The following is a 52435-nucleotide window of genomic DNA, read 5'->3' on the forward strand; positions in this document are numbered from 1 at the left end:
ATATTCTGCAAACTTATTGATATATAAATTTATTAGTTTTCAGCTCATGAAAACCTTTTAATGTTTTTTAATAAAAATATATAAAATGATTTTTAATTGAATTCCTGCATAATTTATATATATAACAGTTTATTTCCTACATTAGAATATTATTAGATTCATTATAAATTCGAAATTTAAAATAATAAATGAACCTATTATTTCAATTCTATATTATGAAATTGCACAACGGTAACATCTAAATAAATTTTAATGGGTATATCAAAAAATATTTTTGATATACCCATCATTTAATATTTTAATCTCCATAAGCTTTTTTAAATAAGTCTATTAATTCTTCTTTACTCGGAATTCTCGGACTTGTAGGAGTGCATCTATCCTCTAGTGCAACCTCTGCCATAGTATTAACTTTATTAAAAAATTCCCTTCTGTCTATTCCAGCTTCTTTTAAATTTCTAGGTGTATTTGTCAAGCTTAAAATTACATTTACAGCACAGATAAGACTCATTACTCCTTCCTCTACTGTAGAGCAGGGCAATCCTAAAAATTCAGCTATATTTCTGTACCTTAAAGCTGCTCTAGTACATGTGCCGCTATCCAGGTCAGCATTGTACTTAATAACATAAGGCAGCAATATGGCATTGGCTCTGCCATGAGGTATATGAAAAATTCCACCAAGTATATGAGCCATGCTGTGATTAATTCCAAGGGAAGCATTGGTAAAAGCCATACCTGCCATACAGGAGGCATTATGCAATTTTTCTCTTGCCTCTACATTATCACCATTTTTATAGGCTTCAGGCAAATACCTGATCACCAGTTTCATGGCCTGTTCAGCCAGCGCATCACTGAAATCTGAAGCTTTATTTGAAACATAGGCTTCTATTCCATGGGTAAAGACATCTATTCCTGTATCTGCAGTTATCCTTCCCGGCACTGTTTTAACAAAACTTGCATCTAATATGGCCACATCAGGTATTAAGTCATCATCAATCAATGAAACTTTCTTGTTTCCCGTAGTAATTATAGAAAAAGAGGTAACCTCTGAGCCTGTCCCACTAGTGGTGGGAATAGCAATAAACAGTGGTCTTCTGTAACCATCTTTACTATCTTTTAATATCCTCATGGTAAATGCCAATATGCTTTTTGCAGCATCAATAGAAGAACCGCCTCCTAATGCCACAATAACATCAGGTTTAAAAGCTATCATTTCCTTTGCGCCTTCCGCTACAACCTCCACAGGCGGATCCGGCCTAATTCCCGAAAACACTTTATATTCTACATTGTCATTTCTAAAAATGTCCGTCACTTTGTTTATAAAACCTGCTTTAACCATAAATGGATCTGTTATAATCAACGATTTTTTCTCTTTTAAATTCTTGAGATATTCCACGGAATTCATATCAAAATATACCACAGGTTTAATTTTAAATATGTTCATAAAAGAAGCCCTTCCTTCTGATATCAATTAATTTTATTTATTCAATTTGTCCATTATAGTCTTCACAATGTTCTGAACATAATCTTCCGATAAATTTGAGGATTCACAGGAGGACTGTGATTCTGCATTAACACTTGCTTTTATATCTTCCAATTCTCTAACTCCGTAAGCCATTCTTCTTATATTCAACAAATTGACAGGTCCTACATTATCCGAAGTGGCACTTCCTCCTACAGCTCCGCAGCCCAATGTGAGAGCCGGTACAAGATTTGTAGCACCTCCAATACCTCCCAATGCTCCCGGAGTATTTACAAGTATTCTTGACACAGGTTTTGTAAGTGCAAATTTTTTTATTATTTCCTCATTATTCGAATGAATTATAAGAGTATGCCCTTTTCCCTCATTCATCAGTAATTCAATGCACCTGTCGCATGCTGCTTCCCAATTCTCCTCACAATAAAATGCAAGTATTGGGGTGAGCTTCTCCCGTGAATAAGGATTTTTCTTGCTGACTGTAGTCTGCTCTGAAATAAGAACTTTAGTGTATTCCGGTATACTTATCCCTGCAAGCTGTGCCAGAACCTGGGCGCTTTTCCCCACTATCTGAGGATTCATAGTTCCATTGGCCCTTAAAATAAATTTGCCCAATTTTTCAGATTGTTCTCTGCTTAAAAAATATACATTCTGTCTTTTCAATTCTTCTATCACTTTATCTTTAATGCAGCTCTCTACAACTATGGACTGCTCTGAAGCACATATTACCCCGTTGTCAAAAGTCTGGCTGTCCACTATCCTCTTTACTGCCAATGGTATATCCGCTGATTTTTCTATAAATGCAGGCCCATTTCCAGGACCAACTCCCAGGGCCGGATTTCCTGAACTATAGGCTGCTTTGACCATGGCCTCTCCACCTGTAGCAAGTATCAGAGCTATATCTTTGTGTTTCATAAGTTCATTGGTGCCTTCCATGGAAAGAATTGTCATAGCGCCAATTATTCCATCAGGTGCTCCTGCTTCCACTGCAGCTTCATTCAATATTTTTACAGTTTCAATAATGCAGTTTTTAGCGGACGGATGCGGCGAAAATACTATTGCATTCCCTGCCTTTAAAGCTATGATTGATTTATACATAACCGTGGAAGTGGGGTTGGTGGAAGGTATAAGTCCTGCTATAACACCTACTGGAACAGCCACTTCCATTACCTTTTTATCCTTGTCATCATTTATAATTCCTACAGTTTTCATATCTTTTATATTATTGTAAACTACTCTGCTGGCAAATTTATTTTTTACAACTTTGTCCTGCCATTTTCCAAAGCCTGTTTCCTCGTGAGCCATTTTTGCAAGTCTTACAGCTTCCCTTTCAGAGGCTCTTACCATGTTCTCTACTACCCTGTCCACCTTTTCTTGTGAAAATTTGCTAAACTCCTGCTGGGCTTTTTTGGCTTTTGCTATAAGAGTTCTTACCTGCTGTATTGACTGTAAATCTTTGTCTATTATCTCCATATATTTCATTCTCCTCTCAAATATCTAGTTAAATATAAGGTTTGCCTGTAGTGGATACAGGATTTTGTCCCATTGACTTTAATATAGACAGTCCTACTTCCCTGGCCGCAATCACCGATTGTCTTACAGCTCCCGAATCACCAGTTATAGTTATAATCACCTCATTGGAATAGGATGTTCCTCCGGCAGGGCTGGCATAAGTTACCAAATCAACATTTGCAGTTTTTAATGCCGTATCCGCCATTACAACCCCTATACCTGCAGGTGCTCCTACAATTATTCCAAAGGCTTTTCCTATAGGAGCACCAAAGGCCTTGTTCAGTGCCAGACTTGCCCTGGCAGTATAGTGTAGTTCCACATGTCCTGCGTCACATCCATATACATCCCCCATGGTTCTCTCCGTATCTTTAAGAGCGACTTCTACTGCCCTTCTAGCATCAGATACATCCTCTGCCGCCAAAATTATAAGTGCCCCATGACCTGCACCACCTTTTGTATCTCTCGGAAGTTCAATACTAAGAACTTCCGTATTAGTAGCTTTTACTGCTTCGTCAGCAGCCATTATCTGAGGTCCTGCTCCTGTTCTGTCACTTATTATCCCTATAGAACGATATTTTTTATTCAATCCCATCTTATCGTGCAAAAATCCATCAACATTTGCAATGACCAGTCCAACTGTATCTCCTATGGCCGTTCCTACAAATTCAGTTATAGGTGATGTTTCACTCATCAAATCCGCCTCCTTTTTTACCTGTTCAACATTTTTCTCCAAATTGTTGTTTGTCTGTGCCTTTTTTAATTCAGATGATCTATTTATGATTTTGTTTACATCCTTCATGTCAATATTTTTCAAGTTTATATTTTTTCCTACTTCCTGTAAAACCTTTTCCATCAAATCATTATTCATATCAAATACCCCTGTTCAATTATTCCGCTGCTTCTGCAATTTTAGGTAATATTTTTTCTACATCCGTATGGGGCCTTGGAATAACATGTATCGATATAACCTCCCCTATTCTTTTAGCTGAAGCTGCACCGGCATCCGTAGCTGCCTTCACTGCTCCCACATCACCTCTTACCATAACGGTTACAAGTCCCGAGCCAATTTTTTCATATCCTATTAAAGTAACATTTGCTGCCTTTACCATTGAATCTGCAGCTTCAATAGCTCCTACCAGGCCTCTTGTTTCTATCATTCCTAATGCTTCTTGTCCCATAAAAATAATACCTCCATAAATTTTAGTTTTTATTTTAATTAAATTTTATTACTAAACAAGTAAAATTTTTTTGACAAATTCGACTAGCTTTTGTATTATATATATAAATTATTATTGTATTTTCTTGATATATTGAGCTAATTATATATAAATCGATTAAATTTCAATTGAATAATTTAATATTGCATGACATCACTTAAATTATGGGGAGAAGGGTATTATGGATTTATTGAAAAATATTAAGTTTGAGGATATAATTGATGTAAAAGCTCTGCAGGACATCCAGGACAGACTGACAAAATTAGTTAAATTTCCTACAATCATTGTGGATATAAACGGTATGCCTGTATGCAAGGAAAGTAATTTCACTCCCTTTTGTTCATTGATGCGTTCTTCTCCAAAGGGAAGAAAAAACTGTATATTATGTGATTCCCAGGCCAGTTTTTTAGCCATGAGAGATAAAAACCCCAGGATATACACCTGCCACACAGGCCTCATGGACTCCACAGCTCCTATTATCGTAAATAATTATTATCTTGGCGGAGTATTAGGTGGACAAGTTCTCATAAAAGGCAAACATAATAAAGATTCCATAAATTTAGGAAAAATCTCAAAAGAGTACGAAATACCCATTGAAAAATTGAAAAAAGTAACTGAATCACTTCAATTTGTTGAAATCGATTATCTTCACAACTGTGTGGAATTCTATAATTTTCTAGCAAGCTATATAGCTGAAATGGGAATTCACAGAATCACACAGGAAAACTTGTTGAAGGAAAGTGAAGAAAAATCAATATTGGAAAATCAAGCTAAAAAAATGCAGCTTAAAACCATCCAGGCTCAGATCAATCCACATTTTTTATTCAATACACTAAATACCATAGCCAGAATGGCTTTAATAGAAAATGCTCCCAAAACAGAAGATTTGCTGTATACTCTATCAGATCTTTTAAGATACAGCCTTAGAAATTCTGAAGAATTTCCCAAACTGAGTTCTGAAATTGATTACACGAAAAGATATCTGCTCATACAAAATATGAGATTTAGCGACAGAATGACCTATAGAATTGAAGTGGATGAAGCCATACTGGATTGTAGAATTCCTGCTATGACCATACAGCCTATAGTTGAAAATTCTCTGTCACATGGCCTGAATTCACAAACTGAAGAAGGCGAAATTATAATAAAAGGCGGTTTGACTCCAGAGAAAGATATTTTAATCGAAATATCCGACAACGGCGTAGGTATTGATAAAAACCTGCTTGCACTTTTGAACAACAGCGATATAATGTCAGAGAAATTGGGGATAGGGATAAGGAACACCAACAACAGGCTAAAGCATTATTTCGGCAGTAAATATGGTTTAAAAATAAAAAGCAAACTGAATATAGGCACAAAGGTAGAAATTCGCATTCCAAGAATCAAAGCATGAAAATTGAAAAATTTTAGCAGGAGGTTAATAATTATGTACAAGCTGTTGATCGCAGAAGACGAACCCTTAGAAAGAAAAGCTTTGCGTATAATACTTCAAAAACATTTTTATAACATTGACTTACTTGAAGATTGTAAAAATGGTTGTGAAACGGTACTCAGTGCCAAAATCTACCGGCCAAATATAATACTCATGGATATAAGAATGCCAAAGAAAAATGGTCTTGAAGCTCAAAGGGAAATAATAGATTTCCTGCCCAACGTAAAAACCATTATATTGACGGCTTATGAAAAATTCGACTATGCCAAAGAAGCCATAGAATATGGAGTATCAAATTATATACTAAAACCCGTAAGACCTAATGATTTAAAATGTGCTGTGACTAAAGCTTTAAATTCCATAGAAAAATTTGATTCTTCTAATACAGGCAACAATATATCCAGGTCTTCTTTTAATAACAATTCAAATCCCTCTGAGGATACCATAAAGTCTATTCTGAAATATATAGACAATAATTTCAGCAGTCAGATAAACCTTACTTCTGCAGCTAATTTCGTACATTTAAATCCCCAATATCTGAGCAGATATTTCAAACAAAAAACAGGTGTTACATTTATACAGTATGTTACCAGATTAAGACTTGAAAAAGCAAAGAAACTTCTTATAACTACCGATAAGTCCATAACTCAGGTAGCTTTGGAAGCGGGTTATCTGGATGTGGCCTATTTCAGCAAGGTATTCTTGAAAAATGAAAAATTATCTCCTCATAAATTCAAAATGAAAAACAGCAATAAAATATAAAATGACTGCTGCAAAATAAAAATTTTGCAGCAGTCACTTCAATCATCTAGCTTACTCCACCGATTTTACACACCAATCCAAATTTTTCTACTATATTCTTAAGCCTATTCATGTCTTTACTGGAAGGTGGATCTATTGGCGGCATTTTGTATTTATACCCCAGATAGCTGTATTTATTTTCACCCAGCCTGTGATAAGGCAGAAGGTGTATTTCTCTTACATTTTTAAGAGATACTACAAACTCAGATAATTTTACAATGTTATCCTCATCATCATTAAATCCTGGAATCACGGGAACCCGTATAATAAGCTGTGTCCCAGAACCGGCAATAATCCTTGCATTTTCAAGTATGATTTCATTGCCCTGCCCTATATATTCCCTGTGCTTTTTTGAATCCATATGCTTTATATCCATCAAAACCAGATCTAAAAACGGCAGTATCCTTCTTAAAACCTGCTGGCTGGTAAATGCGGCAGTTTCCACTGCAGTATTCCATCTATTCGCCCTGCACCCTTTCAGCAGTTCTTCAACAAAATCCACCTGAACCAATGCCTCTCCTCCAGAAAGAGTTATGCCTCCCCCGGAACGTCTATAGTACATATTGTCCTTTTTTAATTCACCTATAACTTCTTCAACTGTCTTTTCAATACCTGACATTTCAAGGGCATTGGCATAACAATTTTCCACACATTTCCCGCATTTAATGCATTTTTCTTGATCTATTCTATAGGGAAGTTTAAAATCCACTGCATTTACGGGACAAACTTCTTTGCATTTCCCACAGCCTATACAATTTTTGGATATGAACATCACCTGAGGTTCCCTGCACTGGGATTCTGGATTACTGCACCATCTGCAGGAAAGTGGACATCCCTTTAAAAACACTATGGTTCTAATGCCCGGCCCATCGTGTACTGAAAATCTTTGAATATCAAATACAATTCCCTTTTCTCCTAAATTTACGGTTTCATTTAGCATATCTTCACCTCTAATCATCAAGCTTTTTAAAAGAAGAAGGAAGTAGTTTTAAAAACCGCTTCCTTCTATGGTTTTAAATCAATATTATATACTATAAAGTTTGTTCAGTTCTCCTAATAATATCATCCTGAATGGACTTGTCCAGAGATGTAAAATGTGCACTGTATCCAGCTACACGCACTACCAGACTCTTATACTTGTCAGGATTTTTCTGGGCATCTAAAAGGGTTTCTCTGCTGACTACATTAAATTGTACATGCATACCCTTTTGATCGAAGAAAGTACGAACAAGAGCTGACAAATTCTCAAGTCCAGACATTCCTGCAAGGGCAGAAGGATGAAACTTTTGATTGAGAAGAGTACCATTGGAAGCTTTGCAGTGATCTATTTTTGCCACGGAATTTACTGCTGCAGTAGGTCCGCTCACATCTCTTCCTGAAGCTGGTGAAACTCCATCTGCCAGCGCTTCTCCCGCCAGCCTTCCATCTGGAGTAGCTCCCGTCTGCTGTCCCATGGATACATTGGCAGATACCGGATAAAGTCCTGGCTGGAATCTTCCTCCCCTTGGATTTTTATATTTTTCTACCTCATCGCAGTAAATAGCTGCGGCCTCTCTTGCAAATTCATCAACCTCATCTATATCATTGCCATATTTAGGGGCCTTGTTCAACAGCATCTGCCGTACATTTTCCCCTTGAATACTCCCAACTGAATTATTATTAGATGAAACTTTATTCTTTTCATCTATTAAATTTTGAATTATAGATATTATGGTCTCGCTGCTCAAATTTTCAACACCATTTATGTTCTTTACACTATTTGCTATTTCAATTGCTTCATTTCCTATTGAAGCTGACTTCCCAAAATTAGAATCAAGGGCTTCTTTTAATTCTCCGGCAGATATTTTTTTCTCTTCAAACACAAGTTTTTTGATAACTTCCAGTGAGTCTGCTACATTTGCAATCCCGACTCCCTGCGGTCCTGTGAAATTATAATGTGCTCCACCCTGTTCCAAAGCTTTTCCTTTGGATATACAATCGTCTGTCATAGAAGATAAAAATGGCAGCGGTCCTCTTTCAGCGTGGGCAATGTCCACACTATTATCTGCATTTACCAAGAGCTTTACAAAATAATTCATCTGTTTCTCAAAAGCTTTTAAAAATTCATCAAAGGAGGTAAAAGATACAAAATCACCTGTATCAAGTCCAATTTTCTTTCCGCTGCTGTATCCATTATTTATGGTTATTTCAAGCACTTTTGCTATATTAAAGAAAGCTGCATCATGCCATCCCTGAGTTTTACCGCCCTTTTGCGGTTCTACACAGCCTATGATTCCATAATCCCTTGCATCTTCCAGAGTAACGCCCCTATTAGTTAAAGATGGTATAATGACCTCATCGCTGTAATAAGCGGGCATTCCCAGACCAAGGCGGGTAACCTCCCCTGCCTTTAACATAAGATCTTCCGGAGTCTTGTTCCAAACTCTTATTGATATGGATGGCTGCGGCAGCTGTGTATGTTCAGTAGCTTCCAGACACATATAGGATAATTCATTGGTGGCATCCCTGCCGTCTATAGTTTGTCCACCTACTATCAGGTTCTGGAACATGGGATATCCTCCAAAGGATTTTGTGGATGCCTCATCACGTACCTTATTTACGTCATTGAATTTAACCCACAGACAGTCCAAAAGTTCCTGAGCTGTTTCCTGATTTATCCTTCCACTTTTGATATCTTTCTCAAAATAAGGATAGATATATTGATCAAATCTCATGGGAGAAATGGAATGCCCATTGGACTCTATTTGTATAACAGATTGTACGAACCAAAATGACTGAAGTGCTTCATAGAAATTTGAAGCTGGATTTGCAGGTACTGTCCTGCAATTTTTTGCAATTTGCAGCAGTTCTGCCCTTCTTCCGGATTCTGATGTTTCATCTGCCATCTTTTCAGCAAGTTCTGCAAAACGGCCTGCAAAATCAATTACTGCTTTTGAGGTTATAATTACAGCATCCAGAAAATTTTTCTTTTTTATATATTCCGGATCAGCTTTGTCGCTCTTTGATTTTTCCGCTTCTGCATCGGCTATTATTCCCTTGAATCCCTTTTCAAGCACCTTGCCATAATCTACGCAAATATGTCCAACTCCATTGAAATAGTAATTTCCAACAGTAAATACTCCTTCATCCATAGCTTCTATGGTTTCATCAAACATTAGCTTTGTAGCAAATTCGTTTACAGTTTTGCCATCCCAATATTTAAACACTTCTCTAAGCTGGGATTTGACCTCGTCAGATATTAGGAATACATCTCCCTTTCTCTTAGCCAGAGTATCAAACTCATCTAGCAGCCATTTATTGGAGTATTCAGGGAAAATTTGAGCTGCCCTTGGTTTCTTGGTTAGATTTCCTACAATTAATTCTCCATTTCGTATTACTATGGTCATTTTATTTAATATTTTCTCCAATGCCTTTGCTCTTCGAATTATGACTGGATAATCTTCTGTTTCCTTAAAAGATTGAGTAATTAAAATAGCTCTTTCCGATTCAATTTCTGGAGTTACGGAATACAGATCATCTTTCAGTTTTTCTATTCTGTCACTCTTAGTCATATTATACAAATCATTTAAAACCTTAGTCACAAAAAAACCTCCTTTTATTTGCTAAATCATCTTTTAATTCTTTTATAGTTAAATTCTATTACTAAAAGATAAAAGGTTTTTAAAAAATTTCGACTAAGTTTTGTATTTTATAGATTAGAATATGATGTATTATTTTGACATGGTGAAAAACTATCCACACCATAATCTTACTGTCAAACCAATAAAATAGAGCAGATGATTGTAATAAAATCAGCTGCTCTATTTATATAGACAATTTTAAAAATATTACTTAGCCAGATTAAGTATTTTCACTACATCTTCTTTACCTATCTTTACAAACTGACCTACGGTTTTAGTATCATTATCCGTGCATTTGTCTGCCATTTCTTCTATCTTATCTTCAGGTATATTTCCTTCTTTTAAATTGGTAGGAAGACCCATGGATTTAAAAAATGCAGTGAGCCTCTTTATACCTTCCAGTGCAATGTCTTCAGGGCAATTATATGAGAGATCTACATCCCAGACTCTTACTGCAAATTGTACAAATCTATTTATATCATGTTTATATACATACTTCATCCATGCTGGAAAAACGATTGCAAGTCCTGCTCCATGGGCAATATCAGTTTCTCCACTTAACTCATGTTCAATTTTATGAGATGCCCAGTCTCCAATCCTGCCTGTACTCAATGAATCATTATGTGCTATGGTTCCTGTCCACATGATCTCCGCCCTGGCATCATAATTTTCAGGTTCCTTCAAAACTATAGGTGCATTATTTATGACAGTTCTAAGTGCAGCCTCGCAAAGTCTGTCAGTAAGATCCACATGCTTTACATTGGTAAAATATCTTTCCATTATATGTGCCATAATATCTGCTGCACCGCAGGCAGTCTGATAAGCCGGCAGCGTAAATGTAAGCTCCGGATTCATAATTGAAAAAGCAGGTCTTATGAGCACCGTGTTCAGTCCTTTTTTATACCATCCATCTTCATTCATGATAACGGAGCTGTTGCTGGCTTCAGTTCCCGTAGCCGGAAGAGTTATTACGACTCCCACAGGAAGTGACTCCTTGACCTCAGCTTTTCCACAGTAGAAATCCCATACATCACCCTCATAAGGTACTCCTACTCCAATTGCTTTGGCAGTATCTGCCGCACTTCCTCCACCTACGGACAATATGAATTTTATATCATTTTCCCTGCAGATTTTTATGCCCTCTTTAACGGGTCCCAATCTGGGATTAGGTTTTATTCCAGGAAGTTCTATAAACTCAATTCCATTTTCCTTTAAGGATTTTACTACCCTGTCATAGAGCCCGGATCTTTTTATACTTCCACCGCCGTAACAAAAAAGAATTTTTTTAGATTTAGAATACTCTTTTACCTTGCTCCCAACGAATCTTTCAGTGTCCCTGCCAAAAATGATTTCTGTAGCATTCTTAAAAATAAAATTTTCCATACAAGCCCCTCCTTGTCAAACTTTACTTATTACATATATTATATTTTAACACTTATTACTAAATAGTTACAGATAAAAATTAAACGTCATTCTGTATCATTTCAATTTTAGCTTGGAAAGTGCCTCCGCCATTGCTGAATTTATAGGTTTTTCATTTTCTTTCTTTATTTTTTTCATATATTTTGAAACATCTTTTTTATTCAACTTATTTTCAGATTCTTTAAATTTTTTGTTGAAAAGTGACGCTTTTTCTCTAAAACTGCAATTAGGGCATACATATATTTTGCCCTTGCCCTCTCCTCTGAGTTCAAGCTTTTTATGACATTCAGGGCATCTTGCATTGGTAAATCTGCTTATATTTTCCCTGTAGCCGCAGGTTCTGTCCTGACATACATACATAATTCCATTTCTTCCTTTTACCTGAAGCATATATTTACCACAGTTGGGACATTTTTTACCCGTAAGATTGTCATGTACAAATTTATCCCTGCTATTTTTTACATCATCCACCAATCTGACTGCATATTTTTTCATTTTTTGTGAAAACACTCCTGGATTTTCATTTCCAAGGCTTATATTTTCAAGTTCCCTTTCCCATTTTGCCGTCATAAGAGGTGATTTGAGCCCGGCAGGCACCAGATCTATAAGCTGTTTTCCCTTGGAAGTCGGTATAATTTCCTTGCCCTTTTTTTCTACATAAAACATGTTAAACAGTTTTTCTATTATATCTGCTCTGGTTGCAACAGTTCCTATACCGCCGGTTTCCCCCAGGGTTTTCGCACTTTTACTGTCCAATTTAACATATTTCTGCGGACTTTCCATAGCAGACAAAAGAGTTCCCTCATTAAACCTGGCAGGTGGTTTCGTCTGAAGTCTGTTCAATTCCACAGTCCTTATATTTAAGATGTCTCCCTTTTTTATTTTTGGAAGCACCTGATTGCCTTCTTCCCCTTCAGTTTCCACAGTGTTTCCTCTTTCATATACCATTTTCCATCCCCTGGATTTCACCACATTTCCCCTGGCTGTGAACATCTCTCCTGCAATATCTGCTCTTATGGAAGTCTGGACATATTCATAGGGAGGAAGCATGACAGACAAAAATCTTTTTACAACCAGATCATACACATTCATCTCTTCAGTGCTCAATTTAGATAGTTGAACTCTCTCCTCCGTGGGAATTATAGCATGGTGATCTCCAATTTTACTGTTATCTACAAAACCCTTATGGGCATTTATTTTTTTGCCCATTATCTGCTGTGCAAATTTTTTATAGTTTCCCAGTGAAATGGCCTTCAGTCTTTCAGGTATGGTCTCCGCCACATCCGTTGAAATATACCTGGAATCGGTTCTTGGATAAGTCAATATCTTATAATTTTCATAAAGCCTCTGCATTATTGAAAGCGTCTCTTTAGCTGAATAATTGAATATTCTGTTGGCATCTCTTTGAAGTTCGGTCAAATCATATAGGGCGGGTGAAAATTTTCTCTTGTCGCTCTCAATTACATCAACTACAGTGCAACTACTGCTCCTGGTTCTTTTTACAATGTCTTCGGCCCTGTCCTTGTCAAATATATTTGCTCCGCCGCTTTTCTTGTCAATCCATTTCAATTTAAACTTGTCTGAGCTGGCAGTGATCTCATAATAATCCCTGGGCTTAAAATCATCTATCTCTTTCTCTCTGGCAACTATCATGGCCAGAGTTGCAGACTGCACCCTTCCTGCAGTAAGCTGTGCATTGTATTTGCAGGTAAGAGCACGTGTTATATTGAGTCCCACCACCCAGTCCGCTTCAGCTCTGCACTGTGCAGCTCTGTATAGATCATCATATTTTGTAGAAGATTTTAGATTTCTAAATCCCTCTTTTATGGATTTATCCGTTTGAGAAGATATCCACAGCCTTTTAAGAGGTTTTTTTATTCTGGCCTTTTCTATTATCCACCTGGCCACCAGTTCCCCTTCTCTTCCAGAATCTGTGGCAATTATTATTTCCCCTATATCCTTCCTGTTCATCTGGGACTTTACCACATTAAACTGCTTTCCGCTCTGCTTTATAACTACCAGTTTGAATTTTTCTGGAAGCATGGGCAGATCTTCCATATTCCAATTCTTGTATTTTTCATTATAGACTTCCGGATCCGCTAATGTAACCAAATGGCCAAGTGCCCAGGTCACTACATATTTATCTCCCTCCAGATAGCCTGAATTTTTCCTGTTGCATCTAAGTACTCTAGCCAGGTCCCTTCCTACAGAAGGTTTCTCAGCCAATACCAATATCTTATTCATATCTATTTCCTTTCATCATAGATTAGACTTGAAAAAATTAGGGATAGTTTAAAATTACTATCCCTAAAGCCTCTTGTTATATTATAGTATTTATTATGAAGATTTACAAGCTAGGAAGCCTCCTCCTGCAATATAAGCCTGATTTACAATCCAATGCAATTATTATTTCCATGTCATTTCTATTTTTTCCAAATTATAGTTGACAAAATAATGGACTTATAATATTATATTAAGAAACATGAACTTACATAAATTTACTTATAAGTTATTGATAATTTTCTATAACTGACTGGCAAACCGGAGGTTACATCTTGAAAATGTAATCTCCGGTTTTTTGGTACAAAAAAATAAGGAGGAAATCAAAATGTCACAAAAAAATTTAAAATTTGACACATTAAAAGTAAGAGGAGGATATGATTCCAGCAGGCACAATCATTCTGTTTCAGTCCCAATTTATGAAACAGCCGCCTTTGATCTGGGAAGTACAGACAGAGCCAAAAGATTATTTTCATTTACAGAACCTGGATTTATCTATACCAGGCTGAGCAATCCTACAGTAGAGGTCCTGGAACAAAGAGTTGCACAATTAGATGGTGCTTCCGGTGCAGTTGCCGTCAGTTCTGGAATGGCCGCAATAACCTATACCCTTTTCAACCTTGCCGAAAATGGCGGGAGAATACTTACCACTCCATACCTTTATGGAGGGACACTGGACGGCTTCAAAAAACTTTATCCCAAATTTGGAATAAGTATAGACAGATTTAAGGATTTCAATAATCCGGAAGCCCTAGCCAAAGAAATAAAGCCGGACACCAGGGCAGTATTTGTTGAAAGCATAAGTAATCCAAACACTTCAGTAACTGACATAGAAAAAATTGCAGAAGTAGCCCACGAACATGACATACCACTTGTAGTAGACAATACTTTTGCAACTCCATATCTTTTGAATCCAATAAAATATGGTGCCGACATCGTAATCTACTCAGCCACAAAAGCGCTTAACGGACACGGCAATATTATTGCGGGCATAATTCTCGAGAGCGGTAAATTCAACTGGGCCAATGGAAAATTCAATCACTTTCTGGAACCCTATTACACTTTAAGAGATGAAAATGACAGATATAGAAATTTTCTTGAATTATTCCCTGATTTTCCGTTTACCACAAGAATAAGAATGAACTATTTAAATTATTTTGGTTCTTCTTTAAGCCCCTTTGATGCCTATCTTGCACTAATAGGATTGGAGACCCTGTCTGAAAGAGTAAAAAAGCAAGTTGAAAATACTGAAAAAGTAATTGGTTACCTTGAAAAAAATGATAGAGTTTCATGGATAAAATACCCTAATTTAAAAAATAATTCCTACAAGAAATTAGCTGAAAAGTATCTTCCAAGAGGAGCCGGATCCGTATTTACTTTTGGATTCAAGGGCACTGATTCTGAGATAGATAAATTTTTAAATTCACTAGAACTATTCAGTTACCATACCAATGTGGGAGACTCAAGATCTCTGATTGTCAATTCACCAAAAACAACACACAGCGAACTTACACCAGAGGAAAAGAAACTTTCAGATCTACTCCCTAATACAATAAGAGTTTCTATAGGGTTAGAGGATGCAGGAGATCTTATAGATGATCTGGAACAGGCCTTTAAAAAAGTTTCTGAAACTTCTGAAACAAGGGAAATAAGAAGCAAAGAAGTTATCAGATAATTAAGCTATACTGCTATCATAAATTAGAGATATGGAAAAATGGGGGAATTATTATGAATAAAATCACTAGAATAGTTGCTGCATTGCTGCTGGTTGCAGCAGTGCCAGCTCTTGCTTCCTGCGGGAAAAGCACACCCACTTCTTCAAGTAAAAATGGGACAACAAGTAAATATAAATACGGTAAATTGAAAATTCAAGCTCTTGGAGGCGGTGTTTGTGGTGCCCCAGCCTACATAGCTAAAGAAAAAGGTTTTTTTGAAAAAGAAGGATTTGACGTGACTCTCGTAAGCGGAACATTTGAACAACAGAAAACCGGCCTTGCAAGCGGCAATTTCACCGTTACAAATGGTGACTTTCAATTTTTCCCTTCAGTCCAGCAGGGCCTTGATATAAAAGTTATAGGTGGGCTCCATAAAGGCTGCATAAAACTGGTCGTACCACCTAATTCGCCAATAAAAACTGCAAAAGATTTAAAAGGTAAAAAAATAGGTGTAGATGAAATAGGAGGAACTCCCATGGCCATAACAAGTGTAGTTTTGGCAAACAGCGATATTGATCCAACAAATGATGTCAAGTGGGTTCCTTACCCTCTTGACCAGCTCACAAAAGCTATTTCAAAGGGCGATGTGGATGCTTTCGCCGCCTGGGATCCATTTGCCACCCTGGCTGAAAAAAATAACAATTACAGAGTTTTAACGGATATCGCACAAGATCCACTATTCAAGGGAAAATCATGCTGTTTCTTATATGCTTCCAGCAAGGAAATCAAAGAAAATCCAGAAAAAATTGCAGCTCTTGTAAGGGCTTATAAAGCAGCAGATGAGTGGATCTCAGCACATCCAGAAGAAACCGCAAAAATTGAACTTGACAAAAAATATGTATCTGGCGGTGATTTAAAATTAATTACCGAACTCATAAAAAATTATGATTTCAAAGACACTACTGATGTTGCAAAAGATGATGTCAGATATTTCGTAAAACAGCTTAACAAGACAGGATTTTTGAAAAAGGATACTGATCCTGTTAAATTTGCCAATGACGTATATTACGATGCACTTGGAAATTCAAAAAATTAATGGAGGGAGAATTGACGTGAACGCTTTAAGTGAATCTGCAAATTCAGATACCATATCAAAATCAGAAATTTCACCGGAAAACATCAACAAAATACCTATTGTCAAAGCACCTGACACTGTAAACTGGAAACCCAAATCAAAAGTATGGCCCATTTTACAAATTGCCGCCTTTGCAGCGGCTCTGGCTGAAAGCATTGCTCTGCCTACAGTGCAGATGGTTAAAGATTTCCCATATAAGATAATGCTTATACTTTTTATAGCCTATCTTATTATAGGATATGCAGTTTCATTTTTTAATGAAAAATTGAGTCTAAAAGTAAATCATAAATCACAATTTTATTTTGCCATAGGAATTGGATTTACCATTTGGGACATTTTATCTACGAAAACCAACATACTGCCGCTTCCATTTTTCCCTGGACCTGCCCAAATAGTCCAGGTACTTGTGGAAGATTCCGGAACACTTTTAATAAGTACACTTTATTCTATGCGGCTTTTAGCACTTGGCTTCATTGCGGGTACAATTCTGGGACTTGTTTCAGGAATTTTAATGGGCTGGTATAAACAGTGGTACTACTGGTTTTTCCCGGTGCTGAAAATTATAGGTGTTGTGCCTGCAGTTGCATGGATACCCGTTGCAATGTCACTATTTCCTTCAACCTTGATTTCAGAAGTATTTTTAATTGTGCTCTGTGTATGGTTCCCCGTGGCTTTTATGGCCTGCGGGGGCATAGAAAACATACCCAGATCCTATTTTGAGGCAGCTAAGACACTGGGCGCCAATGAAAAATTTCTCATATTCAAGATAGCCATTCCAGGTGCCATGCCTTCTATATTTACAGGAATCTATACGGCTACAGGTCTTTCCTTCACTACACTTGTGGTTTCCGAGATGCTTGGTGCTGAGGCTGGACTTGGTTGGTATATAAACTGGGCAAAGGGCTGGTCAAATTATGCAAAAGTTTACGCAGCCATAGTCATTATGGCCATAGTCTTCTCAATTGTACTTGCAATAATATTCAGGATTAGAGACAGAGTACTTATATGGCAGAGGGGGCTTTTGAAATGACAAAATTATCCATCATAAACAACGCCTCCATCAAAATAAAGGATGTAAATAGAATATATATAGATGCAAATGGTAATCTTGTAGAAGCCTTGAGAAATATAAACCTGGCTATAAGAGCCGGTGAATTCATTTCATTTATAGGACCTTCGGGATGCGGCAAGACAACATTGATGAGACTCATAGCAGGGCTTGATAAACCTGAGTCCGGTGAATTATTCATTGACAATAAAAAAATAAATAATACCAGTTTCGAAAGAGGATATGTTTTTCAGCAGGCAAATCTTTTCCCCTGGGAAACAATAGAAAACAATATTGCCGCAGGACTCAAGGCAAGAAAAATCTACAAGGAAAACAGAGATAAAATTCATGAATATATAAAGCTTACCGGGCTTGAAGGATTTGAAAATTCATATCCACATCAGGTTTCAGGAGGTATGGCACAAAGGGCTTCCCTTGCCCGGGCACTTATAAATGATCCAAAAGTACTTCTGCTGGATGAGCCTCTTGGGGCACTGGATGCTTTTACAAGAATGGATCTCCAGGATAAGCTTGTTGAATTGTGGCAGAAAAGAGGCACTACCATGATACTGGTTACACACGACGTAGATGAGGCAATTTATCTGAGCAACAGAGTAGTAATTATGACACCTCGTCCCGGCAAGATAGAAGCAATTGCAGATATAAATCTTAAAAGGCCCCGGAATAGAACTGATCTGGAATTTACAGAATTAAAAAAAGAAATATTAAAAAAACTCCATTTTGCCGGAGAGCATTAATCAAATAATCCTCAGGTTCAGGCATAGCTTGCTTGTAAAGAATGTCTTTTTCAGCCTGAACCCAAAAATTTTCAGTTCTAAATTATTTCCTTTAGTTTTTCCAATGGCTTTATATAATCATACAGATTCACATATTCTGCTCTCAACTTATATACTGTATAGTTTTTGAATCTGCCATTTTGAATATATCTTGTTCTATTTTTGATGGTTAAAGATTTCAACACCCTATAAATTTCAGTAGGATATACTACTTTAGTCAATTTTCCGGAGACACATATGCTTTTGAATGTGTTATATTTTTCTGTCTTGCTTTCAAAATAAACATTGACTTTAGAATCATCTTCTACATCTTGGGTATTTTTATCTACAATAAAATACATATTTGCATAATCACTTATAAACTCATCTATATCTATAATGCATACCTTGTCAAATTTATCCATTATGATCAAATACGCTTTCTGGGAATGATCTATATATTTCATTGCATCATTTAATATTGCACTCATTTTTCATATCCCTTCCTCTCTAACATTTATTGAAATATTTGTAATATTGATTTTATCTTTACGCTATTAAAAAAAGATTAAATCTTACCTATTCGCAGAATTCAATCCTTACGGATAAGTTCAACTTAACCTCTAGTTTTCTAGTTAGTCAACTAAAATATTAAATTTACTCACAGAACCAAAAACTTCCTATGGAGAAACCACAGGAAGTTAAATCCTTTTATTTCTCATCTTTCAGGTTAACCTGCTGGAATTGGCACCATTGAATAATATAAATTCAGGTTGCCGGGTATCATAGGGCCAGTCCCTCCACCTCTCTTGATAAGAATCAATATTCAATTATTATTAAGTATATAATATAATTATCAAAGTATTTTGTCAATGCCAATTTTTTATTTCGCCTATCTCTTTTCAACTACTACAAGCATAGGAGGACAGTTGATCTGATTTTCAAAAGATATTTTGACTACATTGTATCTTTTTTGATCCAGGGTTTTCACATAACTTCCCAGGGCATCCTTTTCAGCCTTACCCTGCTGGTGTCCATAGTAGACTACTAAAATTACAGCTCCATTTTGCTGAAGCAGTTCAAGGGATTTTTCAACAGCAGCCAGTGTAGTTTCCGCCCTGGTGGTAATATCATGATTCCCGCCGGGAAGATATCCTAAATTAAAGATAATGAGTTTTACCTTTTCATGTATATATCTGTCCATGTTTTCATGTCCGTCATCTATGAGCTCCACCTGTGTCGACAAATTTCTCTCATTTATGTTCTTTTTTGTAATGTCAACTGCCTCTTTCTGTATATCGAAAGCATACACTTTCCCCGAAGTGCCTACAAGTTTTGCCAAAAGCACAGTATCATTGCCCTTTCCCATGGTTGCATCCACTGCAGTATCTCCTTTTTCCAATTTCTTTGCACACAGATCTCTCGCCAGTGCAACCGCATTGGTAAAATAGTTCTCCGCCACGCTGCTCAACTTCCTTTGCCCTATATGATACTAATAAGTATACTCCAACCCGTCAAACTTTTCACCAGTTTATGTGCTCTTTAATTTCGGCTTCCGGATTGAGCTTTACATCTTTTAAGGCCCATTTTCTAAATTCCTGATATCCGGTTCTGTCCACAATGTATCCCACGTGTTCTTTCCCGCCAGGAGCATTTTTATCCATATAGTTTTCTATATAGTCATAGGTATTTAGAATTATCCTTATTATGCTGTCTTCATCATCTATCCATCTGATGAATTCACGGCCGATTCTCGGATCCTTTTTTCCGGTTCTTCCCATTATAAGAAGCTTGTAATATTTTTTACCACTCCTTGTCCACGCACCTGCCGGACATTTGCCTACACATTCCCCGCAGCCTATACACTTGCTGCCATCTCTCACCACTTTGAAATTTTCAAAGCTGAGGGCATCTGCAGACCTGATCCTGCAGTTGTTGACACAGGACTTGCAGCCTATACACCTGTACCTGTCATACTGGGGCTCCGTCATGCCTACAATCCCAAAATCATGCATTCTGGCCTTTATACAGTCATTAGGACACCCTGTAAGGGCAATCTTCACATGATAGTCATTGGGAAATATGGCCTTTTCTATTTTTTTTGCAAAAGCAGTTGTATCGTAATTTGCAAAAGGACACACCCTGTTGCCTATACAGGCGCAGACATTTCTCGTACCTGAAGCCGGATACCCTCCATTCACATTACTCTGATTTATTTCAAGCCCTTCAATAACAGGCTGTATGAGTTCATTTATCAAGGATATGTTCTTCATGTCAATTCCGGGTATTTCAAATCCCTGTCTGGTTGTAATGTGAATTGTACCGTTCCCATACTCCTCTGAAATTTTTTGGAGAAGGGTAAAATACTCCGCCTTAATATGTCCTCCCGGCACTCTTATCCTTACGGCAGTTTTACCTCTTTCCTTGGTCACCCTGAATGCATTTTTTTTCAAGACTTTTGTATTGATGTCCATAACTTACCCTCCTTTTCTAATCAACCAGATGTTTGGCTTTCACATAGTTAAATACCGGACCTTCCAGACATATATAGGTGTCATTCATTCTGCAGTGACCGCACTTTCCCAAACCGCAGCACATTTTTCTCTCATAGGAAACCCAAATATTTTCTTCACTGATTCCCTTCTTTAAAAATTCCTCTATGGTAAATTTCATCATCATGGGGGGACCAACTACAATAACCTGCACCTGATTTAAATTTTCAACGGGAAGATCCTCTATATATTTTGTAACAAGCCCTACATTTCCATGGTAATCTTGACCTGCTCTATCAACAGTTAAAATCACATTGGCATTTTTACTCCACTTTTCTATATTGTCTCTGAACAAAATATCCTCCGGAGACTTGAAACCCATAATCACATTGAGGTTTGTGACTTCGTCCCTATTATGGGCAAAATAATCTATTATGCCTTTTACAGGGGCTGCACCTGTCCCTCCTGCAGCTACCACCAGTTCTCTGTGCTTGTACAAATTCACATCAAAACCGTTACCATAGGGGCCCCTCATAAAAAGCCTGTCTCCCTTAAAGAAGCTGTGAATTATATCTGTAACCCTGCCCACACGCCTTATGGTGAGATCCACATAGTCCTTTCCTATTTCACATACGGATATAGGCGCTTCCCCATATTTTGGAATGGAAACTTCAAAAAATTGTCCAGGTCTTACTTCCCCTGAAAACTCCATTCTGAAGGTGTAGTCAATATCCGTATGTTTTTTTATATCAATTATTTTGCTTGCCTCCGGCAAATATATATTTTCCATTTATATCACCTCACTGCCTCATTTAATTTATTAACACAATTTGAAAAGGATATATATTCAGAACATGCATCATCACATCTTCCGCATCCCACACACATGTTATATCCAAATCTCTTTTTAAAATCATAGATCTTGTGCATTACCTTGAACCTCATTCTATCACCTTTGTCCTGCCTGAAGCTGTGCCCTCCGGCTATATCCGTATACCCGTCTACCTGACAGGATGCCCATACTCTCCTTCTTTCACCTGTTTTTTTATTGTCCCTGTAAAAAATATCCTGCATGGAAAAGCATGTACAGGTTCCGCACACCAGGTTGCACCTTCCACAGGAAATGCATCTTGCAGAATATTCCTTCCACATGGAATTGCTGAAAATACTTTCATCTATATTTTCAGGAATATTCACCTTTACCTCATTGGATTTTACAAAGCGGGGATTCACGTCACACTGCTTTACTTCCTTAAAACAGGCCTCAAAACTCTTGTCCCTGCATTCTACAAATACCTTGTGATCTTTATACCTTACAAATAGATCATATTCCCGGGTAGTATTGCACCCCATGCTGCAGCAAAAACAATTCTCAAAACTGTGTTCACATTCCATAAGCACAAATTTGACTTTATCCCGCAGCTTTTTATAATAGACATCCTCGGAACCATTTCTCAAATAAATTTCATCAATTCTCTTTATGGCATGAATGTCACAGCTCCTTAAAAACAGCAATATTTTTCTATCATCTGTATTGGGTTCCTTTACAGAATCTTCAGTAAAATAAAACAATGTCTGAGTAATTGGAAGCAGTACTTCCTTAGGTGAAAAATCAGACTTTGTACTAAATTCTATTTCTTCAATGGTATTCACCTGTCCATACCTTACTGAATCCGTATCAGAAAATCTTCCCCTGCCCTTCAGTTTCACCGGAGCATATACCCTGTAGCTTTTTTTCAATTCCCTCAAGAAACAATCAAACCCTTCGGTATCAGTTACAAAACCCATCCTCATTTCCCTCCTTAAAATATTGATACAAAGATTGCCATATATTTAACATAGCATAAATATAAAAAATGAAGCGTGACATAAATCACGCTTCATTAAAAATATAAAAAACTATTTTATGCTATAAAACCTCATCAGAGGGCTAAATTCCCCTAAAATATACAGACAGAGCCTCTGGATCTGCAACCACTATCCTTTTATTTTGAAATTTGATCATACCTTTTTTCTTGAAGCCATTGACACATCTTGAAACAGTCTCCCTGGTACTGCCAAGCATATCTGCCAGATAGGTTATGCTTATGTCCAAATCAATGACAGTACCTTCTTTGGACTTCACACCATAATCCCTGGATAATTTCCAGAGTTTGGCCGCCAGCTTTTTATCCATTCTCAACGGCACCGTATTTTTCAGCTGCCTGTAGAGCCGCCTTATTTTTTTAGCCATGGAATTCATGATAATACAGGTAAGAGCAAAATCACCTGACATGAGCTCCATAAGATCCGACTTTAAAAAATACAGGATGCAGCTGTCTTCAAAAGCCTGACAGCTTACGGAGGCAGGCAGACTTTCAAAGGTGACCTCATTTATAAAGTCCCCGTCATTTAAAATGTAGATAATCCTTTTCTGTCCTTCCTCGGACATTCTGTACATAGTTACCTTGCCTTTCAGGATCAGGTAAATTTTATCCACCTTGTCTTTTTCATAAAACAATACCCTTCCCTTGGACAGCTTTTTTTTAAAAGCTTTCTCCCTGAGCAGTTTCAATGTAGCTTTATCTATATTTCTAAACATGGACAATTTATTAAAATCCCGGTCACCAGCTTCAATCATAATTACACCCCTTTTATTTACTCCATTTTACCACAGGTTTCCTGGCTGCTTTAACCTCATCCAGCCTCTTTATACTGGTGGTATTTGGTGCAGATTTAACTATATCTGGATTTTCCTCCGCTTCTTTCGCAATTTTTATCATATCCTCTATGAATTCATCCAGAGTCTCTTTTTTTTCATTTTCCGTGGGCTCTATCATCATGGCCTCTTTTACAATAAGGGGAAAATATATGGTGGGTGGATGATAGCCGTAGTCTAAAAGTCTTTTTGCCACATCGAGAGTGGTGACGCCGTTTTCATCATTTTTCAGCCCTCCAAGTACACATTCATGCTTGCAGACGCCTTCCATTGGAATCTTGTAGTGTTCTTTAAGGCTTTCCTTTATATAATTTGCATTGAGCACTGCATCTTCACTGACCTGTCTAAGTCCTTCCGCGCCCATGCTCAGTATATAGGAAAAAGCTCTTACCATTACTCCAAAATTTCCATAAAAGCTCCTGACTTTTCCTATGGAACAAGGTCTGTCATAGTCAAGATAATACCCTTCATCTTTTTTGGATACAATAGGAACAGGCAAAAACTGCGACAGTTCTTTTTTAGTTCCTATAGGCCCGCTTCCAGGTCCTCCGCCTCCATGGGGTGTGGAAAATGTCTTGTGAAGATTCATATGGCACACATCAAATCCCATGTCTCCGGGTCTTGTCTTTCCCATATTGGCATTCATATTGGCACCATCATAATAAAGCAGCCCCCCTGCAGCATGCACAAGCTCTGCTATTTCCAGTATATTTTTTTCAAATATCCCCAGAGTATTTGGGTTGGTGAGCATGAGTCCCGCCACTTCATCATCCAGCAGGGATTTTAAGGACTCAATATCCACAGTTCCATCTTCAGCAGACTTCACTTCCACCACTTCAAATCCGGCACAGGCAGCCGAGGCGGGGTTGGTTCCATGGGCCGAATCGGGTATAATTATCTTATTTCTCTTAAAATCCCCTCTTTTTTCATGATAGGATTTTATTATCACAAGTCCTGAAAGCTCACCATGGGCTCCTGCTGCAGGCTGCAGCGATACATCATCAAAGCCTGTTATTTCAGCAAGCTTTTCGCTCAATTCATACATGAGCTTCAAAGCTCCCTGAATTGTCTCCTCAGGCTGATAGGGGTGAAGTTCGGTGAATCCTGTTAAACCTGCCATATCTTCATTGATCTTGGGGTTGTATTTCATAGTGCAGGAGCCAAGAGGATAAAAACCGGTATCCACTCCAAAATTTTTATTTGAAAGCAGCGTAAAATGTCTCACCGCATCCACTTCACTCACTTCAGGAAGTTCCGGCTCCTCTCTGCTTATAAATTTTTCCGGCAGTAATTTACGAATATTCTCCTCTGGTACATCACATTGCGGAAGGGAATAGGCCCTTCTTCCCTTTTTAGAAAGTTCAAAAATAAGTTTATTGTATTCACCCATCATTTTATTCCCTCCAGTATGGAAACTAATTTATCAATTTCAGGTTTTGTTCTTTTCTCAGTGACGCACAAAAGCATGGAATTTCGATAAGATGGGTATGCCTTCTCCACGTCATATCCACCCAGTATATTGTTTTGCAGCAGCGTTTTATTTACTTTTTCCACTGAATTCTTGGATTGAACCACAAACTCATTAAAAAATGGTTTATCAAACACCGACTTATACTTTCCACTTTCAACAAGCTCGCTAAAAGCATAGTGAGATTTTTGCACATTTTGGAGTGCCACCTCCCTTATCCCATTCTTGCCAAGGACAGTCAAATATATTAGTGCAGTCAAGGCATTAAGCGCCTCATTGGAACAAATATTTGAAGATGCTTTTTCTCTTCTTATATGCTGTTCTCTTGCCTGAAGTGTAAGCACATAACCTCTTTTACCCGCAGCATCTGTAGTTTCTCCTACAATTCTTCCCGGAATCTTTCTCAGATATTTTTTTCTGGTAGTCAGAAATCCGAAATAAGGGCCGCCGTAATTCATGCTGTTTCCAAGAGGCTGCCCTTCTCCTACGGCTATATCTGCACCACATTCACCGGGGCTTTTTAAAATTCCAAGGGATATTGGATTGCAGAAGACTATTAAAAGAGATTTATTCTTATGAGTATATTTTTCTATATCCTGAAGTTCTTCTATTATTCCAAAAAAATTTGGTGTCTGAACTATAACCGCTGCCGTATCTCCGTCCAATTCAGATTTAAGTTTGTCTATATCTGTACTGCCTTCACTTTCATCTATTTCCATCAAATTCAAATTTTTAAATCTTAAATAAGTACCAAGTACCTTCCTCACTTCAGGATTAAGTGTCCCGGATACGACTACTTTTTTACGCCTGGTGATATTCACGGCCATCTGCGCAGCCTCGGCACAAGCAGTTGCCCCATCATACATGGAGGCATTTGAGGCATCCATACCTGTTAAATCTGCCATAACCGTCTGGTATTCAAATATGGTCTGAAGTGTACCCTGGCTTATTTCAGCCTGGTAAGGCGTATAAGCAGTATAAAATTCAGATCTTGATATTATATGTTTTATTACAGATGGAATATAATGATCATATACGCCTGCCCCTAAAAAGCAGGTTAGATCACTGCAGCTTTTATTCAGTCTGGCAGTATTTTCAATATACGACTTAACCTCAAGCTCTGACATTTCATCATTTATATTCAATTTTCTATTTAAACGGACACGTGCCGGTATATCGGAGAACAGTTCATCTACACTGTCTGCTCCTATTTTTTTCAGCATAGTGTTTCTGTCTTCGTCCGTTAAAGGCAAATAGGGATGCATAATATCACTCCTCACCACATAATTTTTCATAATCCTCTGCAGCCAAAAGCTCCCCCAGCTGAGAATTATCCATCACTTCAATGGAGATTATCCAATTCTTATAAGGATCCTGATTGATGTATTCAGGATTGTCTATAAGTTCTTCATTTATTTCCAGTACCCTTCCTGATACAGGTATATAGAGATCCGAAGCCGCTTTTACAGATTCAACGGCCCCAAAGACCTCTGCCTTTTCAAATTCTGAATCCACTTCAGGCAGATCCACAAATACGATATCCCCCAGAGAATCCTGGGCAAAATCGGTGATTCCCACATATGCCCTGTCTCCATCCACTTTTATCCACTCATGATCCTTGGTGTACAGTGCTTCCTTTAAAATCTTCATTTATAAAGCCTCCAGTCATTTTTTATACTTTTTCTTATAGAATTTTTTATCTGCGACTTCTGCTTTAAGAAGTCTGCCTCTTATTTTTACAAAAATTTCAGTTCCCAGTTTAGAGTAAGCGGAATCCACAAGGGCAAGTCCTATATTTTTTTTCAGAGACGGTGAACGGTATCCAGTAGTCACTTCACCTATTTTCCTGCCTTCTGTCAAAACCTCATAGCCATGCCTTGGAATACCTCTTTCCTTCATTTCAAAGCCAATTATCTTTCTCTTGATTCCCTCCTCTTTTTGCTTTAGAAGCGCTTCCCTGCCTATAAAATTCTTTTTATCAAGTTTCACAAAAAATCCTATTCCTGCTTCAAGCGGGGTAATGGCTTCCGAAAGCTCATTTCCATAAAGGGGCAGGTTGACTTCAAATCTCAGTGTATCTCTTGCGCCAAGTCCTGCAGGCTTTATACCTTCCTCCCTGCCGGCTTCAAGTATCCTATCCCACAGATATTCTCCATTTTCAGCAGCAGAATATATTTCAAACCCGTCTTCACCTGTATATCCGGTTCTGGATATCATGCATTTTCTTCCGGAAATAATCACATCCCTTTTGCAAAAAAAGAATTTAATTTTCCCCAGATCCACATCTGTGAGCTTTTGGAGTATGTTTTCAGCTTTAGGACCCTGAACAGCAAGCTGTATGATAGATGAAGATATATTTTTGATCTCAACATCAAAATTTCCCTTGTGCCCGATCATCCAGCTAATATCCTTTTCTATATTGGCAGCGTTTATAACCAGGAAAAAATGTTCACCGTTAAATCTGTAAACTATGATATCATCTACAATTCCGCCATCGGGATAACACATAGGAGTATACAGTATTTGATTATCTTCAAGAACAGCTGCATCATTTGTGATTAAATTTTGAACAAACTCCAGTGCATCCTTTCCTGTTATATCCGCCTCTCCCATGTGTGAAACATCAAACAATCCCGCTCTTTCTCTAACTGCCTCATGTTCAGGTATTATGCCTTCAAATTGAACCGGCATAGACCATCCTGCAAAGTCTATTATTTTCGCCCCATACTTTTTATAAGAATTAAACAATGCAGTCTTCTTTAATTTTTCCACAAAAAAACCTCCCTCATATATTTTTATCCAGCAAAAAAAGGACATGAAGAACAAATAGTTCACACGTCCCTGTTTATTTACCTGAGAGATTCGATACAAACACCTTTCACCTTCGGTACTGTTTTAAAGAACAGATTTTCCAGAGTTTTGTCCTAGAGCGCTGCCTTTACCTGAAAGTTTTTGATATATCTGTGAAAATATATCATTGCCTCTTCGGTCAACAGATGTTGTCTCACGCCATAATCATCCAAGTCCTTATTTTATTATATTACTAATAATACACTTTAAAATATATAATTTCAATAAAAATATGGCATTTTTTTATTCATTATAATATTTTTTACTGTTTACCTTTTCAACTTTTCTATTTCCTGCAAATTTCCCATTAGCCAGCCTTCTGTCATATTTGAAAATTCAACCCAGAATCCAGTTTCAGCATGAAGTTTTACAGAATCTTTCCATGTTGAAATCCAGCGGCACAGATGATCTTTTAAGAACTTTTCCATGGCTTCCAAAATTCTTGTGATATTCTGCAAATCACCTCGTAAGCCAAAATCACAAAGTCTTGCCATAAATGACAATTCAAAATGCAGATGATCTGCTGCCTCTTTTGGATTTACCTCCAGTCCAAATTCATGATAAAATCTTCTTACAGATAACTCCGACTTTCCAAAAATCAGTCTGTCTTTATTTTCATATACGGATTCCCAGGAAGCTGCTAAAATGCGTCCCGGTCCAAGAAAAAGCCTGTAATAATCCTCCCACAATTCTTCCCTGTATTTAGAATTCAAATTATTTCTATTTATTTCACTTGATATCATCTCAGCTCCACGGGGAACAGCTAAATTACTTTTCCATTTGGTGAGCTTTTCAAGCAAATCCGTATTTTCCAAAATATTCAGGCCAGTTTTCAAATTGCCCCCGTAAAAGAGAGCCAGGGTTGAATATACAGCTTTTCTCTCCCTAAACCACAATTTTATATTGTCCATTGCACTTGATTCTCCTCATTTTTCTACTGCATCTCTATGTGGAGTAATAACCAGGGCAGGTTTTGTAATATTTCCCTCAGGCATACCCGGCACTTCATCAATACTTCCATACTTCTGCACAAGTAAATCCAACGGTCCGTAAGCCAGAGCTCTCATAGGACATGCAGCCACACAGGCAGGCTCCCTTCCTTCAGCCAGCAGATCCATACAAAAATCACATTTCCTGACCTTTTTAATATGTTCATCATATTGTGGTGCCTTGTAAGGACAGCTTTTTATACATCTGCAGCACCCAATACATTTTTCTTCACAAATATAGACGATTCCATCTTTTTTCCTCTTCACAACTGCCCCTGTAGGACAGCTTTTTGCACATACAGGATCAAGGCAGTGATTGCAGCTGATGGAAATCCAGAAAGCATATACATCTGGGAAAATAGCTCTGCCTCTTCTTTTATAACTCCCCCCGGAGACTTCATATACCTTCCTGAAATTCTGTCCTGTTTCCAGATTGTTTTTATCCTTGCAGGCTATGCTGCAGGTGCCGCACCCCGTACAACTTTTCTGTTCAAAATAAAATGCCAGCTGTCTGCGCATTTAAACCACTTCCCTCTAATATACTTTTTCTATTTCAACCAGGCTCGTATGGGACGGATTCCCAAAAGCCAGCGGAGTTGGCTTATATCTGGTCAAAACATTTATACACCCTCTTCTGTCAATTCCCTTTTCATCTGGTATCCACCAGCCGCCCTGTGGTATGGAGGCAACTCCCGGCATAATCCTGGAAGTGATTTTCACAGGTAAAATTATAGTGCCCCTGTCATTGAACACTTTGACCATATCTCCCTCTGCAACATGCCGCTCTCCGGCATCTTCACAATTCATCAGAACCTTCTGGGGCTCCACTTCCTCCATCCAGCCCGTATTGTCAAAAGTGGAATGTACTCTTCTTTTGGAATGATGACCTATACACTGAATTGGATATTTTCCCGAAACAGGATCCTCCGGCCCCTCCCAGGCAGAAATATACTGGGGAACTGCAGGTATTTTCCTGTGGTTATTCATATTCCACAGCCTGTCGGAGAAAATCTCTATTTTACCCGAAGGAGTTGGAAAAGGATTATGGACAGGATCTTCAATTTGCTTTTTAAAAGCAATACAGGGCTCTTCATAAATCCAGCGGTATATTCCTTTTTTCTTGAACTCCTGAAAACATGGAAAACCTGGATTTTCCCCGGCTGTCTTCTCCACAAGATATTCTGCCCAGTCACTCAAAGACTTTCCCTCGGTAAACTGCTCTGAAAGTCCCAGCTTTTTTGCCAGATCACTTATCCAGTCATAGGCATTACGGCATTGAAAGACTGTATCCACTGCCTTGTTCATAAACAGTACATAATCACCAAATCCCCAGGGTGTCACTATATCTTCCCTCTCCATCATATCATCCGCAGGCAGTACTATATCTGAAAACCGTGCACTGGCAGTTAAAAATTGATCACTGGTCACAATAAGCTCCACCAGATTTTCATTTTTCAGAATTTCTGCAGTACCGTTAGAATCCGTATGCTGGTTTACAAGACAATTTCCGCCCAAATTAAATATGTATTTTATATTGGAAGACAGTTTTTTTGTCCCTTTAACGCTTAAATCAGCTCCCATGCCCTTTCCCCTCACTATGGCATCCGGCCAGCTGAACATGGAAATTTGACTTTTATTGGGATTGTAATGAGGAATGGATGCCACATACTCCTCTCTCACCGGATATCCCGTTCCTGACGCCCATCCACCACTGATGCCTATATTGCCGGTCATGGTTGCCAGTACAGTTCCACCTCTTGCCACCTGCTCTCCATAAGCATGTCTTTGGGGTCCAAATCCCTGTATGAGTGCAGCAGGTTTACTAAGTGCATATTCTCTCGCCAATCTGACAATGGTTTCCTCCGGAATTCCCGTAATCGACTCAGCCCAGGCAGGAGTTTTAGGTATTTTGCCAGCACCTTTTCCCAGTACATAGTCCCTGTAGGAATTTCCAGGCGGAATTCCTGCAGGCATATGTGCTTCATCAAAACCAATGCAGTATTTGTCCAGAAATTTCTGATCCTGAAGATTTTCTACAATCATCACATAGGCCATGGCATCCATCAGAGCATTATCCGTAGTGGGTCTGATCGGTATCCACTCATCCGCAAGAGCCACTGCCGTATTGGAGTAAATTGGATCAATACTTATTATTTTGGCACCTGCATTTTTAGCCATCTTGAGATAATAGGCGGTATTGGTTCCATGTATGGTATCTGCAGGATTGAAGCCAAGTAAAATTATCAGCTTCGAATTGACCCAGTCTTCCCTGCTGTTTCCGGTGTATATAGTTCCAAAAGTGTAGGGAGTGGCCGCTTGAGTACAAGCTGTGCTGTAGGTTCCATAATAGGACAGATACCCTCCATACATTCCAAGAAGTCTTTTCATCCACACATTTTCCGAAAGTCTTCCTTCATTTCCCGTAGCATATTGAATATATATGGAGTCAGGACCGTATTTATTCATTATTCTCCTCAAATTATCTGCAATAATATCCAGCGCTTCATCCCAGGTTATGATCTCAAATTTTCCTTCACCCCGTTTTCCCCTGCGCTTCATTGGATATTTCAGCCTGTTACAGTCATATATTCTGTTTCGATAAGCCCGACATCTTAAGCATCCCCTGAGCTGTGGAATTTTTTCAGTGTCCGGTATGTCATCTTCCGTGGATATTCTCACAATGCGATTGTGCTTTACATGTGCCTTTATGACACACCTTCCGCCGCAGTTATGGGAACCGGAAGTGGAAATTATTTTCTCCTCTTCATCCAGATCATTTTTGGAGTCAAATGCATAAAAGCCATCCTCTCCAGATGATTTTTCTATAAATTCAAATGTTGTTTCGTCAATATTCAAAAGTTCTATTCTATCTGTCTTCATTAGCATGCACCTCTTAATCTTACATATTTACATTTTATAAAAACAGTGAATCATCAAATCCACTGTTTTTTCTAGGCAATGCCTACCTTTTTAATAGAAGAAAGTCTATAAGAATTTAGAATCAATATGGCAAACATTAAAAGTCCGTGAACCACGCTCTGCCAATAGAAATTAATTCCTACCAAACTAAGTCCATTTGATACAACTCCGTAAAATATTACTCCTACGAGGGTGCCTGGTATATCCACAAGACCTTTTTCATTTAAAGTACTTCCAATAAAAACAGCTCCTATTCCATCCATCAAATAGTAATTTCCACTTAATGGAACATAAGATTTAAGTGCAGAAGCCCCTACTATACCGGCGAAAGCACATATAACACTGCATATAACAAATGCATAAGAAGTATATTTTTTTACGGGAACTCCTGAAAGTTCCGCAGCTTCGCTCTGCAATCCAATAGCATATAAATATCTTCCAAAGACAGTTTTTTTAAGCAAAAAATGAATTGAAAAAGCAACTAGAATAGCTATAATTACAGACCACTTGAAATCAATCTGGCTACCCCATTTATTTACAACAAATAAGCTGCCATTTCCCAAAAAGCTAAAAACTTCATCCATATTTGGCAAATACACTGGTTTACCGCCTTCAGTAATAATTCTCTCAATACTCTGCCCTATAAAAAGAGTCCCAAAAGTAGCCAAAAATATTGTAATTTTTACCTTTAGAACCAAGAAACTATTAAATACTCCTATAATGGCTCCAGCCACAAGACCCATAAAAATGGCAGTAAGCCATCCCCATCCATAACTAAGCAAAATTACAGATACCATTCCACCCATGTCAAAAGCCACTGCCACGGAAAGATCTATTCCCCCAGCTGCAATAACCAGGCACAGGCCCACTGATACCAAAGTAAGTATAGCAGACTGAGTTAAAATATTCAATAAATTCCCTGGGTTTAAAAATTTGGAAGTTGTAATTGAAAGTCCTATTATGAGTATTAATAATGCTATAATTGTGCTATATCTTATAAAGCCGTTTTTCAACATATCAATTCAACCTCCTTGTTCTTATAGTAGTTACTCCCACCGCCAACAATATCAGTGCTCCTTTGACTGCATAAACCCAATAGGTGGGTACATTTATCAAAGTAAAACCATTAGTGAGAACTTCTACAAACAATACACTTAAAATAGTACCCGGAATATTGGGCACAGCTGTACGTGAAAAAATAGCACTCATATAAGCTGCAAGCAGTATATCAAACAACATAATATCTCCTGTACCTGGTACACTTCCAGATAACCTAGCAGAAGCCAATACACTTGCAATCAATGCCATTATAGATGCTATAACATAAGTTGATGACAAAACAAGTTTTACATTTATACCAGCTATTCTGGCAGCTTCAGGGTTTCCACCTACTGCATTCACCCAGTTTCCAAATACAGATTTATTTAAAAGTATATACAATACAATTTCTACTATTACAAAAACCCAAACGGAGTTAGGCAAAAATAAAAAACTTCCTCTGGAAATAAAGTCCAAAAAACCATTGGATACATTTATGGGCTTATTTCCCGATACCAGAAGCTCGGCCCCTTGAAGAAAATACATCATTGAAAGAGTGGCAAGAAGTGGAATAATCTTCAGCTTTCCAATCATAAATGAATTTATCAAGCCTATACAAAGACTCACCAGTACTGCTATTAGAAGTATCGACAAAATAGAGTAGCTTTTACTCATGAAATAGGTTATTATCACACTGTTAAAAGCTAGATTATTTCCTAGAGACAGATCAATTCCCCCCTTTATTACATGTGTACCTCCTCCAATTAATATGATGGTCATTCCAGATGTAACTATACCTAAAACACTTGACTGGTTTAATATATTTAATACATTGTGTATCTCCAGAAATGATGGTGAAATAACAGAAAATATAACAATAAGCAAAACAAACATTACATACCCGCTGTATTGTAATAATATATTTTCAGGTTTTAATATTCTACGCTCCATTGACAACTGCATCACTTTTTCCTCCCATCATGGAAACAAATATCTCATTAGTATTCATATTTCCTCCAATAAATTCATCCACAATTTCTCCTCTATACATCACCAGGATTCTATCTGACAGTCCCACCATTTCTTGTATATCCTGAGAAATCAATATTATTCCTGCTCCTTGCTCAGCCATTTTATTTATAATAGAATATATTTCTATTTTAGCTCCTATATCTACTCCTGAAGTCAATTCATTAAATATATATAATTTTGATTCGCTGTTCATCCATTTTCCTATTGCCACTTTCTGTTGATTTCCTCCACTTAACAATCCTGCTGAAGTTTCCTGACCAGAGGTTTTGATACCCAATTTTTCTATTATATTTTTGGCTCTGGTATTTTCTTCCAAAGTATTGACAATACCTTTTCTACTTACAGACTTTAAATTTGAAATAGTAATATTATGACAGACAGACATATTTTGTATTATACCCAGCTTCCTTCTGTCTTGGGGGACATAAGCCATGCCCAGTTGTACCGCCGTTTCAGGTCTATTTTGAAGCAACTTTCTGCCATTGAATTCAATACTTCCGCTAACTACACCGGAAGTATCGTAAATAGCTCTACCCAATTCAATATGGCCGGATCCCATAAGACCTGTTATAGCAATTATCTCGCCTTTATTCATTTTAAAACTAATATTTTTGAATACTTTAATATGAGTAAGATCTTTTATTTCCAGCAACACTTTATTTTGCGGCATCTTTTTAGAAGGATACCTTCTTTTTATATCTTTTCCCGTCATCACTTTTACAATATCTTCTACATTCAATCCACCAGATTCTAAAGTTCTGACTTTTTTTCCGTTTTTAAGTACTGTAATCCTGTCACATAATTCCAGCACTTCCCTTAAATAATGGGATATATATATAATGGAAATGTTCTTGCCCAGTTCCTTTATAATTTGAAACAATCTATCTGCCTCATATTTAGGAAGCACTGCCGTAGGTTCGTCAAATACAATAAGTTTCGGTTCATTCAAAAGTGCACGGCAAATCTGTACTAATTGCTGCTCTCCAACTGTGAGATTCCACATCAGCCTATTTCCCTGAATAGTTACTCCCAATTTTTCTTTTAATAACCTTTCACTCTCCTTGACCATAAACTTCCTATTTAAAAGTTTCAGTGGAGAATATGCAGGTTCAATACCTAAAAATAGCGACTCTGCAACAGTAAGGTGTGGAACTATGTATCTTTCCTGATGTATGAAATGAATTTTCAATTTTTCCACGCTTTTAGTCGTCAAATGTTTTTGACATTGTCCATTTATTTTGATTTCTCCAGTATCCTGCTCATAAATACCCGCAAGAATTTTCATCAACGTTGACTTTCCCGCTCCATTTTCTCCGACAATACCGTGTATCTCCCTATTTTTCACCTGCAAAGTTACATCTTCAAGAGCTTTCACCCCAGGAAATTCCTTTCTTATATTCAGCATTTCCAAAACATATGAGTCATCCATAATCAATTTCCCTCCTTGTACAGCAATAACAATTTATTGAGAAACAGATTGACACTGTTTCTCTTTATTATTTTTTATTATTGAACAGAATCTTCTGAGCTTCTTGCACATTATCCTTAGTAACCAGATATGGTTCCACATAAATGGATTTAGTAACCTTTTGTCCATTTAAATATCTTGCTGCAGCATCAACTGCTGCCTGCCCGATCTTATACGGCTGCTGAGCCATATCTGCTACAAAAGGTGAATTTTTCTCGGCAAGCACCTTAATTGCATCAGGATCTCCATCTACAGCATACACTTTTACATCAGTTCTTCCTGCTGCCTCCAATGCCTGCGAAGCTCCTATTGCAGGTATATCCCAGCCTGCCCAAATGGCTTTTAAATCTCCTTTCTTAGGATATTTGATTAATAGATCTTGCACTTTCTTTTTAGAATCTTCTATAGTTCCATTGATTATATCCTGAAGTTCTGGCTGTATAAATTCAACTTTTGGATAATCTTTAGCCACATATTTCATCTCATCATAACGTATGGCCAATGTCCTTTCTCCATAAAATCCATTGAAGACAGCCACTTTCCCTTGTCCTCCCATATCCTCAAACATTTTACGGGCAAGCGCTTCACCAATAAGATAGTTATCTGATGAAGAGTTAGTTATACTATCTTCACTAGGATGATCAACAGTAAACAGCGGAATCTTTGAAGCACGCACCTTTTTAAGTACAGGAGCATATACCTTAGTATCTCCCAACTGTTTAATTATTGCATCCGGTTTTTGAGTTATCAAATTCTCAATATCTGAAACATGTTTTTGAGCATTCCTTTCACCATTGACTTCAATAGGAGTTCCTCCAAGTTGCTTTATCCTGTCAATTTGCCCCTGATAAGATTGTCTCTCCCAGTTATTGCTTATTCCTTCAACAGCAACTCCTATTTTCTTTCCTCTAAGGGACGGAACAGATTTATTATCTACAGGATCCGTAATACCACCACTGCTGTTACTGCTATTGTCTGTTGAATTATTTGAATTACTTTGTTTGCTATCATTAACAGTTGATTTTTGATTTGATACTATCGGATTAGAACAAGCTGTAGAAATCATTGCTAAAGATAAAACCACTATTAATACATAAATTAATTTAGATATTTTAACTTTTTTCATTATTGATCACATTCCTTTCGCTTCGCTCAAGGCACAAAGCATAATGAAAATATTTGGCTTTGAGTAAATTTTTGTTTTATTATTAAGCCATAGGAATTTCGATACACTACAAATCGCGGGGAGGTGAGTGGGCTGTCCGATTCGTCAGATAACTGTATAATTATATGCGTAGACAGCTTTTTCAAACACAAATAATTGTACCTTCTAAATATTTGTATCTACTTTTTTATTAGACAAAAAAATACTAGAGACTTCATTCTTCAAATAAGAACAGTCTCTAGTATTTCTAGTCAACTTCATAATTTATTTTCAATAATACATGAAATATAAAATACTAAACGGCACTCAAATTTTTGTCTGTAAGGCCATGCCTTAAGAATATTTCCTCCAGCCTCTGCTGTGACATAGGCTTCGGTATCACGAACTTGTCATTTGACTCTATTGCTTTTGCAAGGGATCTGTACTCTTTTGCCTGATTTGAATCAGGATCAAATTGTATCACAGTCTGTTTATGAATCTCAGCTTCCTGCACCACATTGTCCCTGGGAACAAAATAAATAAGCTGTGTACCCAGTTCTTCAGCAAAAGCTTCGATCAGTTCTTTTTCATTCTCCACTTTTCTGCTGTTGCATATTATTCCTCCCAGTCTAACTCCGCCTTTCTTGGCATATCTTTTTATACCTTTTGATATATTATTTGCTGCATAAAGGGCCATCATCTCTCCGCTGGCCACAATGTATATTTCCTTTGCCTTTCCTTCACGAATAGGCATAGCAAAACCTCCGCATACCACATCACCCAGTACATCATAAAACACATAATCCAGATCTTCTGTATATGCACCAAGTCTCTCCAGCATGTTTATAGAAGTTATAATACCTCTTCCTGCACACCCTACTCCTGGTTCTGGTCCCCCGGATTCAACGCACCTTATTCCATTGAATCCTCTTTTCAGTATATAGTCCAAATCTACATCTTCACCTTCTTCTCTCAGTGTATCCAAAACCGTCCTCTGTGCCAGTCCCCCTAAAAGGAGTCTGGTAGAATCCGCCTTTGGATCACAGCCCACCACCATTACATTCTTGCCTATTTCAGATAGTCCTGCGGTCAGATTTTGTGTGGTCGTAGATTTTCCTATACCGCCTTTTCCATAAATAGCTATTTGTCTCATATATTATTCCTCCATATCTTTTATTTTAAAATTTTTAATAAATCACAAAATATAGTTAAAACTATGCACTGGCACTGACTATGGTTGTATATATTTTTTCAATTAAAGTCAGTGCTCCCTTGTATCCTATATAGGATTTAGATAGTACAACTTCATAGGATGCAGGAAATCCCACTTCCACTATGAATCCTTTCAACTCTTTGGCCAAATCCCTTTCCCAGGTGGTTCCAAAAATAATAGGGGGCTTGTGCCCAAAATCAGTATTTCTTATCTTTTCATGGATAACATAGCTGTCTTCTTCAAATTCCACATCTGTAGAAACATCTTCTGCTATATGCCTGTATTCATTTTTAATAGCTTCCCTGTATTTCTCAGGCGGATTTTCAGTTATGATCTGTCTGGCAGGTATAAGTCCAAGCTGATTTACAAGAAATTTTGTAAGTGCCAGATTATATGCACTGTCACCTATAACTGAAAATTTTGCTGGAAGCCCCCACCAGTATTCAGCATAAAAATCAGAAAAATCTTCCAGATATTCATAGTATTTTTTTTCTTCATTTTCTATGAATTTTTCAGCCTTGTCTTTATCGATGCCTGCGAAATCAACCACCTTCCTCAAAAAACTGCTGGTTTCCTTTGCTCCTATTGGAATTGTGGGAATATGCAGGTAGGGCTGGCCATATTTTTCTTTTAAGTGTTCTGCAGTTTTAAGCCCCAGCCAGGGGGATAAAACCAGGTTGAATTGAGCCTTTTTTATATTTTTCCACTCTGATACCCCCAGGGACTCATGTCCAAATAAAATATTCACTTTAAGTCCCACACCCTCCAATAGTCTCTTTATCTCCACCAAGTCACCTCTCCAAAAGGTATTATGAAAAGGCAGAAGAGACCACACATTTACAACTCCCTTTTCAAGAGGGCCATTGTAATCACCTACATACTGATCTATAATAGCTTCTGTAACCAGTTCATGCCCTGTAAAATTATTTCCTTTAAATCCCCCTGTTTCCGCATAAACTATAGGAAGACCTTTTGCCTGAAACTCACCTACCACTGATCCCACATCGTCTCCTACAGTATCTGGAATACAGCCTGTCATAACTACAAATAAGTCTGCATCCATTATTTTAAAAGTTGCCTCTATAAGCTCCCGAAGCCTGTCCTCTCCTCCAAACACCACTTCCTTTTCATAGATATTGCTGCTTGGCACAACAGAACCACCTCCATAGCCGCCTCCCTGGAAGCCATTATAAAAAGCTATGTTGGCCGTCTGTTTGTCAACGCAGCCGGGGCCGCAGTGGGCAATTGGTATCACTCTTGGAATTGCAAAAGCAGTATGCATGGCTCCAAGAGCACAGCCATACCTTATCTGTTCAATGGAATTTGACTTTCCCACAGCTTTACCTGTACCTTTATCATCGCATTTCAGTTCTATATTGGACAATTTATTCACTCCTCAAAAAATTTAATTTTGTTTTTGCAGTATTTTCTGTTTTTGCAGTATATAAGGATCCTTCTGGTGAAGCCACCATTTTGTATAAGGCAGCTTAACGTGAGCTTTAAGATCTTCATTGAATTTTTTACGGGCCATTATATCCAATATGGTTTCTCCCAGATTTATAATACCCTGGTAACCCACTGCAAAATGTTCATCCCCTAGAGGAACTGCCGGAATTCCCATCTTTGAAGCCAAAGGTGCAAGTCCTCCGTGTCTTATGATAATAAAATCAGGCTTTACATTCTTAAGTAATCCATAAAATTGATACTGCTGTCTGTTGCTAACACTAAAATTAGGCACATCACCGTAATTGTCCACTACAAATTTCAGAGAATCCTTTTTAGGATCATTGTCATCGTAAGATGGATCATGGTGAAATACCAATGAACCATCAACCTCAATTCCCAATTCTTTAAGCACTGCGATAAGTCCATGGGAATAAGCCGAGCCTGTGGCGGCATACCCTTTTCTGCCTTTTAGAGATTTTTTAAGTTCTTCAATTTTGGGAGCTATTCTCCTGTGCTCCTCTTCTATATATATTTCTGCGCTTTCCTCTCTATGGGTAACTTTTCCAATTTCTCTTATCCATGCGTCCGTTCCTGCTATTCCATAAGGCTGGGGAGCCTTTACTTCGGGAACTCCAAACTGCTGCTCCAGACCCGCCGCAAGATAAGAAGACAGTGTGTTACAGAATGAAACCGTAGCTGCAGCTTCAGACATCTGCTCAAGATCCTTCACCGTTGCCATATCCACCACATAATTTACCCTGAGCCCAAGTTTTGACAATATAGGTGTAAACACATCACTGCCCCATAGATTTATTACATTTACCAGATCTTCCTGTTTCTCTTTAGGATTCTTACGTACTATCTGCCTCAATATTCCATGTTGTGCTGCATCAAAGCCTGTACTCCAGTGTTTTGATCTGAATCCTTCACAGTACATTGGAATAACAGGTATTTTAAATTTTTTCTGCATTTTAGATGCCACACTGTCTACATCCTCTCCTATGATTCCCGTGGCACAGGATGTAGCAATAAAAATTGCCTTGGGATGGTGTCTGTTCCAGGCATCTTCTATGGACTGCTCCAATTTGCCCAGAGCTCCAAACACCATGTCTGTTTCTTTTATATTGGTATTTATTATCTTTATATTTTCCACGGGCAGATTTCTAATAGCGAGACCATTTCTGTATATGGAATTATAACATGCCTGCCCTGTGCCGCAGCCTACAGGAGCATGCTGAATCAAAACCGCATCCCTTATATTCCCTGCCTGACACTCCACCATCTGCTCACTGCATCCAGAACCCTGGGTAAAAGGTCCAATGGTTTCACAAAGTCTTTTCCCTCCATTTCCCCTGCACCCTGCACAGGTATAGGAAGAATCTCTGGAAAGTTCTGAAGCTTTTCCGGTCTTCCACCCGATAATAGTACCCAAGCGCTCTTCTCTTGTCTTAACTACAGAAGTATTTAAATTAAATTTCATAAATTATACCCTCCGTTATTTTAGTTTTGTATGTTTAAATTAGCACCATTCAGCATTTTTTCATTTCTACACCCCAGCAATTTATTTGCAGCAGATTTTATTATAGTATCCATAAACAAACCCAGAAAGGCTATTATAATGGCAACTGCAAATATATTTTTTATGGCATAATTCTCCTGATTATTTAATATCAGCCATCCAAGCCCTGAACTTGCTCCCATCATTTCCGCTGCTATAAGCATAAAAAATGAATATCCACCGCTGATTCTGATTCCAACAAAAACTGAAGGTAGAATTGAAGGTATACCTACTTTGCAAAAAAGCCTCCATCCCTTGAGTCCAAATCCTCTGCCAGCTTTTATTATGGAAAAGTCCATATGCTTAATTCCATATATCGTATTGAACATTATAGGCCAGGTACATGTCCATGCAATTACTGCTATTTTGGGAATTTCGCCGATACCTGAAAACAAAATCAGCACATGAAACAATATAAATGGGTTTATCTGGGAAAATATTTCTATAACAGGCTCTGCCACCAGATCCACCTTTGAAAACCATCCTCCAAGCAAGCATCCAAGGGGTATTCCTATTACAATGGATATAATAAATCCTACCAGTGCCCTTTCCACACTTATGCCTATATTGTTCAGCAAATTTCCCGACATAAACATGTCCTTTAAAGTCAGAATCACACTTGAAAATGGAGGAATGAACAATGGATTTACTATCTCCAATCTGCTTGCAGTTTCCCATACTGCAATAAATACAAATATCACCAACAGTTTATAAAAAGTATCTCTGTTATATTTCACTTAAATCTCCACCTATATAACTTTATTTGTCCATATTCATATGGTCATCTGCTTTCATGTCCGTGTGTTTATTCTCATTCATTTTCATATTATCATTTGATTTCATATCCGTCTGCTTATCACCGTCCATCTGTTTATCTTCATTCATCTGCATATGATTCATCTGGACACCACTGTCAATGTCTGTAACCTTAGAAACATGTGCGGCATAGCTGCCAACACCTATAACTATTGAAATAACCGCAGCTATAAAAGCTGCCTGTGCTTTATTGAATCTGGTTATACCTTTTTTCCATCTGGCAAAGCTGAAGACATGTGTGGAACCTTTCCAGAAAAATACCTTATTCTGGATGCATATTAAAAATCTATTTAGAATAATCCCCAAAATTATGATGCACACACCTGCCGCATACATACTTGGTATTTGATTGTTCATGGCAGAATTATGGAAAAGCCATCCCACTCCTGCAGTAGCACCTATCATCTCGGCTGCTATAAGCATGAAAAATGACATTTCAACACCTATTCTAAGTCCCAAAAATATGGAAGGTGCAGCTCCCGGAATAATTACTTTTTTCAACATCTGAAATTTGGATACATTCATGGACAATGCAGTTTTAACAAGAATGGGCTCCACTCTTCTGACTCCTGATATAGTATTGTACAAAACAGGCCACAGACATACCCATGCCACTACTGAAAGTTTTGCCGCTTCCCCTATACCAAAGAACAATATGAATACAGGCATTAGTGAAAATGGATTGACTTGAGAAAATATTCTAAAAAGTGGATCCAGTATATCCGCCGCCCGGGTCATCCACCCTCCCAGCAGAAATCCAGCTGGTACTGCAATGACAGCCGCTATAATAAGTCCTATAATCACCCTCCAAAGACTTACAGCAACATGTATCAGCAATTCACTTTTCAGACACAGCTCATACAATTGAACCAGTACTTCAGAAAATGAAGGAATAAATTGAGAGTCCAAGATGCCAGTTTCCGGAAGAAGCTGCCATAAAATCAAGATCAACATCACTCCAGAATATTTCAAAATATAATATTGAAGCCGATGTTTAATTTCATATGTTTCCCCATACACGGTCTTATACCACTCCTCTCAATTTAAAATCATTATAATCATACAGAAACTTCTACCTGCTTTTTATCATCATTTCCATGGAGCAGTTCCCATATCCTGTTCCTGGTAGAGTTGAATTCCTGGGAAGTTCTGATTTGAGAATTAATCCTGGGCCTTGAGAGTTTTATATTTATTATTTCCTTGATTCTCCCCGGATTAGCTGTCATAACAACCACCCTGTCTGCAAGGAAAACAGCTTCTTCAATGCTGTGGGTGATAAATATAATGGTTTTATTTGTCTTTTCCCATATATTAAGTAATTCTTCCTGGAGAGATTCCCTTGTCTGGGCATCCACTGCAGCAAAAGGCTCATCCATGAGAAGTACTTCCGGATCATAGGCCAATGCTCTGGCAATGGCAACTCTCTGCTTCATACCTCCTGAAAGCTCATGGGGATATCTATTTTCGAATCCCTTCAAGCCAACTAAATTTATGAACTTTTTACTTATCTCACGTCTTTTTTCCTTGGGGATATTCTTTATCTCCAGTCCGAACTCAATATTTTTTTCCACTGTTCTCCATGGAAACAGTGCATATCCCTGCATTATGATTCCCCTATCCAGAGCCGGACCCGTAATGGGCTTACCATCTATATATACATTTCCCGATGTGGGTTTTGACAATCCCGCCAATATGTCCAGAAAGGTTGATTTACCGCAGCCGCTGGGTCCTACCACCGTAATAAACTCACCTTTTTTCACCTTTAAATTGAAATTATCCACCGCCAAAAATTCTTCATTGTCCTGACCGTTTTGTGACCTTACGTCATAGACTTTTCTTATATTATCTACAACAATTTTATACTGTTTATCCCTCAGACTGACACTTTCCTGTTTTGATTTTTCATTTACTTTACTCATTTAAAACTCACTCTCCCATATTATTCTTTGACTACATAATCCGGCTTTGAACCTAAATTTCCATATTTGTCAAACTCATGGGTAACTATATCACTCACCTTCACCTTTGCATTTTTAGGAAGTGCCCCGCTTGTCTTGCTTCCATCTATCCACTGCTGTATATCCTTGTCTTTTATAACTCCATCATCTGCATAATAATGATTGGCACTTACAGGTACTCCTATGGCATCTGATACCCACTTGTTGACTTTAGCACGTTCCTTTTCATCAGGGATGCTTTTGTTTATGTACCTCTCTGCCTTCTTTACTGCAACTACAAATTTTGCAACTTCATCAGGATGCTGTTTTATAAATTTATCAGAAAAATAGTATAGATAAGTTCCTCCATTTTCACCTGCTATAGGCCTGCTGGTAGTCAATATATTTCCTATGCCACTCTCCTCAATGGATTTATAAAAAGGTGGATGCACCACTGCAATTTGAATAAGTCCCTTTTTTAAAGACAATACCTGCTCTATATCCGGCATCTGAATCCACTCAATCTTGTCCAAAGATATATTGTTTTTTACAAACAATATATCTGATAAGAAGTCTACACAGGAATTTCTGGAATTAGCACCTACTTTTACTTTTCCAGGATACTTGTTGATATCCGCCAATGTCTTTATAGACCCATTTTTATTACTTATCCACCACATGTGCTGAAGATGCGTATCAGTCACACTGTCTGGAGGCTCTACAATAGATCTGGTCACTCCCTTCACCTTTGCACCTCCTTCAGTTGCAATAGCTAGATTATTGGGATGGGCATCTCCAAAATCATTATTTCCATTTAACACTGAAGGAAGACGCTGAGCCGGCTGTGTATCCCCTGTATACTGTATTTTCAATCCCTGCTCTTTAAAATATCCCAGTTTATCTGCCACTATGATAGGTGCAGCTGTACAATCCTTTCTGCTCCAGGTCTTGAGAACCTGAAGTTCTCCACTTTTTTTCGATGAAGTCTGTTTCTCTCCTCCGCAACCGGAAAAAAACAATGCCGCTAAAACTATTGAAACCACCATTGAAATCAACCTTTTACTTTTCAATTTAAAATCCCCCTTAAAAATAAAATAATTAATTTTTTAAGATACAAAAGAATCCTGTTTCCACACTACAACTTTTTTTTCTACAAAGCCTATGGCTTTATTTATGAATATGCCCAATAAGGCAATTGTAAGCGCTGCTGCAAACAACCTATTAATTTGGAAATTAACTTCTGAATTGAGTACCATCCATCCAAGTCCTGCGCTTGCTCCTATCATCTCCGCAGCTATGAGCATCAAAAATGCATTTCCTGCACTCATTCTGAGTCCTGAAAATATGCTTGGAGCAGCTCCCGGCAGAACCACTTTCCAAAAAAGTCTTATTTTAGAGGTACCCATGGCCTGTGCTGCTTTTATTAGTAATGGATCTATAGTTTTCACTCCTGTTATGGTGCTGAATAGTATGGGCCATATGGACACCCAGAATATTATAGAGATCTTGGCAACTTCTCCTATTCCAAAGAGCAGTATAAAGACCGGGAACAATGAGAAAGGATTAACCTGTGCCAGAATCTGCAGCAAGGGATCCAGTATTTCCTCCAGTTTTCTAAATCCTCCAGCCAGTAAAAATCCCAAAGGTACAGCTATAATTCCAGCTAGTAAAAATCCCACTCCTGCCCTTAAAATGCTCACTTTTACATGAACAAGCATTTCATTTTTCAAAGTAAGACTTACAATGGTACCTACTGTTTCTGTAAAAGTAGGTATGAATTGATGATCAACTATTCCAAGTATAGGTGCAACCTGCCAGAAAATCAGGAACAGTACTACCGCTATACTTTTTCTAAAAATTTTAGTCAATATTTTCCCTGCATTCGTCCTATGATTTTTATTTTCCACATAAGTTCTGCTGTCTATATTCATTAATTATATCCTCCCTTTTTTACCTAAATACACTAAAACACAAAAAACACCAGAAACATATAATCCATTAATAGATATCAATATCTATTAAGAAATAAGTCTCTAGTGTGTCTAGTAAACTCTTTTCATATAAAAATCAATTTATCTCAAAGCTGCCATTGCTAAAAATCACTTGATTTCGCACATAAAAAACTTTCCTGTAAAGATAAAATACAAGAAAGCACCTTGTTCTCTCATCTTTCAGATATACAATCTGCTGGAATTAGCACCGTTAAATAAATTTAGGTTGCCGGACATCATAGGGCCAAGTCCCTCCGTCTCTCTAGATAAGAATTTATTTATTTTTCTAAATTAGTTTAATAATATCAGACAATACATATACTGTCAAGAAGCTGAGTCAATTTTTTGAATTTCCTCCTCCGCTTCATCCAGCTGATCCTCCCCAAATACCTTGATACCATTTTCTCTGAGCAGTTCTGCAGTCTTACCCTCACCCAGCTTTTTAGTCCCTTTAAATGTGCCGTTATATATATACAGGCTTCCACAAGAAGGACTATTTTGTTTGAGAATTGCAATTGTAACATTATTTTCCTTTGCCAGAGAAAGAGCTGCCTGTGCCCCTTTTTCATACTCATAGGTCACATCAACTCCTCTGCTGGTAATAACTTTATCACCTTTTATTTGGCAGCTTTATCGATTAACTTTACTGCTTTTTCTATACCCTCCTCTATAGTACTGTACATCTGAAATACTTTTATTCCCTTTTCATGAAGCTTAGTTACAGGCTCAAAACCAATACGCAGTACGAGTACTCCATCACAATCCTCTATGCATTTTATAACACCAGATATTTTATCATCATGTCCGGTACATTCCTGCGGCCCATTGCAATACCTCTCCACATCCCTTTTTTCATGGAACTTGATATTTTCTCCCAGTACATCATATATATAAAACTCAGATACATGCCCAAAATGTTCATCTACATAATCCCCTGAACTGCTGGCCACTGCAAATCTATAACCTTTCTCCACCTTCCCTGCTTTCTTATCCTCTTCATGAATTTTTTCATGCTTGTCAATAGAAATCACATTTTTATTATAGCCCCTGAACTGAGCCGATACGTCTTCATCCAAACTCCCTATGGCATCTGCCCTGCACTGCCTGCAGTGGTACATCTGCTTTAAATACTGTTCACATTCTTTTCTCATGCTTGTCAATTCAGCCTCATCCACAGTATCCCTGTTTTCAAACACACTCCCCTTTACAGGTATAAGAGGCATTATATTTGCCATATAGGCACCATATTCCCCGACTTTTTTCACTATTTCAGGAATGTGTTTATCATTAATTCCTTTGATCATTACAATATTTATTTTGCACACAATACCTCTATCTACAAGATACTTAAGGCCTTCAAGCTGATTGTTAAGTAGAATTTTTCCTGCTTCTTCCCCTACGAAAGTGCTTCCTTTATAATTTATATATCTATAGATCTGACCATCTATTTTGGGATCTACGGCATTTATGGTTATTGTCACATGGGTAACTCCCAGTTTTATTAGTTCCCCGGCATAAGCAGGCAGCATCAATCCATTGGTGGAAAGACAAAATGTAATATCCGGACATTCTTTTTTTATGAGTTCTATGGATTTTTTGGTTTCTTCAAAATTTGCAAGTGGATCTCCCGGACCGGCTATACCAACCACTGTCAAATTTTTTATTCTGTTTTTTACTACCTTAAATTTATCTCTGGCTTCTTCCGGAGCCAGAACTCCACTTGTAACTCCAGGCCTGGATTCATTTATACAATCATATTTTCTATTACAGAAATTGCAGCTCACATTGCATTTTGGAGCCACAGGTATATGCATTCTGGCATACTTGTGTGCAATACAGTTGTAACATGGATGCTCAAATGTTTTCTCTTGAATGCTTTTTGCAAAATTTATCGCCATATCTTATTATCTCCTTTTTCACATAATTGAAATATAAAAAAGGCCAGACAAACTTAAAAATCAAGTTTGTCTGGCCTCCAGTATTTCTGGTCAACCTTCCATAAAAAATTTCAAAATATTTTTGGTTTAAGAATATACAACCACATTATTCAATTCTTCTTTTATCTCATCCACCTTGTCAAGCTTTTCCCAGGGCAGTTCCACATCAGTTCTTCCAAAATGTCCATAGGCAGCTGTCTTCTTGTATATTGGCCTTCTGAGATCCAAATCCCTTATAATAGCTGCCGGTCTTAAATCAAAGATTTTATCTATGATCTCAACTATTTTCTCATCGGCTATTTTCCCTGTTCCAAAGGTATCCACACTTATGGATACAGGCCTTGCCACACCTATGGCATAGGCAACCTCGACTTCTATTTTATCCGAAGCACCTGCTGCCACCAAATTCTTTGCTATCCACCTTGCTGCATAAGCTCCCGATCTGTCCACTTTCGTAGGATCCTTACCCGAAAAAGCTCCTCCTCCATGTCTTCCATATCCACCATAGGTATCAACTATTATCTTTCTTCCAGTGAGTCCGGAATCAGCTTCAGGGCCTCCTTTTACAAATCTGCCCGTAGGATTTACAATATATTTAGTGTTGGAATCTATAAATTTTTCAGGTATTACTTCTTTTATCACATTATCTATTATATCTTTTTCAATCTGGTCGTGCTCTGCACTTTCCTCATGTTGTGAAGATATTAAAATCGTATCTATCCTTACAGGTTTTTCACCCTCATATTCCACTGTAACCTGAGTTTTACCATCCGGTCCCAGATAGGGAATAATACCATTTTTTCTCACATCGGCCAGTCTCTTTGAGAGCCTGTGCGCCAGTGCTATGGGAAGAGGCATATATTCCGGAGTTTCATTGGTGGCAAACCCAAACACCATTCCCTGATCTCCCGCTCCTATTGCTTCTATATCATTCTTTTCTCCACGCTTTGCCTCCAGGGATTCATTTACTCCCAGTGCAATATCCGAGGATTGTTCATCTATGGATGTTATAACCGCACAATTGCTTGCATCAAATCCAAATTTTGAGCCTGTATATCCTATTTCTTCAATGGTTTTTCTCACTATCTTAGGTATATCCACATAGGCCTTGGTGGATATTTCTCCCACCAGAAGCACCAGGCCTGTATTTACAACTGTTTCGCAAGCCACTCTGCCGTATTTGTCCTGTTCAATAACTGCATCCAGAACCGCATCTGATATTTGATCGCAAATTTTATCAGGATGTCCTTCTGTAACTGATTCTGATGTAAATAATCTACTCATCTTTATCCCTCCAATTTATTTTACTTAATATTTCTATTTACTATTTACATATGATAACTTTGATTGTTCACTATGAAGTAATTTATATATTCCCACCATGGCCAGCACCCATACAGGTGCAATGTAAAGCGCAACCCGTGCAGCTGGCAAAAAGGCCATTGTAATAACAATTATCAGCAGATAAATTATTGTAATGTATGAGGAAAAAGGGTAAAAAGGCATTTTAAAATCAATTTTTCCGCCCTCTCTAGTTTTTTTTCTACGGAACTTCAGCTGGGTTACAAGAATTGTACCCCAGGCAGTCAAAATGGCTATAGTTGTCACTGATGAAATATATGTAAAAAATTTTTCTGGTATGAAATAATTCAAAATTACAGCAATCAATGCCACAGCCGTGCTGAAAAGTGTTCCCACATATGGCACCCCTGATTTGTTCAATTTTCCAAATACTCCGGGAGCATTATTATTCAGTGCCAGACTGTAAAGCATTCTTCCATTTATATACAGGGCACTGTTCATGCCTGAAAGAGCAGCTGTCAAAATTACAAAATTTATGACTGAAGCAGCCGCAGGGATACCTACTTTGGAGAATACCAGCACAAAAGGACTTCCTGCAACCCCAATTTTATTCCAGGGGTAAAGCGCCAGCATCACAACCACAGAACCCACATAGAAGATAAGTATACGCCAAAACACATCATTAATAGCTTTGGGAATTGATTCTCCCGGGTTTCTTGCCTCTCCTGCCGTTATGCCGATAAGTTCCACCCCTCCAAATGCAAAACTGACAAAAACAAAAGAAAGCACAAACCCTTTGAATCCATTGGCGAAAAAACCTCCATTGCTCCATATATTCGAAAATCCAACAGATTGTCCTGCATTATTAAATCCAAATAGTACAATGAGCATTCCAAAAATAATCATACATATTATGGCAACCACTTTTACAAGGGCAAACCAGAATTCAAACTCACCGTAGGCTTTGACTCCAACTAAATTAACTGCAATGAGTATGAACAAAAATATAAGTGCAGTAACCCATTTAGGAAACTGAGGAAGCCAAAATTGAACATATATCCCCATGGCAGTAAGTTCTGCCATAATAGTAGCTGTAGCCTGAAACCAATATGTCCATCCCGAAAAAAATCCTGCAAAATTTCCAAGATAACGGGTGGCATAAGCACTGAAGGAACCTGAATTGGGCTCATCTACAGCCAGCTCACCCAGAGCTCTCATAATAAAAAAAATAAACAGTCCTCCTATTAAATACGCCAGGATAATGGCAGGTCCGCCTGTTTTAATAGCATCTGCAGAACCATAGAATAATCCCACACCTATGGCACCTCCAATGGCTATCATTTGAATATGTCTGTTTTTAAGATCTTTTTTCAGTAATTTATTGCACATATCATTACCCACTCTTTTTATACCTCCAAGTAAAAAATCTATACGTGAGAAGACATATAGATTTTCATTGCCTCTCATCTTCCAGGACATGCCTGCTGGAATTGGCACCATCATATACAAGCTAAGAAGTATATTCAGGTTGCCGGGTGTCATAGGGCCAGTCCCTCAACCACTCTCGATAAGAATTACGCTATTCAATTATCCAGTTCTACATTAAAAAACTTCCCGTGAGAAATCACAGGAAGTAAAATTCCACTATCTCTCATCTTTCAGGTTATACCTGCTGGAATTAGCACCATTGATTGTACAAATTATACAATCGGTTGCCGGGCATCGCAGGGCCAGTCCCTCCGCCTCTCTCGATAAGAAAAACTACAAATATTATAATCCACTTATATTTGATTTATATTTACTATACAATTATTTATCTTTTTTGTCAATAGAAATATTTCTATTCATACAAATTTTTACTAAAATATCTGTCACCTCTATCCGGAAATATGGTCACTATATTTCCCTTATCTATGGTATGAGCCAATTTCAATGCTGCTGCAAGAGCTGCACCAGAGGAAGATCCAACTATAAGTCCCTCTTTTTTCGCCAGCTCTCTCACCAGTGAAAAGGCTTCATCATCATTTACCTTTATAACTTTATCCACCAATTTTATATCCATGGTATCCGGCAGAAAATCATTTCCTATACCTTCAATGGCATAACCATGCTCTTCAGTCCCGCCACCAAGAGTAGAACCTTCTGGATCCGCCAGTATAGCCTTTATACTGCTGTCTTTTTCCTTTAAATATTTTGCAACTCCTGTAAAAGTTCCGCCGGTGCCCGCTCCAGCCACAAAATAATCTATTTTCCCCTTTAACTGTTCATATATTTCAGGGCCTGTGGTAGTATAATGTGCATCAGGATTATCATTGTTTTCAAATTGACCCAATGATATAGAATTTGGTATCTGCTTTAAAAGCTCCTGTGATTTTTTTATAGCTCCCCTCATTCCATCTTCTTCTGGAGTATGAACTATCTCCGCCCCAAGTGCTCTCATCAATACCTGCTTTTCTATAGAAAATTTCTCCGGTACTGCAAATATGACCCTATATCCCCTGTTCAATGCACCAAGTGCAATTCCAAGTCCCGTGTTGCCTGCAGTGGCCTCAACTATGGTGTAGCCTTCCTTCAGCCTGCCGTTTTTCTCTGCTTGATTTATCATATAATCTCCAATTCTATCCTTTACACTGCCCCCTGGATTAAAATTTTCAAGTTTGGCATATATATTAATTCCATCTTTTAAATTAAATCTATTTATTTTCAGTATAGGTGTTTTGCCTATCATTTCCTTTATATCATTAAAAACTTCCATTATAAAAATCTCCTTTAAAATTACAAATTTTTCACTATAAAGTTTACTTTCATTTAATATTTTTCAAATCCCGGAATTATGAAAAACAAAAAATCTTCTGCCCCTTACAGAGGCAGAAGATATTACTTCTACGGTTCCACTCTGTTCATCTTTCATGGAATGCACAAAATAAATACATACAGGAAAGAAAAACTCATTATCGGTACAATCATACCTCAACATTTTAACGGCTGTGCCCGCTGAAACCTACTTCAATTCAATTCAGAGCTCCAAGATGCAATTCAATTACCTCCCGCTAAAATTTCCTCTCACCTTTTGGAAATTCTCTCTAAAATAGCATCGTGCAATTTACTCTTCTCATCATCGCAATTTATATAATTTATAAGATGATAATACTACATAAATTTAATTTAATCAAGTATAATTTTTTATTTCACAGTAATCTTAAAAGCATTGTCAATTGTTTCCTCCGTCAATTCCTGTCCAATGCCCGGTTTATCCGGTACATCATAATAACCATTAACCGGCTGATAATCATATTTGCAGAAATTTCTATTATAGTCTTTTAAATATATAGTATGATGTTCATGAATAATAAAATTAGGTATTACTGCTTCCAATTGGAGTGATGCCGCTACAGCTATGGGACTTCCACATACATGGCACTGTACAAGCACATCATATACGTGTGCCATATCGCATATTTTTTTACCTTCTGTAATTCCACCACAATTTCCCAAATCAGGCTGTATTACATCTAACAAACCACCTTCAAAAAACGGTCTATATCCCCATCTACTATATATTCTCTCTCCACCTGCCAATGGGATATTTACTTTTTGCTTCACTTTTTTAGTCAATAATGGATTAAGCGGAGAACATACCTCCTTGTATAATGTAGTCATAACATTTAATAGAAAGCTATCATAATTTCTAACGAACATTACAACTCATTTCTTTTAATATTATTCGAATTTTTTCTACCCGGTAGGGTTCACTTTTCTTATCTA

General features: G+C 37.7%; 45 protein-coding genes and 5 riboswitches. Of the genes, 6 read left to right on the forward strand and 39 right to left on the reverse strand.

The window, feature by feature from the left end; all coding sequences use genetic code 11:
* Positions 1-298: 298 nt before the first annotated feature.
* Genes CLLU_RS08530 through eutM form a run of 4 tightly spaced genes read right to left on the reverse strand, consistent with a single transcriptional unit; the run spans position 299 to position 4164 of the window.
* Positions 299-1441: a 1-propanol dehydrogenase PduQ gene (locus CLLU_RS08530; RefSeq protein ID WP_106009324.1), complete on the reverse strand. Its 1143-nt coding sequence runs from the start codon at positions 1439-1441 to the stop codon at positions 299-301.
* Positions 1442-1474: 33 nt separating this feature from the next.
* A complete protein-coding gene (locus tag CLLU_RS08535; RefSeq protein ID WP_106009325.1) occupies positions 1475-2947 on the reverse strand; it encodes an acetaldehyde dehydrogenase (acetylating) in 1473 nt (490 codons plus the stop codon).
* Positions 2948-2975: 28 nt separating this feature from the next.
* Positions 2976-3854, reverse strand: a complete 879-nt coding sequence (gene pduB / locus CLLU_RS08540) for a propanediol utilization microcompartment protein PduB (RefSeq protein WP_106009326.1) — start codon at positions 3852-3854, stop codon at positions 2976-2978.
* A 19-nt stretch (positions 3855-3873) separates the two neighbouring features.
* Positions 3874-4164: an ethanolamine utilization microcompartment protein EutM gene (eutM, locus tag CLLU_RS08545; protein ID WP_106009327.1), complete on the reverse strand. Its 291-nt coding sequence runs from the start codon at positions 4162-4164 to the stop codon at positions 3874-3876.
* A 220-nt stretch (positions 4165-4384) separates the two neighbouring features.
* Here eutM and CLLU_RS08550 point away from each other — a divergent pair, with 220 nt between their 5' ends.
* Both CLLU_RS08550 and CLLU_RS08555 read left to right on the forward strand, forming a co-directional pair.
* Positions 4385-5596 carry a sensor histidine kinase gene (locus CLLU_RS08550; RefSeq protein WP_106009328.1) on the forward strand — a complete coding sequence of 404 codons (1212 nt, stop codon included), beginning with the start codon at positions 4385-4387 and terminating at the stop codon, positions 5594-5596.
* Between the two features lie 33 nt (positions 5597-5629).
* Positions 5630-6397 (forward strand): response regulator transcription factor, encoded by a 768-nt coding sequence (locus CLLU_RS08555; protein WP_106009329.1) that lies wholly within the window; start codon positions 5630-5632, stop codon positions 6395-6397.
* A 46-nt stretch (positions 6398-6443) separates the two neighbouring features.
* Here the strand turns inward: CLLU_RS08555 and CLLU_RS08560 are convergent, their stop codons facing one another.
* The 4 genes from CLLU_RS08560 to CLLU_RS08575 form a co-directional block, all read right to left on the reverse strand.
* Positions 6444-7376: a glycyl-radical enzyme activating protein gene (locus CLLU_RS08560; RefSeq protein WP_106009330.1), complete on the reverse strand. Its 933-nt coding sequence runs from the start codon at positions 7374-7376 to the stop codon at positions 6444-6446.
* Between the two features lie 91 nt (positions 7377-7467).
* Positions 7468-9987, reverse strand: a complete 2520-nt coding sequence (locus CLLU_RS08565) for a glycyl radical protein (protein WP_106009363.1) — start codon at positions 9985-9987, stop codon at positions 7468-7470.
* Between the two features lie 276 nt (positions 9988-10263).
* Complete coding sequence (locus tag CLLU_RS08570; protein WP_106009331.1) at positions 10264-11439, reverse strand: iron-containing alcohol dehydrogenase; 1176 nt, start codon at positions 11437-11439, stop codon at positions 10264-10266.
* Between the two features lie 96 nt (positions 11440-11535).
* Positions 11536-13722 carry a DNA topoisomerase III gene (locus tag CLLU_RS08575; RefSeq protein ID WP_106009332.1) on the reverse strand — a complete coding sequence of 729 codons (2187 nt, stop codon included), beginning with the start codon at positions 13720-13722 and terminating at the stop codon, positions 11536-11538.
* Between the two features lie 364 nt (positions 13723-14086).
* Here CLLU_RS08575 and CLLU_RS08580 point away from each other — a divergent pair, with 364 nt between their 5' ends.
* The 4 genes from CLLU_RS08580 to CLLU_RS08595 are packed head-to-tail and all read left to right on the forward strand — an operon-like array spanning position 14087 to position 18354.
* Positions 14087-15433 carry an O-acetylhomoserine aminocarboxypropyltransferase/cysteine synthase family protein gene (locus CLLU_RS08580; RefSeq protein WP_106009333.1) on the forward strand — a complete coding sequence of 449 codons (1347 nt, stop codon included), beginning with the start codon at positions 14087-14089 and terminating at the stop codon, positions 15431-15433.
* Between the two features lie 53 nt (positions 15434-15486).
* Complete coding sequence (locus CLLU_RS08585) at positions 15487-16509, forward strand: ABC transporter substrate-binding protein (RefSeq protein ID WP_106009334.1); 1023 nt, start codon at positions 15487-15489, stop codon at positions 16507-16509.
* 16 nt (positions 16510-16525) lie between these two features.
* Positions 16526-17578 (forward strand): ABC transporter permease, encoded by a 1053-nt coding sequence (locus CLLU_RS08590; RefSeq protein WP_106009335.1) that lies wholly within the window; start codon positions 16526-16528, stop codon positions 17576-17578.
* A complete protein-coding gene (locus CLLU_RS08595; protein ID WP_106009336.1) occupies positions 17554-18354 on the forward strand; it encodes an ABC transporter ATP-binding protein in 801 nt (266 codons plus the stop codon). The genes CLLU_RS08590 and CLLU_RS08595 overlap by 25 nt, the downstream gene beginning before the upstream one ends.
* 77 nt (positions 18355-18431) lie before the next feature.
* Here CLLU_RS08595 and CLLU_RS08600 read toward each other — a convergent pair whose 3' ends face one another.
* From CLLU_RS08600 to CLLU_RS08750, 31 genes are all read right to left on the reverse strand, one after another.
* The gene (locus CLLU_RS08600; protein WP_106009337.1) at positions 18432-18863 is read right to left on the reverse strand and encodes a hypothetical protein; all 432 of its coding nucleotides are present in this window, start codon (positions 18861-18863) and stop codon (positions 18432-18434) included.
* Between the two features lie 224 nt (positions 18864-19087).
* Positions 19088-19191: riboswitch (SAM riboswitch) on the reverse strand.
* Between the two features lie 73 nt (positions 19192-19264).
* Entirely contained in the window at positions 19265-19834 is a 570-nt protein-coding gene (gene mnmM / locus CLLU_RS08605; RefSeq protein ID WP_106009338.1) for a tRNA 5-(aminomethyl)-2-thiouridylate-methyltransferase MnmM, read from the reverse strand.
* 61 nt (positions 19835-19895) lie between these two features.
* Entirely contained in the window at positions 19896-20846 is a 951-nt protein-coding gene (gene asrC / locus CLLU_RS08610; protein WP_106009339.1) for a sulfite reductase subunit C, read from the reverse strand.
* Positions 20847-20862: 16 nt separating this feature from the next.
* Entirely contained in the window at positions 20863-21654 is a 792-nt protein-coding gene (gene asrB, locus CLLU_RS08615) for an anaerobic sulfite reductase subunit AsrB (RefSeq protein ID WP_106009340.1), read from the reverse strand.
* Positions 21655-21659: 5 nt separating this feature from the next.
* Positions 21660-22652 (reverse strand): anaerobic sulfite reductase subunit AsrA, encoded by a 993-nt coding sequence (gene asrA / locus CLLU_RS08620; protein WP_106009341.1) that lies wholly within the window; start codon positions 22650-22652, stop codon positions 21660-21662.
* A gap of 142 nt (positions 22653-22794) precedes the next feature.
* Positions 22795-23484, reverse strand: coding sequence for a Crp/Fnr family transcriptional regulator (locus CLLU_RS08625; RefSeq protein ID WP_106009342.1), 690 nt, complete (start codon positions 23482-23484; stop codon positions 22795-22797).
* A gap of 13 nt (positions 23485-23497) precedes the next feature.
* Entirely contained in the window at positions 23498-24952 is a 1455-nt protein-coding gene (gcvPB, locus tag CLLU_RS08630) for an aminomethyl-transferring glycine dehydrogenase subunit GcvPB (protein ID WP_106009364.1), read from the reverse strand.
* Positions 24952-26295, reverse strand: coding sequence for an aminomethyl-transferring glycine dehydrogenase subunit GcvPA (gene gcvPA / locus CLLU_RS08635; protein WP_106009343.1), 1344 nt, complete (start codon positions 26293-26295; stop codon positions 24952-24954). Before gcvPA ends, gcvPB begins: the two co-directional genes overlap by 1 nt.
* A 4-nt stretch (positions 26296-26299) precedes the next feature.
* A complete protein-coding gene (gene gcvH, locus CLLU_RS08640; protein WP_106009344.1) occupies positions 26300-26680 on the reverse strand; it encodes a glycine cleavage system protein GcvH in 381 nt (126 codons plus the stop codon).
* Positions 26681-26695: 15 nt separating this feature from the next.
* Entirely contained in the window at positions 26696-27802 is a 1107-nt protein-coding gene (gene gcvT / locus CLLU_RS08645) for a glycine cleavage system aminomethyltransferase GcvT (protein WP_106009365.1), read from the reverse strand.
* A gap of 59 nt (positions 27803-27861) precedes the next feature.
* Positions 27862-27955, reverse strand: a riboswitch (glycine riboswitch).
* A 194-nt stretch (positions 27956-28149) separates the two neighbouring features.
* Positions 28150-28791 (reverse strand): TorD/DmsD family molecular chaperone, encoded by a 642-nt coding sequence (locus tag CLLU_RS08650; protein WP_106009345.1) that lies wholly within the window; start codon positions 28789-28791, stop codon positions 28150-28152.
* Between the two features lie 15 nt (positions 28792-28806).
* Positions 28807-29388: a DMSO/selenate family reductase complex B subunit gene (locus tag CLLU_RS08655; RefSeq protein WP_106009346.1), complete on the reverse strand. Its 582-nt coding sequence runs from the start codon at positions 29386-29388 to the stop codon at positions 28807-28809.
* Positions 29389-29403: 15 nt separating this feature from the next.
* Complete coding sequence (locus CLLU_RS08660) at positions 29404-31749, reverse strand: DMSO/selenate family reductase complex A subunit (RefSeq protein ID WP_207655972.1); 2346 nt, start codon at positions 31747-31749, stop codon at positions 29404-29406.
* 71 nt (positions 31750-31820) lie between these two features.
* Positions 31821-32804, reverse strand: a complete 984-nt coding sequence (locus tag CLLU_RS08665; RefSeq protein WP_106009348.1) for an ABC transporter permease — start codon at positions 32802-32804, stop codon at positions 31821-31823.
* Between the two features lies 1 nt (position 32805).
* Positions 32806-33789 carry an ABC transporter permease gene (locus CLLU_RS08670; RefSeq protein WP_106009349.1) on the reverse strand — a complete coding sequence of 328 codons (984 nt, stop codon included), beginning with the start codon at positions 33787-33789 and terminating at the stop codon, positions 32806-32808.
* Positions 33767-35287, reverse strand: a complete 1521-nt coding sequence (locus CLLU_RS08675) for a sugar ABC transporter ATP-binding protein (protein WP_106009350.1) — start codon at positions 35285-35287, stop codon at positions 33767-33769. Before CLLU_RS08675 ends, CLLU_RS08670 begins: the two co-directional genes overlap by 23 nt.
* Before the next feature lie 67 nt (positions 35288-35354).
* Positions 35355-36452, reverse strand: coding sequence for a sugar ABC transporter substrate-binding protein (locus tag CLLU_RS08680; RefSeq protein WP_106009351.1), 1098 nt, complete (start codon positions 36450-36452; stop codon positions 35355-35357).
* Positions 36453-36786: 334 nt separating this feature from the next.
* A complete protein-coding gene (gene nifH, locus CLLU_RS08685) occupies positions 36787-37623 on the reverse strand; it encodes a nitrogenase iron protein (RefSeq protein ID WP_106009352.1) in 837 nt (278 codons plus the stop codon).
* A gap of 61 nt (positions 37624-37684) precedes the next feature.
* On the reverse strand, positions 37685-39067 hold the full coding sequence (locus tag CLLU_RS08690) for a nitrogenase component 1 (RefSeq protein WP_242977525.1): 1383 nt from the start codon (positions 39065-39067) through the stop codon (positions 37685-37687).
* Positions 39068-39088: 21 nt separating this feature from the next.
* Entirely contained in the window at positions 39089-40609 is a 1521-nt protein-coding gene (locus CLLU_RS08695) for a nitrogenase component 1 (protein ID WP_106009353.1), read from the reverse strand.
* A gap of 20 nt (positions 40610-40629) precedes the next feature.
* The gene (locus CLLU_RS08700; RefSeq protein ID WP_106009354.1) at positions 40630-41424 is read right to left on the reverse strand and encodes an ABC transporter permease; all 795 of its coding nucleotides are present in this window, start codon (positions 41422-41424) and stop codon (positions 40630-40632) included.
* Positions 41425-41446: 22 nt separating this feature from the next.
* A complete protein-coding gene (locus tag CLLU_RS08705) occupies positions 41447-42523 on the reverse strand; it encodes an ABC transporter permease (RefSeq protein ID WP_242977526.1) in 1077 nt (358 codons plus the stop codon).
* A 38-nt stretch (positions 42524-42561) separates the two neighbouring features.
* Positions 42562-43422, reverse strand: coding sequence for an ABC transporter ATP-binding protein (locus CLLU_RS08710; protein ID WP_106009355.1), 861 nt, complete (start codon positions 43420-43422; stop codon positions 42562-42564).
* Between the two features lie 20 nt (positions 43423-43442).
* Positions 43443-44510 carry an ABC transporter substrate-binding protein gene (locus CLLU_RS08715; protein ID WP_106009356.1) on the reverse strand — a complete coding sequence of 356 codons (1068 nt, stop codon included), beginning with the start codon at positions 44508-44510 and terminating at the stop codon, positions 43443-43445.
* A gap of 36 nt (positions 44511-44546) precedes the next feature.
* On the reverse strand, positions 44547-45371 hold the full coding sequence (locus CLLU_RS08720) for an ABC transporter permease (protein WP_106009357.1): 825 nt from the start codon (positions 45369-45371) through the stop codon (positions 44547-44549).
* A gap of 230 nt (positions 45372-45601) precedes the next feature.
* Positions 45602-45704, reverse strand: a riboswitch (SAM riboswitch).
* A gap of 51 nt (positions 45705-45755) precedes the next feature.
* Entirely contained in the window at positions 45756-46052 is a 297-nt protein-coding gene (locus tag CLLU_RS08725; protein WP_106009358.1) for a 2-thiouracil desulfurase family protein, read from the reverse strand.
* The gene (nifB, locus tag CLLU_RS08730) at positions 46049-47329 is read right to left on the reverse strand and encodes a nitrogenase cofactor biosynthesis protein NifB (RefSeq protein ID WP_106009359.1); all 1281 of its coding nucleotides are present in this window, start codon (positions 47327-47329) and stop codon (positions 46049-46051) included. The genes CLLU_RS08725 and nifB overlap by 4 nt, the downstream gene beginning before the upstream one ends.
* A gap of 126 nt (positions 47330-47455) precedes the next feature.
* The gene (gene metK / locus CLLU_RS08735; RefSeq protein WP_106009360.1) at positions 47456-48652 is read right to left on the reverse strand and encodes a methionine adenosyltransferase; all 1197 of its coding nucleotides are present in this window, start codon (positions 48650-48652) and stop codon (positions 47456-47458) included.
* A 33-nt stretch (positions 48653-48685) separates the two neighbouring features.
* On the reverse strand, positions 48686-50059 hold the full coding sequence (locus tag CLLU_RS08740) for an amino acid permease (RefSeq protein ID WP_207655974.1): 1374 nt from the start codon (positions 50057-50059) through the stop codon (positions 48686-48688).
* Positions 50060-50130: 71 nt separating this feature from the next.
* A riboswitch (SAM riboswitch) is annotated at positions 50131-50244 on the reverse strand.
* 74 nt (positions 50245-50318) lie between these two features.
* Positions 50319-50428: riboswitch (SAM riboswitch) on the reverse strand.
* Positions 50429-50510: 82 nt separating this feature from the next.
* Positions 50511-51425, reverse strand: a complete 915-nt coding sequence (cysK, locus tag CLLU_RS08745) for a cysteine synthase A (protein WP_106009361.1) — start codon at positions 51423-51425, stop codon at positions 50511-50513.
* A 428-nt stretch (positions 51426-51853) separates the two neighbouring features.
* Complete coding sequence (locus CLLU_RS08750) at positions 51854-52369, reverse strand: enolase C-terminal domain-like protein (protein ID WP_106009362.1); 516 nt, start codon at positions 52367-52369, stop codon at positions 51854-51856.
* Positions 52370-52435 lie beyond the last annotated feature (66 nt).

The sequence above is a fragment of the Clostridium luticellarii genome (assembly GCF_002995845.1).
GTDB lineage: Bacteria > Bacillota > Clostridia > Clostridiales > Clostridiaceae > Clostridium_B > Clostridium_B luticellarii.

Excerpts from the sequence above, each read along its gene's own strand:
- CLLU_RS08530 (WP_106009324.1), bottom strand. The coding sequence starts at position 1,441 with ATGAACATATTTAAAATTAAACCTGTGGTATATTTTGATATGAATTCC.
- CLLU_RS08535 (WP_106009325.1), bottom strand. The coding sequence starts at position 2,947 with ATGGAGATAATAGACAAAGATTTACAGTCAATACAGCAGGTAAGAACT.
- pduB (WP_106009326.1), bottom strand. The coding sequence starts at position 3,854 with ATGAATAATGATTTGATGGAAAAGGTTTTACAGGAAGTAGGAAAAAAT.
- eutM (WP_106009327.1), bottom strand. The coding sequence starts at position 4,164 with ATGGGACAAGAAGCATTAGGAATGATAGAAACAAGAGGCCTGGTAGGA.
- CLLU_RS08550 (WP_106009328.1), top strand. The coding sequence starts at position 4,385 with ATGGATTTATTGAAAAATATTAAGTTTGAGGATATAATTGATGTAAAA.
- CLLU_RS08555 (WP_106009329.1), top strand. The coding sequence starts at position 5,630 with ATGTACAAGCTGTTGATCGCAGAAGACGAACCCTTAGAAAGAAAAGCT.
- CLLU_RS08560 (WP_106009330.1), bottom strand. The coding sequence starts at position 7,376 with ATGCTAAATGAAACCGTAAATTTAGGAGAAAAGGGAATTGTATTTGAT.
- CLLU_RS08565 (WP_106009363.1), bottom strand. The coding sequence starts at position 9,987 with ATGACTAAGAGTGACAGAATAGAAAAACTGAAAGATGATCTGTATTCC.
- CLLU_RS08570 (WP_106009331.1), bottom strand. The coding sequence starts at position 11,439 with ATGGAAAATTTTATTTTTAAGAATGCTACAGAAATCATTTTTGGCAGG.
- CLLU_RS08575 (WP_106009332.1), bottom strand. The coding sequence starts at position 13,722 with ATGAATAAGATATTGGTATTGGCTGAGAAACCTTCTGTAGGAAGGGAC.
- CLLU_RS08580 (WP_106009333.1), top strand. The coding sequence starts at position 14,087 with ATGTCACAAAAAAATTTAAAATTTGACACATTAAAAGTAAGAGGAGGA.
- CLLU_RS08585 (WP_106009334.1), top strand. The coding sequence starts at position 15,487 with ATGAATAAAATCACTAGAATAGTTGCTGCATTGCTGCTGGTTGCAGCA.
- CLLU_RS08595 (WP_106009336.1), top strand. The coding sequence starts at position 17,554 with ATGGCAGAGGGGGCTTTTGAAATGACAAAATTATCCATCATAAACAAC.
- CLLU_RS08600 (WP_106009337.1), bottom strand. The coding sequence starts at position 18,863 with ATGAGTGCAATATTAAATGATGCAATGAAATATATAGATCATTCCCAG.
- asrC (WP_106009339.1), bottom strand. The coding sequence starts at position 20,846 with ATGGACATCAATACAAAAGTCTTGAAAAAAAATGCATTCAGGGTGACC.
- asrB (WP_106009340.1), bottom strand. The coding sequence starts at position 21,654 with ATGGAAAATATATATTTGCCGGAGGCAAGCAAAATAATTGATATAAAA.
- asrA (WP_106009341.1), bottom strand. The coding sequence starts at position 22,652 with ATGGGTTTTGTAACTGATACCGAAGGGTTTGATTGTTTCTTGAGGGAA.
- CLLU_RS08625 (WP_106009342.1), bottom strand. The coding sequence starts at position 23,484 with ATGATTGAAGCTGGTGACCGGGATTTTAATAAATTGTCCATGTTTAGA.
- gcvPB (WP_106009364.1), bottom strand. The coding sequence starts at position 24,952 with ATGGGTGAATACAATAAACTTATTTTTGAACTTTCTAAAAAGGGAAGA.
- gcvPA (WP_106009343.1), bottom strand. The coding sequence starts at position 26,295 with ATGCATCCCTATTTGCCTTTAACGGACGAAGACAGAAACACTATGCTG.
- gcvH (WP_106009344.1), bottom strand. The coding sequence starts at position 26,680 with ATGAAGATTTTAAAGGAAGCACTGTACACCAAGGATCATGAGTGGATA.
- CLLU_RS08650 (WP_106009345.1), bottom strand. The coding sequence starts at position 28,791 with ATGGACAATATAAAATTGTGGTTTAGGGAGAGAAAAGCTGTATATTCA.
- CLLU_RS08655 (WP_106009346.1), bottom strand. The coding sequence starts at position 29,388 with ATGCGCAGACAGCTGGCATTTTATTTTGAACAGAAAAGTTGTACGGGG.
- CLLU_RS08660 (WP_207655972.1), bottom strand. The coding sequence starts at position 31,749 with ATGAAGACAGATAGAATAGAACTTTTGAATATTGACGAAACAACATTT.
- CLLU_RS08665 (WP_106009348.1), bottom strand. The coding sequence starts at position 32,804 with ATGTTGAAAAACGGCTTTATAAGATATAGCACAATTATAGCATTATTA.
- CLLU_RS08670 (WP_106009349.1), bottom strand. The coding sequence starts at position 33,789 with ATGCAGTTGTCAATGGAGCGTAGAATATTAAAACCTGAAAATATATTA.
- CLLU_RS08675 (WP_106009350.1), bottom strand. The coding sequence starts at position 35,287 with ATGGATGACTCATATGTTTTGGAAATGCTGAATATAAGAAAGGAATTT.
- CLLU_RS08680 (WP_106009351.1), bottom strand. The coding sequence starts at position 36,452 with ATGAAAAAAGTTAAAATATCTAAATTAATTTATGTATTAATAGTGGTT.
- nifH (WP_106009352.1), bottom strand. The coding sequence starts at position 37,623 with ATGAGACAAATAGCTATTTATGGAAAAGGCGGTATAGGAAAATCTACG.
- CLLU_RS08695 (WP_106009353.1), bottom strand. The coding sequence starts at position 40,609 with ATGAAATTTAATTTAAATACTTCTGTAGTTAAGACAAGAGAAGAGCGC.
- CLLU_RS08710 (WP_106009355.1), bottom strand. The coding sequence starts at position 43,422 with ATGAGTAAAGTAAATGAAAAATCAAAACAGGAAAGTGTCAGTCTGAGG.
- CLLU_RS08720 (WP_106009357.1), bottom strand. The coding sequence starts at position 45,371 with ATGAATATAGACAGCAGAACTTATGTGGAAAATAAAAATCATAGGACG.
- nifB (WP_106009359.1), bottom strand. The coding sequence starts at position 47,329 with ATGGCGATAAATTTTGCAAAAAGCATTCAAGAGAAAACATTTGAGCAT.
- metK (WP_106009360.1), bottom strand. The coding sequence starts at position 48,652 with ATGAGTAGATTATTTACATCAGAATCAGTTACAGAAGGACATCCTGAT.
- CLLU_RS08740 (WP_207655974.1), bottom strand. The coding sequence starts at position 50,059 with ATGTGCAATAAATTACTGAAAAAAGATCTTAAAAACAGACATATTCAA.
- cysK (WP_106009361.1), bottom strand. The coding sequence starts at position 51,425 with ATGGAAGTTTTTAATGATATAAAGGAAATGATAGGCAAAACACCTATA.
- CLLU_RS08750 (WP_106009362.1), bottom strand. The coding sequence starts at position 52,369 with ATGTTCGTTAGAAATTATGATAGCTTTCTATTAAATGTTATGACTACA.